Source organism: Caulobacter sp. FV2ps19, assembly GCF_058681035.1.
On the sequence record NZ_CM178729.1, the window covers coordinates 565,322 to 622,184 of the forward strand.

Genomic DNA, 56,863 nt, shown 5'->3' on the forward strand with positions numbered 1-56,863 from the left:
GGGCCGTATCGGGATCCAGATAGATGCAGATGTCGGCGCCCTTCTGCAGGGCCTGGTGCATGAAGGGGCCCTTCACCGCCGTGCAAACCTCGATCACGTCGTGCTTGAACAGCCAGGCCTTGAAATCGGGAATGCCCAGGTCGTCGGCATAGACCAGGGTGTCGAACTGTTCCTGGGTCGGGTCCCAGTTCAAGGCCGCCGGCGGCCGATCAGTGATCAGGGCCACCAGCTCCCACTCGGGGTGGTGCTGGCGCAGGGTCTTGAACAGCACGCGGGCGCGGTTGAGATAGGAAAAAGTGAAGCTGGAATAGCAGACGACTTTCATCGGACGCCCTCGGCCAGCAGGTCAGCGGTCATGCGGCTGTAGGCCAGGTCAAACAGACGCGGCTCGCGCTTTGACCGCGCCAGGGCCAGAACGCCGCCGTCCTGGAACAGCGCCAGGAGGTCATCCTCATCGGCGACCACCAGGCCGCGCTCCCCCGCTTCACCGGCTTCGACGAACCGCGGCACATTGCCGGCGTCCGGCAGGGTGACCACCGCCGCGCCCGCCGCCACCGCCTCATAGGCGGTGAAACAGAAGGTCTCCGGACACAGCGACCAGATCAAGGCCACGTCCAGATCCAGCCCCTCGACCGCCTCGGCCATGGCGGGTCCGCCGGAGCCTCCGACCTTCACGAACTCGACGCCCGCGACCGGAGCCTTGGCGTGCCCCAGGTGCAGGAACCGATAGCGGGGATCGCCCTGAAGCCTTTCGGCCAGACGCGCAAAGACCGGCCAACCCTTGTGCTCCACAGGCATGCCCAGAAATCCGACGCGGAGCGGCCCTGCCTGCGTCCTGGGCGCCCGGGCCTGGCGCGGCTCGAGCGTCGCATGCGGCAGCACCTGCGCGACCTTGGCCGCCTTGGGGTGGGTTTTCAGCCAAAGCGACAGAGCTGCCTCCGACGGCGCCACCGCCGTGATCTCGAACGCGTTGAAGAAGTCGGCGTGCTCCGCAAGATGGATCCAGCGCCGTTGGCCATAGACGCAAACGCCGCAGGCCTGGCTGTCGGGCGACGGCGCGCCGCAGAAGGCTACGTCATTGCGCAGCAGGGCATAGTTGGCGCAGACGCTGGCGAAATCGTGGATCCAGAAGAAGCCCTCCCGCAAGCCCGCCGCCTTCAGAATGGCGGTGACGGCCGGGATGCTGTGACCCAGAAAGCTGTGCACGGCGAAGGTCGCCTCGCGGACCCGGTCCGCCACCGCGGCGCGCACGGCGCTGGCGGGAAACAGTCCTGCCCTCTGGCCGTTGACCAAGAGGCCGACCAGCGGATCGGCGGTCTCGATCTCGATGACGGGCGAGTGGGAAGCCGGATACAGATGCAGACGCGGCCGGCCCGCGCCCGCCATCGCGTCCGCTTCCCGCGCCAGGCACAGCTGAACCCCGCCCAGGGTGGCGGTATAGTCATCGTGGCTGACTGTGATGTGGGCCCCCGTCAGGGCGCCGGCGGCGTCCAGCGCCGCCCCCAGAGCGGCGATCGGCGACGCCGTGACCTTTCGCGCCTCGGCCTTGGCCAGGTCGACGCGCGCCTCGATCGGCGGCCAGTTGGCCAGGATGTCGTAGCGAAAACCGTAGTCCGCCTTCAGCGGTCGCCCCTCAAGCCGGCCAGTGACCACATAGTGCTCGAACGGATTGACCGCCGCCGACCGGATGTCGGGATTGACCTCCAGATAGACATGCATGACGAACCAGGGCGCCGGGTCGCGACCCTCGCGCCAGCCCCAGTTCATGAAGTGCTCGAACGGATCGATGTCCGCGTCGCGAACGTCACCGTAGCGCTCCACATAGAAGGCCGCATCGAAGGCTTCCCGCACCGGATCGACCGCGTCGCTGTCTGTTGGCCCCGTCATCACATTCCTTCCCGAGGCTTGGCCGAACTCGAACCGCCGCCTCGGGCGTTTGTCTAAGATGACAGCTTCCTTCGGTGTTTCGGCGGGCCACCGTCAACACCTTTCACAACCCTCTTCCGACCCGTCCGCCACGATCCAACCATTGCCGCGAAGCCGTCCAGGCCTTATTCGAAGGGCTCGAGCGGCCCCAGGAACCAGACATGCCGGGCAAATCCGCAGGGGTGACCGACATCGAAAACCAGCTCGACCTCCGCGCCACGCCACGCCATCCGGTTCTGGTCGAAGGGGTCGGCAACCACGTCCTGGTTGGCGAAGGCGCCCAGATCGACTCCCGGATGATCATCCGCGGCGCCCGAAACCGCCTCCTCATTGGCGCCGGCTCTTTCGTGACCGGCTTCACCCCCACGGGCGGCGGCGGCGCGCTGATGGATCCCAGGCCGGACGTCATGGCGAGCCTGACGATCCAGGGGTCGGGCAACACCGTCGAGATCGCTGAGAACTGCCGGCTGGGCGCAAACCTGACGGTGATCGGCGATGACAACCGCATCCGTATCGAAGCCGGCTGCGCCATCAATGGATTTGTGAGCCTGCTGTGTCCCACCGGGTCCACCCTCATCGTCGGCGCGGGCACGACCATGGTCCAGGTCTCGATCCAGTTGCATGAACCTGGCGAGATCACCTTCGGCGAAGACTGCATGGTCTCTTCGCAAACCTATGTCTCGCTGAGCGACATTCACCCGATCTATGACCGCGCCACAGGCGACCGGATAAATCCTGCGGCCTCCGTGACGGTGGGGCGCCATGTCTGGCTGGGCCTGCGCTGCATGGTCCTGAAGGGCGCGACGATCGGCGACGGAGCGGTGGTGGCCGCCGGTGCGGTCCTGTCGGGACCCACGCCCGCCAACGCCGTCGTGGCCGGCGTACCGGCCAGGGTCGTGCGCGAGAACATCGTCTGGCGGCGCGAACTGTCGGAGGGCGCGCCGGAGCCGGCGATGCTGGTGAATAGGCGCAGACGCGTCTGGTGGCCGTTTGGCCGTAACGAAAATCACCAGAAGCGCGACGGATCATGACACGGCGCGATGCGACGACCTAGAAACACAGACCCCCCCCGTTCCTCAGACTGCAGAACCCTCGGCCATGAAATTGCGCGTCTCCGAAACGCTCCGCGCGCTGGCGCAGAGGCATTGTATCTTTACGGCCAACCCCGGCGACATGTGGGCCGTGGGTGATTTCATCCATGTCGATCCTGAGGCGGTAATCGAGCCCTATTCGCACCTTCTGGGGGGCGCAACCGTTCCCAAGCGGTTCGGAGCCTTTTCCTACACCTACTCGCCCTTCGACACCCTGACCTCGATTGGGCGCTATTGCTCGATCTCCTGGCAGGTGAAGATCATGGGCTCAAACCACCCTTCTGACTGGGCTACAACGCACCCGTTCTCGCACCTCCCCCAAACCCTGAAAGGTATTCGCGCCTATCTAGCCGAAGTTGACGCCTTGCCTTTCCATCTGGTGCATTTCGGCCAGGGTCCGCTGGAGGTCACCATCGGCAACGATGTCTGGATCGGCGCCGAGGTGATGATCAAACGCGGTGTGACGATCGGCGACGGCGCCGTCATCGGGACGCGCAGCCTGGTGACCAAGGACGTTCCGCCCTACGCGGTCGTCGCCGGTTCGCCCGCCCGGCTGATCCGCTACCGTTTCGACGAACAGCTCATCGCCGACCTGCAGGCCAGCCAGTGGTGGCGCTATGGACCCGACGTCCTGCAAGCGCTCGACGTGCGCGAGCCTGCGGCTTTCCTGGACCGGCTGCGCGAACGCGAAGCCCTTGGCGACATCAAGCCGCTGGCGTTCGAACCCTTGACGGGCGAAGCGCTGATCGAAGCCAGTAAGGTCGAGACGGACTCGCCTACCGCGCCATGACCTCGTCGATCAGCTCCAGCCAGGCGGGGACGCCGACCGTCGCGCGATCGAAACGCTCCAGGGCGGTGACCCTGGCGGCGGCGCGCAACGGCGCATAAGCGGCCGGATTCCGACAGATCTCCACCAGGGTGTCGGCTAGACCCTCAGGGTCGAAGAAGTCGCGGAGCAGGCCGTTGACGTCGGGGGTGATCGCGTCATGCAACGGCCCGGTGTCGGATCCCACGATCAGGCATTCGCAGGCCATCGCTTCGACCAGCGACCAGGAAAGGACGAAGGGATAGGTGTAGTAGACGTGCGCCGTCGAGATCGACATCGCCTTGACCATCTCGGCATGGTCCACGGCGCCGGTGAAATGCACCCGCTCCATGTCCAACCGGTCGCCCACCTCGGCCATCATCTTGCCCTTCCAGGTCTGCCCGTTGGGCAGGGAGCCGCCATAGACCTCGGTGCTGTCGCGACCAATCAGCAGCACCTCCGCCTCCGGACAGCGCTCCAGAAACGACGGCAGGGCCCGCATGAAGGTATGGAAGCCGCGAAGCCGTTCGAAATTGCGGTTGATGAAGGTGATCACCGGCTTGGAGCCGTCCAGGATCCGGCCACTTGGCAGCTTGAATGTCGCATTGGGAATGCGCCGCGCGCTCTCCAGATCGACCCCTTCGTGGACGATGCGAATCCGGTGCTGCAGGCCGCGCGGCAGAAGCGAGGCCTGAAAGGGCGTGGGGCACACGATCATGTCGGCCTCGGCATAGGCCAGGGCCAAGCCCATGTTCTTGGCGTGGATGCGAAAGTCCGACAGAGGCCCGGATCGCTCGAACTCGGGATCGAAGTTCACATCGGCCCCATGCGACCGGTAGAAGAATTCGCCAAAGAGGATCTGGCGGGCTTCGGGGAAAACCTCGCGCAGCTGCAGCGTCTCGCCCCAGCCGGGGTGGCCGATAATCAAGTCGGGCGTAAAGCCGTCCGCCTTCAGCTTCATAGCGGCTTCGGCGGCGCCCTGGCCGCGCATTAGGTCGGCCTCGGCCCGAGTAGCGGCGTCGAAGATGCCGGGCGTTGATCCCCGGGCCAGGGTCCAGCGCCGCACATCAAAGCCTGGCCGTCCCTTCACGCTGGGCCCGCCGATGGCCGCCACCTTGTGGCCGCGCTGACGGACAGCGTCAGCGATGTGCGGGAACTGACCCGGGAAGTTCTGGTGCACAAAAAGAATTCGGCTGGCGGCCACGTCGTCCTCATTGAATCTGCCTGTCCCTGTTCTTGGTCACACCGAAGCAGAGCGTCAATGGTCCAAGGTCACCCCCGGTGCTCTGGCGTCGCACTGGACTATGGGCCCTCCAAACCCCTAAACCGCCACAGGGCCCGCCTCGTCGGCGCGCCGACCGTCTTCATCTGTGAAGGGCGACAGTCTTGACGTCTCGTCTTGCGATCTATCATCCGGCCGGCCGGATCGGCCTTGGCGCCAATGTGTTCGGCAAGGATGTCGCCAATCTGGAACTTTTCCGCGCCATGGTGCTGTACGGCGGCCATGAGCAGGTCGATTTTCTGACCCAATCGGCTGTGCCGTTGGAAGACCTGAAGCAGAGTCTGCTCGGCGATCGCGCCTGCGCCACGCGCATCACCAACGCCAGCCTGATGGCGCTCGGCGTGGCCGCCGCTGCGGGAACCCTGCTCTTTGGCGGTCCCAAGCTGGAAGAGCCGGCCTGGCAGCGCCGCCGCGCAACCGGGGATCGTGCCTACAGCCTGATCGGCCTGATCCACACCATCGCGCCGCCGATGATGCGACAGGACATCGCCATGGCCTCGATCGCGCCCACCCAGCCCTGGGATGCGCTGGTCTGCACCTCCCCCTCCGTGCAGCAAGCCATGGAGACCATGTTCGACGAATGGGGCGACTATCTCGGGAGCCGCTTTGGCGACGGCAAGCGCGTGGTTCGCCCACACCTGCCGCTGATCCCCTTGGGCGTGTATGGCCAGGCTCTGGCCGCTGTCGCAGATCGTCCCACCGTACGAGCGTCGACTCGCAAGGAACTGGGGCTGGACGAGGACGGCGTTCTGGTTCTCTGGGTCGGGCGGCTGTCGTTTTTCGAAAAGGCCTTTCCTCAATCGATGATGCGGGCCGTGGAGGAAGCCGCGCGCGCTACCGGCAAACGCGTGCATTTCGCCATGGTCGGCTGGTTCCCGAACGGCGCCGACGGTGAGCGCATGTATCGCCAGGCCGCGCAGGCCCACGCCCCATCGGTGACGTTCCACATCATCGACGGCAATGACCGCGAGAAACTCGGGGCCCTTTGGGCCGCCTCCGACATCTTCCTGTCCCTGGTCGACAACATCCAGGAAACCTTCGGCATCACGCCACTGGAAGCCATGGCCTCGGGCTTGCCGGTGGTGATCAGCGATTGGGACGGCTACCGCTACACCGTGCGCGACGGCGAGGAGGGTTTCCTCATTCCCACGCTCATTGGCCCGGAGAACAGCCTGCCCAGCGACCTGATCGCCGGACACGCCGTCGGCCTGAAGAGCTACCAGCAATATGTGGGGATCATCGCCCAACATACCGCGGTGCATGTGGGCCGCGCCGCCGGGGCCTTGGTGGAGCTGATCCAGTCTCCCGATCTTCGCCGCCGGATGGGCGAAGCGGGTCGCCGGCGGATTCGCGACACCTTCGACTGGTCGGTCGTCGCGCGCCAGTTCTCGGCCCTGGCCCAGGAGATGAGCGCAATCCGCGCCGCCGCCGTCGACACCCGCCCCACATCGACCCGAAACCCTGTTCGGGGCGACCCTCTGAGGGATTTCGCGGGCTTCGCTACGGACGTCCTGTCGCTGACGAGCCGACTGACCCTCAGGACGGGCGTCGACGCCGATGCGCTTAAGGACGTCCAGGCCCTGGAACTGGACATGTTCGCCGCCAACTGGCGCGGGACGTATGACGAATGCCAGACGGTCCTCGACCATCTGGCCGACGGTCGCGCCGCGAGCGTCGAGGAACTCCTCCTGCTGTTTCCCATGCCGCGCCGGCGGGCGGTTCAGCTCAGCCTGCTGTGGATGGCCAAATGCGGCTTCCTGGAATGGCTCTGACCGGGCCTGACTTGAATCCCGCCCCGAGACCCTCCACCTGAAGTCTGTATCGCCGGCCCGTGGCTGATCTCAGGACGGGGCGACGAACGAAGTCGCTTAAGCGAAGGACTTCGCGATGACACGGACCATCCTGTTCGACAGCCCCTTTCTGCTGGGCTTCGAACACACCCGCGACCTGATCGAACGCGCCGCCAAGGCCGCGTCCGAAAGCTATCCGCCCTACAACGTCGAACAGGACGAAGACGGGCGTGTGCGCATCACTCTGGCCGTCGCCGGTTTCTCACCCGAACAGCTTCAGGTGACGGTAGATGGCGGCCAGTTGATCGTCGCCGGCAAGCGCGACGCGGATACCCGAACCGAGGCCGATCGCGCCTTCCTGCATCGCGGCATCGCCGCACGAGGCTTTGTGCGCACCTTTGTTCTGGCCGAAGGGATAGAGGTCACGGCGGCCACACTGGAACACGGCCTCCTTCATATCGACCTGGCCAGGCCCCAGCCTGAACGGCTGGTCAAACGCATTCCGATCCGCTCGGTCGCCTGATCCAGCCCAGTCCTTTCAACGTTTTCAAGTACGACGGGCCGCTGAACCGGGGCCCGGTCGATGCGTTCCCTTTTCGAAGGAGGTGGTCATCATGACACCGAACAATCACTACGCCATGGTTTCGACGGAAGCCTTCGCTGCGCTCGGCGCGCCGAACCTGGTCTATGTCCGTCCGATCAAGGCGGCTGAAATCCTCGCCGACGCACCGATCGGTGCGGCCGACGACTTCGATCTGCCACCCGAACAAACCCTGTATGCCGTCTGTCGCGCCGATGGCGCACGCTTGGCCGTGATGGTCGATCGCGACACGGCGATCGCCGCCGCCCTGGCCCACGAACTGGCGCCGGTGTCGGTGCACTAGCTCAGCGCATAAACTCGGCGGCGCCCCTCGAGAACCGCCAAGCCTGTTGGCGGGATCAGAAGGATTCAGGCGGCTGTGCTGGTCGCTTCGCGCGCCAGGAGGACATGGACAGCATCGGCCGACCGGGCCTGGCGCAGATGCTCGCGCAGTTCGGGCTCCCGCATCAATCGCGACACCCTGGCCAACGCCCGCAAATGCTGGGCGTTGGCGTCGCGCGGTGCGAACAGCGCCACAACCAGATCTACGGGCTTGTCATCGACGGCGTCAAAGGCCACCGGCGTTTCCAGGCGCAGAAAAACAGCCCGCACGCGGTCCAGGCCGTCGATGCGCGCATGCGGTATCGCAACGCCATGGCCCACGCCGGTCGACCCTGCGGTCTCGCGCTCAAGCAAGCCATCGAGCACGGCCACGGCATCGACATGCAGAACACGGGCCGCGACATCAGCGACAACGCCGAGGAGTTGCCGCTTGCCCGGAGCACTGACGCGTAGCGCCACGGCCCCGGGGTCTAGGAGATCGCCGATAGTCATGGACTTAACGCTCGCTCGTTGTCGGCCACCGCCACACCTACGCCGGGGGCCTACCGAAACGCCGAGGATCCTGACAGGATCCCTTTAGCTCGCGGTCGACCCATTCCCGTTCAGTGATTGGGTGCGTTCAGGATCTATCCAGCCGATATTTCCGTCTGGCCGACGGTACACCACGGACAATCCGTCGTGAGCGGCGTTCCTAAACACGATTGCCTGGGACTCGGTCAAGTCCAGTTCCATGACCGCCATGGAAACAGTCATTGTCTTCAGGGCGGCCTGGCTCTCCGCGATGATCATGCCGGACGGCGCGCCGCCGGGATGGTCCTGGTCGCCGTCCCAGTTGTCGTCCTCATGGTCGTCATCGACCGGCGCTCGCAGCACATACATCGCGGCGTTCTCGGCCTGCTTGGCCGAGGCTGCAACCGAGTGGCTCTTCAGTCGTCGCTTATAGCGCCTGATCCTCGTCTCGATCTTGGCCAGGGCGGCGTCAAACGCCGCATGGGCGTCACCGCCCGCTCCGTGGCTCAAAAGCTGCTGGCCCGAAGCCAGCTTTACCGAACAATCGGCCCGGAAGGCGTAGCCCTCCTTGCTGATGACCACGTCGGCGGCGCCGCCGCGGTCAAAATACTTGCCGATGCTCAGGGTGATTTCGTCGGAGACTCGCGCTCGCAGAGCCTCGCCAACGTCGACATGCTTGCCGGAGATTTGGACTTGCATGCCCTAACAACGCGCCTGTCGCAGGCCGGTGTCAAGCGGCGCCGCATGCGTCAAAAAAGGCCTGACACGCCTCCGACCAAGGCGCGCACGCCGGCGGTCACCACACCCGCGCTGAGGAACAGCAAACCCGCACTGAAGGTGGCCATCAGATAGCCCAAAAGGGCCAATAGACCGTCTCTTTGCAGCAGGGCCAGGGCAAGCACGGCCACCGTCGCGCCGGGGGCCAGATTGCCTAAGGGAATGGGCAGAATCAGCACCAGAGCCAGCAGGGTGCACAGGACGCCGATCAGGCGCTCGCCCGTCGTGCCGATCATCCAGTGCAGACGTGGCCGGGTGACCAGTTCCATCCTCTTGACCACCGGCCAGAGCTTGCGAAACAGGCCGCGCAGATCATCTCGCCTTAGCGGCCGCTGGACCATGCGGCGCGGCAGCCACGGCGCGCCGGCGCCCCAGGCCAGTTGCGGCGCCAGAAGCAGGATCGGCAGGCTCAAAAGCGTCGACGACCCTGGCGGCAGCGGCAGACAGTTCAACGCGCCGAAGACAAACAACATCGCGCCGCTGGCCCGGCTGTCGAAGGCGTCAAGCATCTCCCCGACGGTTATGGTGGGGCGGACATCCTCGCCAAACCCCTCAATGACGGCCGACAGGCTCTTGGTTGTCATTCGCGCTCCTGCTTGACGATCCTATAACGCCAAGCCCGGCCTGCGGGACCCAAGAAAAACAGCGCCTTGTGACGGATCAGCAGGCTTCCTTCATCAGGCGCCGGCGTTCGACCGAGGAGGGGATACGCATGGCCTCGCGATATTTGGCCACGGTTCGCCGGGCGATATCGACGCCGGCGGATTTCAGGATCTCGACAATGGCGTCGTCGGAATGGACATCGGTCTCGCGACGCTCGGCCTCGACCAGACCCTTGATCTTATGGCGGACGCTGGCGGCCGAGTGCGCTTCTCCGCCTTCGGACGACTGGATCGCCGAGGTGAAGAAGAACTTCAACTCAAACACCCCGCGCGGCGTGGCGATGTACTTGTTGGAGGTGACGCGGCTGACCGTGCTCTCGTGCATGCCGATGGCGTCGGCGACCGTCTTCAGGTTCAGCGGACGCAGATGCTCGACGCCGAAGGCCAGAAAACCGTCCTGCTGACGCACGATCTCGCTGGAAACCTTGAGGATGGTCTTGGCGCGCTGGTCCAGGCTTTTCACCAGCCAGTTGGCGGTAGCCATGCAGTCTGAGACGAAGGTCTTTTCCTGGTCGGTGCGCGCGCCCTTTGACACCCGGGCGTGATAGCGCTGGTCGACCAGAACCCGGGGCAGGGTGTCAGTGTTGAGCTCGACATGCCACATGCCGCCCAGGCCCTCGCGGACATGAACGTCGGGCACCAGGGTTTCGGCGGTGTCGCTGTTATAGGCCGCGCCGGGTCGCGGGGTGAGGGCGCGGATCTCCGCGACCATCTCGCGCAGATCCTCGTCATCGACGCCGCAGACGCGACGCAGGCCGGCCATGTCGCGGCGGGCCAACATGTCGAGATTGTCGAGCAGGGCGGCCATGGCCGGATCGTAGCGGTTCTGGTCCTTCAACTGCAGGGCCAGGCATTCGCGGACATCGCGGGCCCCGACGCCAGTCGGCTCAAAGCCCTGCACGACCGTCAGGACGCGCTCGACGAGGGTTTGCGCACAGCCCAGTCGCTCGGCCGTCTCGACCAGGTCCAGGCGCAGATAGCCGCCCTCGTCGATCCCGTCGATCAGCACATTGGCGACCAGTTGCTCGCTGGTCGAAAGGCCCGCCTGGGCCAGCTGACCCTGAAGGTGCTCACTCAGGGTGGGGACGGCCGTCAGGGCGCCCTCATAGCCCTCGTCATGGTCGAACGAACCACCGCCGCCGGCCCGCGACCAGTCGATCTGGCCCCCGGCCTGTTCGGCCTGCTCACCATCGCCCGAAGCGCGTTCGCCCGGCGAGACATCGTCGGGGGTAGCGTCCATTTCGGCATTGGCCGAGCCTTCGGCCACCACATCGACGCCAAGGTCACTGGCCGCCGGCTCGCGCTCGACTTCGGACACGGCTTCGCTCTCGCCCTCATCGCGCTGCAGGAGCGGATTGCGCTCCAGCTCCGCCTCGACGAAGGCGTCGAGTTCGATGTTCGACAACTGCAGCAGCTTGATCGCCTGCTGCAGCTGCGGGGTGATGACGAGGCCCTGGCCTTGCCGGAGCTCCAGTCTGTGGCTGAGAGCCAATGCGCCCTCCTGGGCAAATCGAAAGACGTTTCGATCGCCATTGAAGGGCCATGGAGGTTAACGGGTCGCCAACGCCTGCAATATTCGGGCCGGTGCGACCTTCCGACCCGTGGCCGGAAAACGAAAATCGCGCGCAGCGATCTCACTGCGCGCGATAAGTCGTTCTATTGAAAAAGGATTTTCTAGGCGCGTTCAGCGAAATTATCGCCGAGATAAACGCGTCTGACCTCCGGATCGTCGACGATTTCCTTCGGCGAGCCTTCGAACAGCACCTCGCCCGCGTGAATGATTGACGCCCGGTCGATGATATCGAGCGTCTCGCGCACATTGTGGTCGGTAATCAGAATGCCGATGCCGCGCTGCTTCAGATAGCCAATGACTTCGCGGATGTCGGCGATGGCCAGTGGGTCGATGCCGGCGAAAGGCTCGTCCAGCAGCATGAACGAAGGTTCGCTGGCCAGGGCCCGGGCGATTTCCACCCGGCGGCGCTCACCGCCCGACAGGGCCACGGCCGGCGACTTGCGAATGTGGGTGATCCGCAGCTCTTCCAGGATGCTGGTCACCGTCTCGGCGGCGGCGCGCGGGTTCTTTTCGCGCATCTCGACCACAGCCATGACGTTCTGCTCGACCGTCATGCCCCGGAAGATCGAGGCTTCCTGCGGCAGATAGCCGACCCCCAAGCGTGCGCGCTGGAACATCGGCTGGGCGGTAATGTCCTCGCCGTCCAGATAGATTGAACCGTAGTCGGCGGCGATCAGGCCCGTGATCATGTAAAAGCAGGTGGTCTTGCCCGCTCCGTTCGGCCCCAGCAGGCCCACGACCTCGCCGCGCTTCAGGCGCAGGGAGACGCTCTTGACCACCGGTCGGTCGCCGAAAGACTTGCCGATGGCGTCGACGAACAGGCCGTCCGTGTCCACGCGAGCGAGGCCGCCCTGGGTCGTCATCTTCATCCGTACGGCCCTAGCGCTTGTCGGCGGCGGGCTTGGCGGCGCTGTCGGGATAGATCACCGCCCGCACGCGCCCGGTCTTGCTCCGGCCCTTGGTGTTGGATTCAAGCTTTACGTCATTGGTCTTGGTGTTGAACGTCATCCGATCGCCCCGCGCCACGTCCTGGCCGCGCACGACGATGACATCGCCGGTGATCACGATCGTGTCGTTCGAGTAGGTGAAAACGGCGTGATCGCCATGGACCGTCTGGTCCTGGTTGACGAAATAGACGTCCCCGTCCGCCTCAACACGATCCACGTCACCACAAGCATTTGACCCGGTCTGGCCGGCCTTGCGGTTCGAGTAGGCGTTGACCACGTTGGCGCGCAGCCGGCTCTTGTCCTGCAGCATCTCCACATTGCCGCGGAAGATCGTCCGGCACTGGCTATTGATGTTCTCCTGCTCGTCCGCGGAAATATCCACGGGCGCGCTGGAGTCGCTGGCGGTCTGGGCGAAGGCCGAGCCGCTCGCCAGGACCAGTGCGGTCGCCGCCGCTGCCGTCATCCAACGCTGGATCAAGTCACAGTCCTCATTTGCCGAAGCGTGGCCGCGCCGCGCGCCCACTACTTACTTCCGTTCGAGCCGGGTGCGAACCCCACCCCTGAAAACCACCCGGTCGCCCTTGTCATATACAGTGTAGGCGTTGGATTTCACCTGACCGGTCGGACCTTCGCCCAACATCGCCGTTTCACCGGTGATCGTTCCGCTCTTGGTATCCACCACGGCTTGCTCCGAAGCGAAGCGATAACCCGCGCCGTCGTCGATACGAACATCGCCCGACAGCGTCAGCTTCATGGTGTCTTCACGATAGAGGCCCGACTTGGCCGTGACCCGGCTGGGCTGAGGCTCGTCGAAACCCAGGGTCAGGGTCGGGGAATCCAGACGTACGTTCATCATGTCAAGATCATCGCGCAAGGCTGAACGTGCGGTGATCATGAAGCTGCGGCCATCGTTGGACTGGCCGTAGAATCGGGGCGCGATCATGCGGATCTGCGTCTTGGCCTCGGCCGGAGGACGCGCGGCGGCATGGAGCGTGCGCCAGGCGACCTGACTGGCGACGGCCACCAGGATCACGACGATCGCAGCCGGCAACACCCGACGCAGCAGGCGGACCATGCGCGACCGTCGGCGCCATCGCCCGAGGTCTCGGGAGATCGACCGGTCCGTCATGGCCGCAGCCGCCGTCATGCCGCCTCCTAGGTATGCGCGAAGATGTCGACGTCCTCCCATCCGGCCAGATCAAGCGCGGCGCGGTGGGGCAGGAAATCGAAGGAAGCCTGGGCAAGCGCCATGCGGCCCTCGCGAACAAGCATGGCGTTGAGCTTGTCGCGCAGGCCATGCAGATACAGCACGTCGGAAGCCGCATAGGCCACCTGCTCGGGGCTGAGGCTGTCCGCGCCCCAGTCCGAACTCTGCTGGGCCTTGGACAGCTCCACACCCATCAGTTCGCGCGTCACGTCCTTCAGGCCGTGGCGGTCGGTATAGGTGCGGGCGATCTTGGAGGCGATCTTTGTGCAGTAGACGGGCGCGGTCACCACGCCCAGATGCAGCAGGAACATGGCGATATCAAAGCGGCCGAAGTGAAAGAGCTTCAGGATCGACGGATCGGTCAACACGCGCTTCAGATTGGGAGCGTCATAGGTGGCGCGGTCCAGCCGCACCAGATGGGCGTCACCGTCGCCCGACGACAGTTGCACGACGCACAGAGGATCGCGCCCTAAGCGCAGGCCCATGGTTTCCGAATCAATCGCGATCGCCGTCGCGCCTTCGAAGGCGCCGTCGGGCAAGTCGCCCTGATGAACAAAATTGGCCAAGGCTTCAGAACTCTCCGACGGGGCCGCGTGAACGACAGGCGTCGCCCGGGGCGCGCGCACCCTTCAGAGGCGCGACACATACAGTTACGATGTACGAGATATAGGCACGAACTACGAAATATCTATCGCAAGGATCGATCGGCGCCACCCCGCACCTCTTTCGAGGGTTGGTAAGGGGTGGTGCCCAGGAGAGGACTCGAACCTCCACGACCTTTCAGTCACTGGCACCTGAAGCCAGCGCGTCTACCAATTCCGCCACCTGGGCCCGCAAGACAATCCGCTGGATCGCCGCGAGGCCGGGACGTTTAGGGAAAGGTTCTGGGCTCGTCAATCGCCAAGTTGCGCATTTCGTTGCGATTGGTCTCCGGCTCGTCTATCCCCGCCCTCTAGAGCTTTGGACGAGGGTTGAAGATGCAAGGTCTGGTCACGGTGTTCGGCGGCTCCGGCTTCGTTGGCAGCCAGGTCGTGCGGGCGCTGGCGAAAGCGGGCTGCAGGGTCCGGGTGGCGGTTCGCCAACCCAACCTGGCCTACCGCATGCGCATGCTGGGGGATGTCGGCCAGATCGAGGTCGTGCAGGCCAATGTCCGCAATGTCGCCTCGGTCGACCGGGCGCTGGACGGCGCTGAGGCCTGCGTCAATCTGGTGGGCCTGCTTTGGGAATCGGGTCGCCAGAAATTCCAGGCCGTCCATGTGATGGGCGCCAAGACCGTCGCCGAACGCGCCAAGGCCGCCGGCGTCAAGCGCTTCGTGCAGATGAGCGCCATCGGCGCCGACGCGGAGTCGGACTCCAAGTACGCCCGCACCAAGGCCGAGGGCGAGGCCGCCGTGCGCGCCGTCTTCCCTGGCGCGGTGATCGTCCGCCCCTCGGTGGTGTTCGGCCCCGAGGACAGCTTCTTCAATCGATTCGCCCAGATGGCCGCGATCAGTCCGGCCCTGCCACTGGTCGGCGGCGAGACCCGCTTCCAGCCCGTGTTCGTCGGCGACGTCGCCGCGGTGATCGCCCAGGCGGTGACCAGCCCGGCGGCTCTTGGCCGGACCTACGAGCTGGGCGGGCCGGGCGTCTATACGATGCGCGAGATTCTCGAGCTGATCCTGACCGAGACCGGCCGCGAGCGCGCTCTTTTGCCCCTGCCCTGGCCGATCGCCGGGCTGCTGGGCAAGGTCGGCGACCTGATGGCCGGGATCCTGCCGATCGCGCCGCCCGTCACCAGCGACCAGGTCGAACTGCTGAAGTCCGACAATGTCGCTGATCATGGCCTGCCGGGCCTGGCCGAGGCAGGGATCGTTCCGACCAGCGTCGAGGCGATCGTGCCGTCCTACCTCTACCGCTATCGCAAGGGCGGCCAGTACGCCCCGACGCCGGCGGGGGCGTTCTAGGGTCTTGCCCTTCTCCGCTTGTGGGAGAAGGTGGCGCGCAGCGCCGGATGAGGGTTTCTAAAATATCATAGCCGCGCCCGGTCAAAGGACCAGGCGCGGCTTTTGCGTTCTTAGACCCCTCATCCGACCCCGGACTGCGCCGGGGCGATCTTCTCCCGCCAGGGGAGAAGGCCCGGAAAGCGCCCGTCCTCAGTGCGGGATGTAGATCAGTCCCAGCCCAACCACGCCCACCACGATCCGCCACCAGGCGAACGGGGCGAAGCCGCGCTTGGCGACGAAATCCAGCATGACCTTGATCACCACCAGGCCCGAGATGAAGGCGGTGACAAAACCGATGCCGATCAGGCCGGCCTGGCTGGCGTCGATGGCGTCGCGGTTCTTGTAGAGATCGTAGGCAAAGGCCCCGATCATGGTCGGGATGGCCAGAAAGAAGCTGAACTCGGCCGCCGAGCGCTTGTCGCCCCGCAGCAGCAGGGCCCCGACGATGGTCGCCCCCGAGCGCGACACGCCCGGCACCATGGCCAGACACTGAAAGACGCCGATGCCCAGCGAGGTCAGCAGCGGATATTTCATCGCGTCGCCATGGTGCGGCGTCGGAGTCCAGCGATCAATGGCCAGAAGGACGACGCCGCCGATCAGCAGGGACCAGCAGATCACGGCGGGGCTTTCGAACAGGACTTCCTTGATGAAGTCGTGCAGCAGCAGGCCCAGCACCACGGCCGGCAGGAAGGCGATCAGGATCGACAGCGCGAAGCGTCGCGCTTCGGGCTTGGTCGGCAGACCGATCACAACTGCCCACAGGCGCTGGAAATAGAGGGCCACCACCGCCAGGATCGCGCCCAGTTGGATCAGCACAATGAAGGTGTCCCAGGACGGATCGGTCAGGCCCATGGCGGTCTTGGCCAGCAGCAGATGACCCGTCGAGGAGACGGGGATGAATTCGGTCAGGCCCTCGATCAGACCCAGGATAATCGCGCTCAGCCAATCGGCCATTGATGGTCCTCCAACCTTGTTGCCGACCTGCGCCCGACACGGTAAAGACGTCGTTAATCCACAAATTGGACCATATTGGGCGCAATGTGCGAGCGTTTCGCAAGAGCCACCCCCATACACCCCAGATATTTGTCCACTTTATAGACCACCGCATTCTTCTTGCGGAAAAGAGTCCGTATTAGCCCGCCATACGCAAATTTTTCCCCGGAAGCGGGGACGAGGGAAGTCGCATGGCCGAGCGCATGCTGAAATTCACCACGGTGGCTCGCAAGACGCCCGAAAAGCGGGCGGCGGACGCCCGTAGCGGCGACTTCCACGAGATCTATGCCGACTTCATCGACGCCAAGGCCAATGAGCAGGCCTCGCGTTGCTCGCAATGTGGCGTGCCGTTCTGCCAAACCCACTGCCCGTTGCACAACAACATCCCTGACTGGCTGCGGATGACCGCCGAAGGCCGGCTGGAGGAAGCCTACCAGCTGTCGCAGGCGACCAATTCCATGCCGGAGGTCTGTGGTAGAATCTGCCCCCAGGACCGGCTGTGCGAAGGCAACTGCGTCATAGAGCAGTCGGGTCACGGCACCGTGACGATCGGCTCGGTCGAACGCTACCTGACCGACAAGGCCTGGGAGATGGGCTGGGTGAAGCCCCTGGTCGCCGGCCAGGCGCGCGGCCAGTCGGTCGGGATCATCGGCGCGGGCCCCGCGGGCCTGGCCGCCGCCGAGCTGCTGCGCGAACAGGGCTATGCCGTCACCGTCTATGACCGCCACGACCGGGCCGGCGGCCTGCTGATCTACGGCATCCCCGGATTCAAGCTGGAAAAGGACGTCGTCGCGCGTCGCACCCAGCGCCTGGCCGACGGCGGCGTCGCGTTCCGGATGAACTTCGAGGTCGGCCGCGACGCTTCGCTGGGCGATCTGCGCGAGAAGCATGACGCCGTGCTGATCGCCACCGGCGTCTATGCGGCCCGCGATCTGGTCGCGCCGGGCGCCGGCAGCCAGGGCGTGGTTCCGGCCCTCGACTATCTGATCGCCTCCAACCGCGTGGGCCTGGGCGACACCGTCGCGGCCTACGAGTCCGGTGAGCTGAACGCCGACGGCAAGGACGTGGTCGTGGTCGGCGGCGGCGACACCGCCATGGACTGCGTGCGCACCGCCATCCGCCAGGGCGCGACCTCGGTCACCTGCCTCTATCGTCGCGACAAGGCCAACATGCCCGGCTCCCTGCGCGAAGTGTCCAACGCCGAGGAAGAAGGCGTCACCTTCGAATGGCTGGCCGCGCCACGCTCGGTGCTCGGCGAAGCCGGCGGCGTCACCGGGGTTCGCGCTATCCGCATGCGTCTGGGCGCCCCGGACGCCTCGGGCCGCCAGTCGCCCGAAGAGATCGAGGGCGGCGATTTCGAGCGCCCGGCCCAGCTGGTCGTCAAGGCCCTGGGCTTCGAGCCGGAAAACCTGCCCGAAAAGTTCTCGGCCCCCGACCTGAAGACCACCCGCTGGGGCACGGTCAAGGCCGATGTCCGCCACCAGATGACCAATCTGGACGGGGTTTTCGCCGCCGGCGACATCGTGCGCGGCGCCTCCCTGGTGGTCTGGGCCATCAAGGACGGCCGCGACGCCGCCGACGCCATGCACCGCTATCTGCAAGCCAAGCTCGGCGCGTCTGCGCTGATCGCGGCGGAGTGACGACCATGAGCCATCAGATCCAGCACTATCTGGCCAACCGCCAGGCCCTGATCGACGGTCACGCCTATGACCCGACCACCGAGCGCGACGCCTGCGGCGTCGGCCTGGTCTGCGCCATCGACGGCCAGCCACGCCGCGAAGTGGTTGAACTGGCCATCAAGGCCCTCAAGGCCCTGTGGCACCGGGGCGCGGTCGACGCCGACGGCAAGACCGGCGACGGCGCCGGCATCCTGCTGTCCGTGCCGCAGGACTTCTTCACCGACCAGGTGCGTCACACCGGCCACGCGCTGCGCCCCGGCCCGATCGCCGTAGGCCAGATCTTCCTGCCCCGCACTGATCTGGGCGCCCAGGAAGCCTGCCGCACCATCGTCGAGGCCGAGGCCCTGCGCTTTGGCTTCTACATCTATGGCTGGCGCCAGGTGCCCGTCGACACCTCGGTGATCGGCGAGAAGGCCAACGCCACCCGGCCCGAGATCGAGCAGATCATGCTGGCCGCGCCCGGCGACATGGACGCCGAGGCGCTGGAGCGGGCCCTGTTCCTGTGCCGCAAGCGCATCGAAAAGCAGGTCCAGGCCCAGAATCTGTCGGGCTTCTACATCTGCTCGCTGTCGGCCAAGTCGCTGATCTACAAGGGCATGTTCCTGGCTGAGGCGATCGACGAGTTCTATCCCGACCTGAAGGACGAGCGCTTCGCCGCCAATGTGGCGATCTTCCACCAGCGCTATTCGACCAACACCTTCCCCGAATGGCGGCTGGCCCAGCCGTTCCGGATGCTGGCCCACAATGGTGAGATCAACACCATCAAGGGCAACATCAACTGGATGAAGTCGCACGAGATCCGGATGGCGGCCGACGCCTTCGGGGCCTTCGGCGACGACGTCAAGCCGGTGATCCAGCCGGGCGGCTCGGACTCGGCCAGCCTCGACAACACCTTCGAGGTGCTGGTCCGCGCCGGTCGCGATGCGCCGATGGCCAAGACCCTGCTGGTGCCGGAAGCCGCCAACCCGAACCTCAAGCCCAGCCACACCGCGCTCTATTCGTACTGCAACGCGGTGATGGAGCCGTGGGACGGTCCGGCCGCCCTGTGCGCCACCGACGGCCGCTGGGTCGTGGCCGGCAAGGACCGCTCGGGCCTGCGTCCGCTGCGCGTGGCCTATACCGACGATGGTCTGGTGATCATGGGCTCGGAAGCCGGCATGTGCAGCGTCGACGAGGCCCGCATCACCCGCAAGCTGGCCATCTCGCCCGGCCGAATGATCGCCATCGACCTGCTGGAAGGCCGGCTCTATGGCGAGGACGAGATCATCGACGAACTGGCCGGCCGCCACCCCTATACCGAGTGGCTGGGCAACATGGTCGATCTGGAGCAGGAGATCGCGCCGGGCCCCGAGCCGCGCAGCTATGGCCGCGAGGAACTGACCCGCCGCCAGGCCGCCGCCGGCTACAGCCTGGAAGACCTTGAAATGGTCCTGGCCCCGATGGTCGAGGACGGCAAGGAAGCCATCGGCTCGATGGGCGACGACACGCCCCTGGCCGTGCTGTCGGAAAAGTACCGGCCGCTGAGCCATTTCTTCCGCCAAAACTTCAGCCAGGTCACCAACCCGCCGATCGATCCCCTGCGGGAAACCGGCGTCATGAGCCTGAAGACCCGATTCAAGAACCTGGGCAACATTCTCGCTCAAGACGCCGCCCAGGCCGATGTCTATGTGCTGCAGAGCCCGGTCCTGACCACCGGCATGTATGTCCGCATCCATGAGCTGCTGGGCGAGAAGAACGTCGCGGTCATCGACTGCACCATGCCCCTGCCCGTCGACGAGGCGCGTCCCGGCGACGCCCTGCGCGCCAATCTCGACCGCATTCGGGCCGAGGCCGAGGACGCCGTCCTGCGCGGCTGCGGCGCCATCGTCCTGACCGACGAGGGCTCCAACGCCGAACGCGTCGCCCTGCCGATGATCCTGGCCACCGGCGGCGTCCACGCTCACCTGGTGGGCAAGGGTCTGCGTTCGTACATCTCGATCATCGTCCGCTCGGCCGAGTGCCTGGATACGCACTATTTCGCGGTGCTGGTCGGGGTCGGGGCCACGGCGGTCAACGCCTATCTGGCCCAGGAAAGCTTCCAGGACCGCCTCGAGCGCGGCCTGATCGGCGACAAGACGCTGCGCGACGTGTGCCTGAACTTCAAGGGCGCCATCGAGGCGGGCCTGCTGAAGATCATCTCCAAGATGGGCATCAGCGTCATCTCGTCCTATCGCGGCGGCTATAATTTCGAAGCCGTCGGCCTGTCGCGCGCCCTGGCCGCCGAATTCTTCCCCGGCATGCCCTCGCGCATTTCCGGCATCGGCCTGGCCGGTCTGGAGAGCAAGGCGGTCGAGCTGCACCGCAAGGCCTGGGGCGCGGCGGCCGTCACCCTGCCGGTCGGCGGGCTCTACAAGCTGCGCCGCTCGGGCGAGGCCCACGCCTTCGAGGCGCGGCTGATCCACACCCTGCAAAGCGCCTGCGACACCGGCGACTATGAGCTGTATCGCCGCTGGTCCAACGGCCTGCGCACCCACAAGCCGATCCAGCTGCGCGACCTGCTGGACTGGCGCTCGGACCGCAACCCGATCTCCACCGACGATGTCGAGAGCGTCAACGAGATCCGCAAGCGCTTCGTCACGCCGGGCATGAGCCTGGGCGCCCTGGGCCCCGAGGCCCACGGCATGCTCAACATCGCCATGAACCGCATCGGGGCCAAGTCGGTCTCGGGCGAGGGCGGCGAAGACTCGGCCCGCTACAAGCCCCTGCCCAATGGCGACAATCCCAACAGCGCCATCAAGCAGGTGGCCTCGGGCCGGTTCGGCGTCACCGCCGAATATCTCAACGAGTGCCGCGAGATCGAGATCAAGGTCGCCCAGGGCGCCAAGCCCGGCGAGGGCGGCCAGCTGCCCGGCTTCAAGGTCACCGAGATGATCGCAAGGCTGCGCCACGCCACGCCCGGCGTCATGCTGATCAGCCCGCCGCCGCACCACGATATCTACTCGATCGAAGACCTGGCCCAGCTGATCTATGACCTCAAGCAGATCAACCCGGTCGCCCGGGTCACGGTCAAGCTGGTGGCCATGACCGGCATCGGGGCCATCGCGGCCGGGGTGGCCAAGGCCAAGGCCGACGTCATTCTGGTGGCCGGCGGCGTCGGCGGCACCGGCGCCTCGCCCCAGACCTCGGTGAAATATGCCGGCGGTCCGTGGGAGATGGGCCTGTCGGAAGCCAACCAGGTGCTGACGCTGAACAACCTGCGCCACTCGGTGGTGCTGCGGGCCGACGGCGGCATGCGCACCGGTCGCGACATCGTCATCGCCGCCATGCTGGGCGCCGAAGAGTTCGGCATCGGCACCGCCTCCCTGGTGGCCATGGGCTGCATCATGGTGCGCCAGTGCCATTCCAACACCTGCCCGGTCGGGGTCTGCACCCAGGACGAGGCCCTGCGCGCCAAGTTCACCGGCACGCCGGAAAAGGTCATCAACCTGTTCAGCTTCATCGCTGAAGAGGTCCGCGAGATCCTGGCCGGCCTGGGCTTCAGGTCGCTGCAGGACATCATCGGCCGCACCGACCTCTTGGCCCAGGTCAGCCGCGGCGGCGAGCACCTCGACGATCTGGACCTCAATCCGCTGCTGGTTCGCGCCGATCCCGGCCAGAACAAGCCCTACAATACGGTGGTCGGCCGCAACGAAGTGCCCGACACCCTCGACGCCCAGATCGTCCGCGACGCCGCCCCCCTGCTGGAGCGCGGCGAGAAGATGCAGCTGACCTATACGGTCCGCAGCACCGCCCGCTCGATCGGCTCGCGCACCTCCAGCCACATCGTGCGCAAGTTCGGCATGAAGGGCCTGCCCGCCGGCCACCTGACCGTCCAGCTCAAGGGCTCGGCCGGCCAGAGCCTGGGGGCCTTCGCGGTCCAGGGCCTGCGCATCGAGCTGACCGGCGAGGCCAATGACTATGTCGGCAAGGGCCTGTCGGGCGCCACCATCGTCATCAAGCCCTCGCGCCATCTGGCCTCGCCCGAGAGCAACACCCTGCTGGGCAATACCGTGCTGTTCGGCGCCACCTCGGGCCGGCTGTTCGCGGCGGGCCAGGCGGGCGAGCGCTTCGCGGTCCGCAACTCGGGCGCCACCACGGTGGTCGAAGGTTGCGGGGCCAATGGCTGCGAATACATGACCGGCGGCCAGGTGGTGATCCTGGGTCCGACGGGCGGCAATTTCGGGGCCGGCATGACCGGCGGCATGGCCTTCGTGCTCGACCAGCACGACCGCTTCGAGGCCAAGACCAACCCCGAAAGCATCGTCGTCCAGCGGCTGGCCTCGCCCTATTGGGAAGGCGTGCTGCGGGCCCTGGTGGCCGAACACGCCCGCGAGACCGACTCGGCCTTCGCCGCGTCGCTGCTGCGCGACTGGGACCGGGTGCGCGACCTGTTCTGGCAGGTCTGCCCCAAGGAAATGATCACCCGCCTGCCCCAGCCCCTGACGGCGGAAGCGCCGGCCAACGCGACGGCGTAAAGTCCCGCCTATTCCAGAACCCGCCTTCCCGGGCCCTGTGCCCGGGATCCAGCGTTCCGCCGGCCCTGAGTCTGATCGGGGTCTTCAGCGAAGGCGGACCCATGGGTCCTCGCCATCGAGGCGAGGAAGGCGGCTTTGTTTGGGTTGGATTTGTCACACGACTTTGCAACCTCGCGCTTTCGCTGCGATGGGTGTGGGAAGGGCTGCGGAGCGTCCGGGCCTCGCCCGGAATGAGTGAGCTTTAAGTACCGTTTCGACGAAGACGAACGCTCCGCGTGATCGTTATTCGGGAGCATCGCCGGGCTGGCGGGGTTTTAACCCGCTCCGGTAGCTAGGCCCCCGACGGGTGGAGGGGATAGCGACCCCGTCCAGACCGCATAGGCGATTTCAGCCCATGCCTGTTGCGTCTGCCGATCCCTCGCCGCTGGGTTTTCGTCCCGATGTTTCAGGGAACCCGTCCAGTCCGTCACGCGGGTTGTCATCCAAGACCACGGCGGGCGCTCCCCGCTCGACCACCCCTGACAGCCGCAACGGTCGCCGGCCGAGCGCCCTTCCCGTGCTGTCAGGTGAGATTGATTATGCGGGCGGTTTGAACGCGGAGGATTGGCGCGATCGATTATTTTTTTGGGCGTTGATTGGATTAATGTTTTTGTGAATTTGGACGGGGATAAACTGCGCTCAATCCCCATACTTGCCCCCTACGGGTCGCTGCGCGACCGTCTTCCCCCGGAGGGGGAAGATGAAGGGCGCGGATCTCATCTTCCCCCTTCAGGGGGAGGACGACCTGCGAAGCAGGTCAGGAGGGGGCCCGCGGCGTCGGCCGGTTAAGCGCCCCCCGCCACCAGCGCCTCGCCCACGTACCGCGCCCTCGGCCGGATGAGCCGCCCGCTCTGGAGCTGCTCGATGGCGTGGGCCAGCCAGCCCGCCGTGCGCCCCACGGCGAACAGGATGAACGGCGCGCCGGGCGGCAGGGTCAGGGCTCGCGCCAGGCCCACCAGGGCGAAGTCGATATTGGGCCACTGGCCAGTAGCGGCCTCGGTCTCGCGGCGCAGCTCAGCCAGCCCGGCGGGCGGGTCAAACGCCGCCAGCAGGGCCCGGGCCCGGGGATCACCGTCCGCATAGAGCGGATGGCCAAAGCCCGGCATGGACGATCCCTGGGCCAGCCGCGCGTCCACCGCCTGGGCGGCGCCGGTGCGTTCGGCCTCGGCGACGAAGGCCTCGACCCGGGCGGCCATGCCGCCGTGCAGGGGCCCCGACAGGGCGCACAGCCCGGCCAGGGCGGCGGCCGACAGCGAGGCCCCGGTCGAGGCCGCGACCCGGGCCGCGAAGGTCGAGGCGTTCAGCTCATGATCAGCCAGCAGCACCAGGGCCATGCGCAGCAGCTCCGCCCCCGCCGCATCCACGCCCCAGGCGCGCGCCAAGCGCTGATGGGCCGGACCTTCGGTCACCTCGCCCGCCGCCGCGTCGACCACCGCGTCGAGCAGGCCGGCGGCTTCCATGGCCAGGGCCAGGGGCGCGCGGCCCCGGGCCGGGGCCTCGGTTCCCGCCCGTTGCGCCAGGGCGTTGAACAGCCGGGCGCGGGCCGTGTCGCCGGCGACGGCCCCTGCGCCGCGCGGCGCCTTCAGGGCCGCGCCATGGCCGCCGCGCAGCAGCCGCGCGGTCTGTTCCAGGGTGTGGTCCTGGGCCAGGATCGCCGCGTCGCGGCCCCGGTAGTAGAGCCTGCCGCCCGCCACCGTGGTGATCGCCGAGGCCAGCACCGGCTCGCCCCAGGCGATGGCCTCCGCCGCCACATCGGCCGCCCGTCGCCCTCGCGCCTTGCGGGCCTGCAGGGCCGTGACATCAGAGGCGCGATAGAGGCTGCGGCGGGGATCGTCCGGATGGGCGGCGGCCTCGATCCGGCCCCGGCTGACATAGGCGTACAGGGTCTGCGGCCGGATCCCCAGCCGCTGCAGCACCTGTTCCGCGTCCAGCCAGTCATTCGCCATAGATATTGATTATATTGATCAAGATTGACGATCAAGGTCGGCGGGCGCGAATTGCCGCCCGAAAGGAGACCTCCCATGTCGCAAGGTCTTGCCCAAGGGCTTGAAGGCGTGATCGCCGCCCACACCGTGCTCTCCGACGTCGACGGGGCCCATGGCCGCCTGGTCATTCGCGGCTACGCCGTCGAGGATCTGGCCGGCCAAACCCCGTTCGAACAGGCGGCGCACCTGCTGTTCGACGGCTTTTTCGACGACCTGCCGGCCGATCTGGCCCCGGCCCTGGGCGCCGCCCGGGTCAGGGCCTTCACCGAGGTCGGGGCTCTGGATGAGGCCCTGGCCAAGCGCGATCCCGTCGAGGCCCTGCGCGCCCTGCTGGCCCGCCTGCCCGACGGCGACGATCTGGCCACCGCCCTGCTGTTGCTGGCCGCGCCGGCCGTCTTCACCCCGGCCGTGCTGCGCGTCGCGGCGGGCCAGGCCCCTGTGGCGCCCGATCCGGCCCTGTCGCACGCCGCCGACATCCTTCGGATGACTCGCGGCCAGCCCGCGACCGACGCCGAGACCCGGGCCCTGGACGCCTATCTGGTCACGGTGTGCGACCATGGCCTCAACGCCTCGACCTTCGCGGCCCGGGTCATCGCCTCGACCCGCGCGGGCCTGACCTCGGCGGTGCTGGGCGGGCTCTCGGCCCTGAAGGGGCCGCTGCACGGCGGCGCGCCGGGTCCGGTGATCGACATGCTCGACGCCATCGGTACGCCCGACAACGCCCGGCCGTGGATCGAGGCGGCCCTGAAGCGCGGCGACCGGCTGATGGGCTTTGGCCACCGCATCTATCGGGTCCGCGACCCGCGCGCCGACGCCATGAAGAGCGCCGTGCGCCAGCTGGCGGCCGGCGCCAAGGCCCTGCCCGGCCGCGTCGCCCTGGCCGAGGCCGTCGAGACCGCCGCCCTGGCCATCCTGCGCGAGCACAAGCCCGACCGGCCGCTGGACACCAATGTCGAGTTCTATACGGCGCTGTTGCTGGAGGCCCTGGGCCTGCCGCCGGCCAGTTTCACCTGCGTGTTCGCCATGGGCCGCACGGCCGGCTGGATCGCTCACGCCCGCGAGCAGCTGGCCGGCGGCAAGCTGATCCGGCCGCAGTCGGTCTATGTAGGCCCCGGCGTGCGGCAAGCGGCCTAAGCCTGATCGACATTCATTCGGGGTCTTGGCGCAGAAGGCCCCAACCACCGGCTATCCCCGCGAAGGCGGGGACCCAAGCTGAGCTTCAGGACAGTCTGCGCCGTTGTGGAACCCGCAAGTCCGCTTGGGTCCCCGCCTTCGCGGGGAAGACGGTGAAGCGTGTAGCGAATAGCTGAATGTCGATTGGCCTAAACGTCACAAGGCGAGAACGATTCGCGCGAGTCGTTCTCGCTGGGGCGCGGCCGCATGGCTTGGTATGGAAGCGACATGTCGTCGCTCTCGTCCCTGTCGCCCGAAACCCTGGCCCTAACCCGCCGCGTCACCGCCCTGTCGGTGGCGGTCGCGACGGTGCTGATCGTCGTCAAGGCCCTGGCCTGGCTGGCCAGCGGCTCGGTGGCCATGCTGGCCTCGCTGTCGGATTCGGGCCTGGACCTGATCGCCTCGCTGATCACCTTCTTCGCCGTGCGCTATGCGGCCGAGCCGCCGGACGCCGAGCACCGCTTCGGACACGGCAAGGCCGAGGCGTTTTCGAGCCTGACGCAGGCGGGACTGGTGTTCGCCTCAGGCGCCCTGATCGGCCAGGAAGCCATTCGCGCCATGCTGCATCCGCGCCCGGTCGAGCAGGGCCTGATCGCCATGGCGGTGATGGTCGTCTCGATCATCATGACCCTGGGCCTGATCCTCGCCCAGTCGAAGGTGCTGAAATCCACCGGCTCGATCGCCGTGTCGGGCGACCGGGCCCACTATGCCGCCGACCTGGGCTCCAACGCCGTGGCTCTGCTGGGCATCGGCGCCGCGTCCCTGCTGGGCATCGGCTGGATCGACGCGGTCGCCGGCCTGATCGTCGCCCTGTGGCTGATCTGGGGGGCGATCGGGGTGTTCCGCGAGGCCTCGCACCAGCTGATGGACCGCGAACTGCCCGACGAGGATCGCAAGCGCATCGTCGCCCTGGCCAGCGAGGATCCGCGCCTGCTGGGCGTGCACCAGCTGCGCACCCGCGCCTCGGGCCCCTATGTCCACATGCAGATGCACGCCGATCTGGAGGCCGGCATCTCCCTGGCCGAAGCCCACGCCATCATGGTGGCCGCCGAGAACCGTCTGCTGGCCGCCTTTCCCGCCGCCGACATCATCATCCACCCCGATCCCCGGGGCGAGGCCGAGCGCCATGGCGGGCTGTTCGCGGAAAGCCATCACGGCTGAGGGGCTTGCTCAGAGCCCCACGAGCAGGCCAATAGCGGCTCAACTCCCTCCGCGCTGAAGACGAGCCGCATGAACGACACCCTGGCCCAACTGCCCCACGCCTTTGCCGGCAAGACCGTTCTGGTGCTGGGCGACGTGATGCTGGACCGCTTCATCTATGGCGCGGTCGACCGCATCTCGCCCGAGGCGCCGGTGCCGGTGATCGCCGTCGAGCGCGAGACCGCCATGCTGGGCGGGGCCGGCAATGTCGCCCGCAATGTCGCGGCCCTGGGCGGAAACGCCGTGCTGATCGGCCTGATCGGCGACGATGACGCCGGCCGCGCCCTGACCGCCCTGCTGGCGGGCGAGCCCGGCCTGCAAGCGCAGCTGGTCACCGCCGCCGATCGCCGCACCACGGAAAAGGTCCGCTACATCTCCGGCTCGCATCAGATGCTGCGGGTCGACCGCGAGGATCGCGGGCCGGCCGAGGCCGAGGTGCTGCTGGCCGCCTTCCGTCAGGGTCTGGCCAGCGCCGATGTCGTGGTGCTGTCCGACTACGCCAAGGGCGTGCTGACCGACGCCGTGGTGCGCGGCGCCATCGACGCGGCCCGGGCGGCCGGCAAGCCGGTGATCGTCGATCCCAAAAGCCGCGACCTGGCCCGCTATGACGGCGCCACCCTGGTCAAGCCCAACCGCAAGGAGGCCGCCGAGGCCACCGGGGTCACCGACGGCAGCGACGAGGCCTCCGAAGCGGCCGGCGCAGCGATCCTGGCCCTGGCGCCCGGTCTGGACGCCGCCCTGATCACCCGGGGCGGGGCGGGCATGACCCTCAGCCAGCGCGGCCAGCCCCCCGTGCACCTGCCGGCCACCGCCGTCGAGGTGTTCGACGTCTCCGGGGCCGGCGACACCGTGGCCGCCACCCTGGCCCTGGCCGTGGCGGCGGGCGCGAACCTCACCGACGCCGCCCGCCTGGCCAATCTGGCCGCCGGTCTGGTGGTGGCCAAGCTGGGCACCGACGTGGTCACCGCCGCCGAACTGACCGCCCTGGCCCGCTCGGCCGCCGGCGAACCGGCCGAGATCAAGATCGCCGACCTCAACGAGGCGCGCGACATCGTCGCCGGCTGGCGGGCGCGCGGCCAGACCGTGGGCTTCACCAATGGCTGTTTTGACCTGCTGCACCCCGGCCACATCTCGCTGCTGACCCAGGCCAAGGCGACCTGCGACCGGCTGATCGTCGGCCTCAACACCGACGCCTCGGTCTCCAAGCTGAAGGGCCCCACCCGGCCCGTGCAGAAGGAGCATGGCCGCGCCACGGTGCTGGCCTCGCTGTCGTCGGTGGACCTGGTGGTGCTGTTTGATCAGGACACCCCGCTGGACCTGATCCAGGCCTTCCGCCCCGACGTGCTGGTCAAGGGCGCCGACTATACGGTCGAGACGGTGGTCGGCTCGGACGTGGTGCTGGGTTATGGCGGCAGGGTGGTGCTGGCCGACCTCAAGGCGGGTCAGAGCACCACCGCCCTGATCGGCCGAATGAACGCGCAAACCTGAGCTTAACCAGAACAAATTGTCGCCAAAACCCAAGCTTTGCTTGGGTTAACAGTGTTCGGCAATCTGTTGTTAAGCAAACCGGCGCATCGCTCTTTTGATGCAGCCTGAACCCGTGTGGGCATGAGCGTCGATCGCACCCTTCACCATTTCCCTCTCGACCCCGCCTCCCGACAGGTGCGTCTCGTGCTGGGCGAGAAGCGCCTGGTCTTCAGCGAGGTCCAGGTCCGCTATTGGGAAGGCGCGCCTGATTTCCTGGCGCTGAACCCCTCGGGCGTGACCCCGGTGCTGGTCGAGATCCGCCATGAGCGCAAGACCGTGGTCTGCGAGACCCGCGCCATCCTCGAACATATCGAGGAGCAGGAGCCCGAGCCCGCCTTGCTGGGCCGCGACGCCGGCGAGCGCGCCGAGGCCCGCCGCCTGCTGCAATGGTTCGACCGCAAGTTCGACAACGAGGTCAACGGCTTCCTGCTGCACGAGAAGATGGAAAAGCGCCTGCTGCGGCTGGGCGCGCCGGATCTTTCGGCCCTGCGTCGGGGCCGCGAGGCCCTGCGAGCCCATATGGGCTATGTCGACGGCCTGTTGCAGACCCGCGACTGGCTGGCCGGTCGCCGCATGAGCCTGGCCGATTTCGCCGCCGCCGCCCACCTGTCGGTGATCGACTATTTCGGCGATGTGCCCTGGCAGGACTTCCCGGCCGCCAAGACCTGGTACATGAAGCTCAAATCGAGGCCCTGCTTCAGGCCCATCCTGGCCGATCGCTGGCCCGGCCTCGCGCCGGCCGCGCATTATGACGACCTCGACTTCTAGTCACCCGAACCAGATCCTGCCCAATGGGGTGGTAAAGGACGAGATCCGCGCCGAGGCCCTTCGGCTGGGTTTCCATGCCTGTGGCTTCGCCGATGCCGCGGCGGCCTGGCCCAATGGCGAATGGCTGGCCGACTTCGTCGCCGAAGGCTTCCATGGCGAGATGGGTTGGATGGAAGAGACGCTGGAACGGCGCAGCCACCCCACCGCCATGTGGACCGACGCGAAATCGGCCGTGGTGCTGGGCCTGAACTACGGCCCCGAGCACGATCCGCTGACCGTCCTGGACCACCCCGATCGCGCGGCGATCTCGGTCTATGCCCAGGGCGACGACTATCACGAGGTGGTCAAGAAGCGCCTCAAGCAGCTGGCCGGCTGGATGCACCGGCGGTTTGGCAATGAAGTGAAGGTGTTTGTCGACACCGCCCCGCTGATGGAAAAGCCCCTGGCCCAGCGCGCCGGCCTGGGCTGGCAGGGCAAGCACACCAACCTGGTGTCGCGGCCGTTCGGCTCGTGGCTGTTCCTGGGCTCGGTGCTGACCACCCTGGACCTGCCGCCCGACCCGCCCGAGGTCGACCACTGCGGCTCGTGTACCGCCTGCCTGGATGTCTGCCCGACAAAGGCCTTCCCGGCCCCCCATCGCCTCGATGCCCGCCGCTGCATCTCCTACCTGACCATCGAACTGGCCGGCCCGATCCCGGCGGAGTTCCGGCCGGCCCTGGGCAACCGTATCTATGGCTGCGATGACTGCCTGGCGGTGTGCCCGTGGAACAAGTTCGCCCAGGTCTCCAGCGAGGCGGCGTTCCAGGCCCGCGAGACGCTGAAGGCGCCGGGGCTGGCCGAGCTGGCGGTTCTGGATGACCCGGCGTTTCGGGCGCTGTTCTCGAAAAACCCGATCAAGCGGATCGGTCGCGACCGCTTCGTGCGCAATGTGCTCTATGCGATCGGCAACAGCGGCGATGCGGCGCTGATGGCGGTGGTCGAGCCGCTGCTGCGCGATCCGGCGCCCGTGGTGCGCGGGGCGGCAGTTTGGGCGGCGCGGCGGCTGGCGCCGGAGCGGGCGGCGGGGCTGCTGGCGGGTCTGGCCGAGGACCATCCCGAGGTCCTGGCGGAGTGGACACTTGCCCCCTCCGCGCTGACGCGCTCCTCCCCCGGAGGGGGAAGATGAAGCGCGCTGACCTCATCTTCCCCCTCCGGGGGAGGAGGGTCGCGAAGCGGCCCGGAGGGGGCGAGTCCTACAGCTTCAGCAGATCCTCGATCGCCGACCGCGCCGCCGAACCCAGCTCGGGATGGGCCAGGGCCAGCGCCACATTGGCTCGCAGCAGGCCGATCTTGTCGCCGCAGTCATAGGTGACGCCGTCATATTCCAGGGCGTGGAAGTCCTGCTTGGCCATCAGCTTGAGCATCGAGTCGGTCAGCTGGATCTCGTTGCCGGCGCCCTTTTCCTGGCTGGCCAGCAGATCGAAGATCTCCGGCTGCAGGATGTAGCGGCCACTGATCAGCAGGTTCGAGGGCTCGGTCCCCTTGGCGGGCTTTTCGACCATACCGGTCATCCTGTTCAGGCGGCCGTTCTGGCCGTCCAGCGCCACGACGCCGTACTGGTGGGCCTGGCCTTCGGGGCAGGGCTCGACCACGACGATATTGCCGCCGACCTGGTCATAGGCCTCGATGGCCTGGGCCAGGGCCGAGGTCTGGGCGTGCATGACCATGTCGGGCAGCAGCACGGCGAAGGGCTCGTCGCCGATGATGTCGCGGGCGCACCACACGGCGTGGCCCAGGCCCAGCGGGGCCATCTGGCGCACGAAGCTCATCTCGCCGGGCTTGGGCAGTTCGGCCAGCAGCTCATCCAGCATGGCCGCCTTGCCCTTGGCGGCCAGGGCCGCCTCCAGCTCGACCTGATGGTCGAAATAGTCCTCAATCGCGCCCTTGTTGCGGCCGGTGACGAAGACGAAGTGCTCGATGCCGGCGGCGCGGGCCTCGGCCACCACATAGGACAGGATCGGCCGGTCCACGACGTTCAGCAGTTCCTTCGGCGTGGTCTTGGTGCCGGGCAGGACACGGGTGCCAAAGCCGGCGACGGGAAGGACAGCCTTACGAACGGGTTTCATGAGCGCCTCATAGGGGATTGCCGGAGGTTTCTAGGGGGCGCTCACGGGAAACGCCATCACCGTTCGATGAAATCATCGCCGGTGCGGGGGTTCCCGCACGCAGACGATTGATCTTCGCGCGCAGACTGCTAGCTGAACCGCCAGATTGCTACCGGAGGCCTCCCATGCATCGCCGCGCCCTTGTCACCCTTCTGATCGCCGCAACCGCCGCGTCCCTGGCCGGCTGCGGCCCCAGCCAGAAGGCCCAGGAAAGCCTGGCCGCCGCCGACGCCTTCATGGCCGACAACGCCAAGCAGCCCGGCGTGGTCACCCTGCCCGAGGGCCTGCAGTACAAGGTGGTCCGCTCGGGCCCCAATGGCGGCATGCATCCCACCCGCGCCGATGAGGTGAAGGTGCACTACGAAGGCAAGCTGGTCGACGGCACGGTGTTCGACAGCAGCTATGAGCGCGGCGTGCCCGCCTCGTTCCCGCTGGACGGCCTAGTGCAGGCGTGGGTCATCGCCCTGCAGCGCATGAAGGCCGGCGACGAGTGGATCCTGTATGTGCCGCCGTCGCTGGGCTACGGCGCCCAGGACAAGGGCCCGATCCCCGGCAACAGCGTGATGATCTTCCGCATCGAACTGATCGACGTGCTGAAGTCGCCCAAGGGGACGGTGAAGGAGTAGGGATTCTGTCGTCCTCCCCCTGAAGGGGGAGGTGTCGGCGAAGCCGACGGAGGGGGACGTGACCGCCGACTCATTGCGGTCTTCCCCCTCCGACCTTCGGTCGCCTCCCCCTTCAGGGCAGGGCTATCGCATATGGATTTGGAGTCGATTTTTTAGGTCGAAGCGGATTCTGAAGGGCGTCTTCTGTTGTGTGGAGACGGCGCGGTGGAGACGTTTTCGAGCTTTTTTTCGGAAGTTGAAGATCCTCGGGCGGGCAATGCCCGGCACGATCTGCTGGAGCTGATGTTCGTGTCGCTGGCGGCGCTGCTGTGCGGAGCCGAGGACTGCACCGACATGGCCTTGTTCGCGCGCGCCAAGCTTGATTGCCTGCGTCAGGTTCTGAAGCTGGAGCATGGTCCGCCCAGCCACGACACCTTCAGTCGGGTGTTCCGCCACCTTGAGCCCGAACCCTTCGAGGCGGCCTTCGCCAAGTTCACGGCCGCCTTCGCCGGGGCTCTGAAGGGCGTGGTGGCCATCGACGGCAAGGCGCTGCGCGGGGCCTATGAGCGCGGGCGCAAGGCCACGCCACTGCATCTGGTCAATGTCTGGGCCGTCGAAGCTCGACTGGTCATCGGCCAGCGCCTGGCGCCGGGCCGTAACGAGGTGCTGGGAGCCCAGCAGGCCCTGGCCCTGTTGGATCTTCAGGGCTGCATCGTCACCGCCGACGCCCTGCATTGCCGCAGGGACACCGCTCAGGCCATCCTCGACGCTGGCGCCGACTATGCCCTGGCGCTGAAGGCCAACCAGCCCAAGCTGCTGGCCCAGGCTCAAGTCCTGACCCAGGCCGCCGACGCCGCTTGCGGCGCCGTCGATGGGCCTGAACGCGCCCACGACCGGCTTGAGGGCCGCACCGCCATCGTCGTTGCGGCGACAGATATGGACTTTCCTGGCCTGGCCGCCGTCGCTCGCGTCGAGACCCGCCGAAAGCCAACTGATCAGCCTCAGGATACCATCGTGCGCTGGTTCCTGCTCTCGACTCCACTGTCCCCCCAAAGGGTGCTGCAGGTCGCCCGAGCCCACTGGACCATCGAGAACCAACTCCACTGGGTCCTCGATGTCGCCCTCGATGAAGACGCCTCCCGAAGCCGAAAGGACCATGCCCCCCAGAACCTCGCCCTCCTGCGAAAACTCGCTCTCAACACCCTCAGGCAGCACCCCGACAAGGGCTCCATAAAGGGAAAGATCAAGCGCGCCGGCTGGGACGACACCTTCCTCTTCTCCCTACTCGGCCATATGCGATAGCCCTGCCTATGGGGGGGAGGACTTTGATTAAACCGCCCGCGGCGGGTAACCCGCCTCGCGCAGGGCGTCGATGATCTCCTGGGTATGCTGGGCGTCGCGGGTCTCGATGGTGATGTCGAACTCGGCGCCCTTGGCGGGCACGTCCAGGGCCAGGCGGTTGTGGTTCACCTCGATGATATTGGCCCCCATGGAACCGATCAGGTGGGCCACGGTCGACAGCAGGCCCGGGCGATCGTCGCCGACGATGCGCAGGGACACCAGGCGCTGGGCGCGGACCAGTTCACGGGTCAGCACCGAGGCCAGCAGGCGGGTGTCGATATTGCCGCCGCACAGGATCAGGCCGCACTTCTTGCCCCGGAAGCGTTCCGGATAGGCCAGCAGCGCCGCCAGCGACGCCGCCCCGGCGCCCTCGGCGATGGTCTTCTCGACATTGCAGTACAGCGCCACGGCCTGCTCGATATAGGGCTCTTCCAGCAGCAAGACATCGTCGATCAACGGACGGGCCACGCCATAGGTCAGCTCGCCGACCGTCTTGACCGCCACGCCCTCGGCGATGGTCTGGCCGCCGCAATGGGCGGTGATGCCGCGCATCTTGGCGGTGAAGGACGGATACATCGCCGGCTCGCAGCCGATGATGCGGATGTCGGACTTGAGGGCCTTGGCCGCCGTGGCGACGCCGCTGATCAGCCCGCCGCCGCCGATCGGCACCGGCAGGACCTCCAGATCGGGCGCGTCTTCCAGCATTTCCAGGGCGATCGTGCCCTGGCCGGCCATGATGTCGTAGTCGTCGAACGGGTGGACGAAGGTCAGACCCTGGTCTTCGCGCAGCTTCAGGGCGTGCGCATTGGCGTCGTCATAGCTTTCGCCCTCGATGATCACGGTCGCGCCGAAGTCGCGGGTGTGCTGCACCTTCACGAACGGCGTGGTCTTGGGCATGACGATAGTCACCGGCACGCCCAGCCGCGCGCCGTGATAGGCTAGGCCTTGGGCATGGTTGCCGGCGCTGGCGGCGATGACGCCCCGGGCCTTCTCGGCGTCGGAGAGCAGCATCAGCTTGTTGAGCGCCCCGCGCTCCTTGTAGGCGGCCGTGAACTGCAGGTTCTCGAACTTCACCCACACCTCGGCGCCGGTAATCTTCGACAGGGTCTTGGAATAGCGGCACGGCGTGCGCTCGATATGGCCCTTGAGGCGGCCGGCGGCGGCCTGGATGGCGGCGAGGTCGAGAGTCATGAGCAACCTATCTGGACGCGGAACAACAGCGTCCGGGGGCGTCTAGCACAGTCGAGCCGCGTTCCGCACGCCCTGGCAGGGCCTTAAGGGGCCCGGTTCAGCAGATCGGCGATCGCCGCCCAGGCCTGCGGCTCGGTAAGCATTGGCGCGTGACCGACGCCAGGGACCTCGACCACCGCCATATCGGGCGCAGCGGCGCACAGGCGTTCCACGATCGGCGGGTCGATCAGGTCGGATATGCCGCCGCGCACCAGCAGCACGTCCCGGCCCTGGGTCAGGGCCCGGAACAGCGGATACATGTCCGACGCCAGGGCCGCTGCGCCGTCCTGACCGGCGGCGGCCGCCGCCTTGATCGGGGCCGAGATGTCCGGGTCGCAGGCCAGCACGAAGGCGCCGTCCTTGTCGTCGAAGCAGCGGAGGGCGAAACGGTCCCAGTCGGCGTCGCCATAGGCCGGGAAGGCTGCCGCATTGATCGACCGGATATAGGCCACCGCCTCGGCCCAGGTCGCAAACCGGCTGGCCCCGCCCGCATAGCCGGCGATGCGGGCCAGACCGACGGGCGACAGCTCGGGCCCCACGTCGTTGAGCACCACCGCCGCGATGGCCTCGGGCTTGAACGCCGCCAGCACCATCGTGATCAGCCCGCCCATGCTGGTGCCGATGAACACCGCCCGCTCGATCCCCGTCGCCGCCAGCAGGGCGACGATGTCGCCGGCATAGGTTCCGGGGTGATAGTTCAGCGGCTGCGGGTCCCAGGCCGACAGGCCCCGGCCGCGTACGTCCACCGCCAGCACGCGGCGGCCCCTGGCGGCGATCTGCGGGGCCAGGTCCTCAAAATCGCGGGCGTTGCGGGTCAGGCCGTGGATGCAGATCACCGGCAGGCCGGTCGCTTCGCCAACCGGAGCATAGTCGCGGGCGTGCAGCGGCAGGCCTTCGCCGGACGTCCAGAACAGGTCGGTGAAGGCGGTCATGTTTGTATCCTTGTCGAACACTTGCCCCCTCCGGGCCGCTTCGCGACCCTCCTCCCCCGGAGGGGGAAGATGAGATCGTCTTCCCCCTCCGGGGGAGGAGCGCGTCAGCGCGGAGGGGGCGAGTGACTAGGCCCCGTAAACGAACGGCGAATCTACGTCGCTCAGCAGCGGCGCCGCCTCGTCGCGCGCATTGGCCCCGATCTGGGCATTGGCGATCGTCCAGTCGATGCCGATCGCCGGATCGTTCCAGCGCACGGCCCCCTCGGCCGAGGGCGTGTAGTAGTCGGTGCACTTGTAGAGCACTTCGCAGTCATCGCTGAGGGTGCAGTATCCGTGGGCGAAGCCCTGCGGCACCAGCAGTTGCTGGCGGTTCTCCGCCGACAGCTCGGCCCCCACCCAGTGGCCATAGGTCGGCGAGCCCTTGCGGATGTCGACGGCGACATCGAAGATCGAGCCGACCACGCAGCGCAGCAGCTTGTCCTGGGCGTGCGGCGGCTTCTGGAAGTGCAGGCCGCGCTGGATGCCGCGCTTGGTCGAGCGCACGTGATTGTCCTGCACGAACGGCCGGGTGAAGCCGGCCTCTTCCAGGGCCGACTGGCGGAAGGTCTCGGAAAACCAGCCGCGCTCGTCGCCATGACGGGCGGGCGTGATAAGCAGGACCTCGGGAATCGCCAGGGGGGTGATTTTCATGACCGGAACTCTTCAGGGACAAGTGCGCCACCGATGCCGTCTGGAACCGCCGATGACAAGAGCGCGCCCGCCGTCAGCGTGATCATCGTCTCGTATGAGAGCGGTCCGACCCTGGCGCGCTGCCTGGCCGGTCTGGCGGCCCAGACCTTCACCGATTTCGAGATCCTGCTGGTCGACAACGCCTCGACCGACGGCGCGCCCCAGGCGGCGAGAGCCGCCGATCCTTCGATCCGCTTCCTGGAGCCGGGCGCCAATCTGGGCTTCGCGGCCGGCAACAATCTGGCGATCGCACAGGCGCGGGGCCGCTGGCTGGCCCTGCTCAATCCCGACGCCTATCCCGAGCCCGGCTGGCTGGCCGCCCTGATGGACGGCGCGGCGCGGCATCCGGGCGTCGAGAGCTTCGCCTCGCTGCAGACCTCGGCCGACAATCCCGCCGTACTGGACGGGGCCGGCGACAACATGACCTCGGCCGGCATCCCGTTCCGGGGCGGCTATGGCCGCAAGCTTCCCGCCGGTCTGCGGGAGGGCGAAGTGTTCTCGGCCTGCGGCGCGGCCATGCTGATCGACAAGGCGCTGTTCGAAGACCTGGGCGGCTTTGACGAGCGGTTCTTCTGCTATTGCGAGGACGTCGACCTGGGCTATCGCCTGCGCCTGACCGGCCGGAACACATTGCTGCTGCCCGACGCGCGCGTGGCCCATGTGGGCTCGGCCAGCACCGGGGTGCGCTCGGACTTCGCGATCTTCCACGGCTCGCGCAACCGGGTCTGGACCTTCCTCAAAAACACCCCGCCGCTGCTGCTGTGGCTGACCACGCCGCTGCACGTGGCGGTGACGGCGGCCCTGCTGCTGCTGCACCTGCGCCGCGGCGACGCAGGGCCGGCGGTGCGCGGGATCCGGGCAGCTTTGAAGAAAGCCGATTTCGAGGCGGTGCTCGCCGACCGCAAGGCGGTTCAGGCCCGGCGCAAGGCCGGCTCTGGCGCCATCCTGCGGGTGATGTCGATCGACCCAGCGGCGTTCATCGGGCGGCGGTTTGTGATCCGGAAGATGAAGCTCTAAATTTCCCCGTCATCCCGCGACTCGTTCGCGGGACCCATGGTTCAGCTTCTAGGTGAAAGTTCGTCCTGCTCCGCACTTGCGGCGGACAGATGGGTCCCGCGAACAAGTCGCGGGATGACGGAGATTTAGATGGCAAGATCCTCGATCAACCGCGCCATGAACGCCGCCCCGCGTTGCATCTGGCTGATCTCGACAAATTCGTCCGGCTGGTGGGCCTGGTCGATCGAGCCGGGGCCGCAGATCACCGTGGAAAACCCCGCCCCCTGGAACTGCCCGGCCTCGGCGGCATAGGGCACGACGCGCCCCGGGCCGTTGTCGCCGGCCATCCGGCGGGCGAAGGCCTCGGCGACGCCGTCGACCTCTGGCGCGAAGGACGGCGTCAGCGAGCGGCGCTCGACCTTGACCCCGGCCTCCGGCGCGCGGGCCTTCAGCGCGGCGTCCATCGCCTCGGCCCGCGCGAAGAACTCGGCCAGGATCGCCATCGGCTCCATCCCCGGCGGGGTGCGCAGGTCGAAGATGAACACGCATTCGCGGGCCAGGATATTGACCGCCGTGCCGCCATTGACCTGGCCGATGGTCAGGCTGGCGCCCTTGGGCGTGAACGGCGAAGCGGGATCGGCCTCGCGCGCCAGTCGCTCGGACAGCTCGACCAGACCCGCCATCAGCTTGATCGCCGCCATATTGGCCGAGACGCCCAGATGGGTCAGGCTGGAATGGGCCTCGCGGCCGCTAACCGTGACGCGAAACGACGCGATGCCCTTGTGGCCGCTGACGGCGACCATGTCGGTGGGCTCGCCGACCACCACCAGGGCGGGTTTGGGCACATCACGCGCGATCACCGCGATCATGTCGGGCGCGCCCAGGCAGCCGACTTCCTCGTCATAGGAGAAGGCCAGGTGCACGGGCCGGGAGAGCGTCGCCGTCGCCAGGTCGGGCGCGGCGGCCAGGGCCAGGGCCAGGAAGCCCTTCATGTCGCAGGTTCCCCGGCCATAGAGCCGGCCGTCCTTTTCCGTCAGCACGAACGGGTCGGTCGACCAGGGCTGGCCGTCGACCGGCACCACATCGGTATGGCCCGACAAAACGACGCCGCCCTCGACCGCCGGCCCGATCGTGGCCATCAGGTTGGACTTGGTCCCGTCGCTGTTGGGCACCCGCCGCGAGGCCACACCCAGGTCGGACAGATAGGCCTCGACCCATTCGATCAGGGCCAGGTTGGACAGGCGCGAGGTGGTGTCGAACGCGACCAGCTTGGCCAGAACGTCGATCGCGCGGACGGAGAGCGCTTCGGAAGAGGATGCCATGGCCCGAGCCTAGACCCGTCCGCCAACCGCTGCCTAGCCGGGCGCGGCAAGATCGCAGTCATTGGTCGAGCGCGAGGCATGCCCGTGCCCAAACCTGGCCGATTTCCTCCCGCGACGAGCGATTTCATCCTCGCCCCGCGCGGTGAGGCGCTTTTCTTCGGCGCGCCAAGCCTCTAGAGGGAGCGGACCATGATCCTGACCCTCTCCTGTCCCGACCAGCGCGGCATCGTCGCCAAGGTGTCCGCCTTCCTGTTCGAGCGCGCCTGCAACATCCTGGACGCCCAGCAGTTCGACGACCAGGAGACCGGTCAGTTCTTCATGCGCGTGGTGTTCGACGCCGACGCCGCCGATCACGACGCCCTGCGCGCCGAGTTCACGGTGGTGGCGCAGGCCCTGTCGATGAAGTGGACCCTGCGCGACCGCGCCAGCCGCTACCGGGTGATGATCCTGGCCAGCAAGTTCGACCACTGCCTGGCCGACCTGGTTTATCGCTGGCGGATCGGCGAGCTGCCGATGGACATCGCCGGCATCGTCTCCAACCACCCGATCGAAACCTACGCCAATGTCGATCTGTCGGGCCTGCCCTTCCACCATCTGCCGGTGACCCGGGAGACCAAGCTCGAGCAGGAAGCCGAGCTGTGGAGGCTGATCCAGGACACCCGGACCGACATCGTCGTGCTGGCCCGCTACATGCAGGTGCTGTCGGAAGGTCTGTCGGCCAAGCTGTCGGGGCGGTGCATCAATATCCACCACTCGTTCCTGCCCGGCTTCAAGGGCGCCAAGCCCTATCACCAGGCCCATGCGCGCGGCGTGAAGGTGATCGGGGCCTCGGCCCACTATGTCACCGGCGATCTGGATGAGGGCCCGATCATCGAGCAGGACGTCGAGCGCATCAGCCATCGCGATACGCCCGAAGACCTGATCCGCAAGGGCCGCGACATCGAGCGCCGCGTGCTGGCCCGCGCCCTGCGCTATCGCCTCGAAGACCGCGTGCTGCTCAACGCCCGCAAGACGGTGGTGTTCACCGACTAGGGTTCATGCCGTGCGCGACCTCGTCCTTCGACAAGCTCAGGATGAGGTCCATTTTGCAGGCTCTGCGGTGGAAAACCTCATCCTGAGCCTGTCGAAGGACGAGGTTTCGGCTCCTCCGTCGAGGCTTCAATCCGAGGGTCTGGCTTGCCCTTGCCGCGATTTCTGAGTTACGGGGCGGGCTTACGTTTCCGGAAGGGCCCCCTGATGTCGCGCAACCTCCGTATCCTGGTCACCGGCGGCTGCGGCTTCATCGGCTCGGCGGTCTGCCGCTATCTGGCCAGTCTGGGCGACGCGGCGATCCTCAATTTCGACGCCATGACCTATGCGGCGTCCGAGGCCAGCCTCGCCGATCTGCGCGGCCACAACAGCTATACGTTCGTGAAGGGCGATGTGGCCGACACGAGCGCGGTGGCGCAGGCCATCGCCGATTTCCGCCCGACCCACATCATGCACCTGGCCGCCGAGTCGCATGTCGACCGTTCGATCACGGGTCCCGGGGCCTTCATCCAGACCAATGTCATCGGCACATACGTGATGCTGCAGGCGGCGCTGGACTATTGGCGCACCCTGGACAGCGAAGCGGCGCAGGCCTTCCGCTTCCACCATATCTCGACCGACGAGGTGTTTGGCAGCCTGGGGGCCGAGGGGCTGTTCTCCGAGACCACGCCCTATGATCCGCGCTCGCCCTATTCGGCCTCCAAGGCCTCGTCCGACCACATGGTCCGCGCCTGGCATCACACCTATGGCCTGCCGGTGGTGGTCTCCAACTGCTCCAACAATTACGGCCCCTATCACTTCCCCGAGAAGCTGATCCCGCTGGTCACGCTCAATGCCCTTGAGGGGAAGCCGCTGCCGGTCTATGGCAAGGGCGACAACATCCGTGACTGGCTCTATGTCGACGACCACGCCAAGGCCCTGGTGCTGATCGCCACCCAGGGCAAGGTCGGCGAGAGCTACAATGTCGGCGGCCGCAACGAGCGGACCAATCTGGAGGTCGTCGAGGCGATCTGCGATCTGCTCGACGAGCTGCGCCCGCAGGCGGGCCTCAAGCGCCGCGACCTGATCCAGTTCGTCCATGACCGGCCCGGCCACGACGCCCGCTACGCCATCGACGCCACCAAGCTGGAAACCGAGCTGGGCTGGACGGCGCAGGAAAATTTCGACACCGGCCTGCGCAAGACCGTCGAATGGTATCTGGCCCGCGAAGACTGGTGGCGGCCGCTGCGCGAGCGCTATGACGGCCAGCGCCTGGGCCTGAAGACCGCCTGATGTCGTCGCCCCGCCAGGATGGACCGCGCATCGCCCTGTTCGGGGCCAACGGCCAGCTAGGCCAGGACCTGTCGGCCATCGCGGCGACGCGCGGCCTGACCCTGATCGCCCTGCGGCGCCCAATGTTCGACGCCGCCGACCGCGCCGGCCTCGACGCCGCCCTGGCCGATCTGGACTTCGACATCGCCATCAACAGCGTCGCCGTCACCCGCGTCGACGACTGCGAGAAGGACGCAGGCCCGGCCGTGGCCATCAACGCCCATTTCGCCGAGGCTCTGGCTAGAGTCTGCGCGGCGAAGACGGCTCGCCTCGTCCAGGTCTCGACCGACTATGTGTTCGGCGGCCAGGCCCAGCGGACGCCGCTGGACGAGGACGCCGGCCCGGCCCCGGTCAATGTCTATGGCGCAACCAAGGCCCTGGGCGAAAACCTCGCCCGCCAGGAAAGCGACGACGTCATCATCGCCCGCGTCGCCTCACTGTTCGGCGTGGCCGGGGCCAGCGGCAAGGGCGGCAATTTCGTCGAGACCATGATCAAGTTCGGCCGCGAGCGCGGGGCGCTGAAGGTGGTGGCCGACCAGGTGATGTCGCCGACCAGTTCCTGGGACGCGGCCGAGGCGATCCTCGACCTGATCAGGGTCGAGGCCGATCCGGGCGTCTATCACGTGGTCAATTCGGGCGCGGCCAGCTGGCATGACTTCGCCGGCGCCATCATCGACCGCGCGGGGGTGGAGGCGACCGTCTCGCCGATCCCGACCTCCGAGTTCCCGACCCCCGCGCGCCGCCCGCCCTATAGCGTGCTGGCCAACGCCAAGGTCGAAAAGGCGCTGGGCCGATCCATGCCGCCGTGGCAAGACGCTCTGGACAGATATTTAACGGCCAAGGGCCACCGCTAGAGCGGCCCGTCCGTACGGGGCATTAGAGGTACTATTTCCATGAAGGGCATCATCCTCGCGGGAGGATCGGGCACCCGCCTGCATCCGGTGACTCTGGGCGTCAGCAAGCAGCTGCTGCCGGTCTTCGACAAGCCGATGATCTATTATCCGATCTCGATCCTGATGATGGCCGGCATCCGCGACATCATGATCATCAGCACGCCGCGCGACCTGCCCCTGTTCCAGGGCCTGCTGGGCGACGGCTCGGGCTGGGGCGTCAACTTCGTCTATGCCGAACAGGCCGAACCCACCGGCCTGGCCGACGCCTATCGCATCGGCGCCGAGTTCGTCGGCAGTGGTCCCTCGACCCTGATCCTGGGCGACAACCTGTTCTATGGGGCCGGCATGGGCCGCATGCTGGAAGGCGCGGCGACCCGCGCCCAGAACGGCGCATCGGTCTTCGCCTATCTGGTCAAGGACCCCGAGCGCTACGGCGTCGTCGAGTTCGACGACGACAACCGCGCCATCAGCATCGAGGAAAAACCCGTTCAGCCGCGCTCCAACTGGGCGGTCACGGGGCTCTACATGTACGACAACAAGGTCGTCGACTACGCCCGCGACCTGAAGCCCTCGCCGCGCGGCGAGCTCGAGATCACCGACATTAACCGCCTCTATCTCGAGAACGGCGCCCTGTCGGTGGAGCGCATGGGCCGGGGCTTCGCCTGGCTCGACACCGGCACCCACGACAGCCTGCTGGAAGCGTCGGAGTTCGTGCGGGCCATCGAACATCGCCAGGGCCTGAAGATCGGCTGCTGCGAAGAGGTGGCCTACCAGAACCGCTGGATCAACACCGATCAGCTGCTGGCGCTGGCGCATGGTCTGCAGAAGTCGCCCTATGGCGCCTATCTGCGGTCGCTGGCCGAGGGCTGACCCGCGCAGCCGCGCGCGGGGCAGCCCACCGCCTAACGGTTGAACGACGCCCGTCCGCGAGGGTTGAATCGACCCATTCCTTGAGCAGATTCAGTGATTCAACCCATCCGATGACCTGTTTCCCCCGCCCGAGAGGCCTGCTAAGAAGGCGCCGCTTCGGTCTTGGGGTGTTTGGGAGTTCTGCTCGACGCCAGACCCGTTCGAGTGGTTACCAGATGTGTTCGCCGTCAGCAGGAATGGCTTCTGAATGAGCCTTGTCAGAAGTTTGAAAGCCGCCCTGCAGGATCTGTATGACGGCGCCGCCCTGATGCCCCTGTGGTGGCGGGTCGCCATTGAACAGACCGTCACACGCTACCGCCGGACCCTGCTGGGTCCGTTCTGGCTGGCCAGCACCACCCTGGCGACCGCCTTTTCCCTGTCCGTCGTCTTCGGCTCGATCTTCGGACGCGATTTCCGCGAAAGCATGCCGTTCATCATGATCGGCGTGGTGTCCTGGTCGATGACGGGCGGTCTGCTGCCCGATTCGGCCAACACCTTTGTCAGCGGCGCCGGGATCATGCAGGTCCAGAAGCTGCCAGTCAGTTTCCACGCCTATCTGCAGATCAGCCGCGCCCTGATCAATTTCGCTCACCAGATCGTGGGCCTCTGGCTCGTCTTGCTGGTCATGGGTCTGGCGGTCGTGCCGCACTGGAACCTGCTGCTGACCCTGCCCATCGTGCTGATGGCGGGCTTCTTCCTGGCCATCCCGTTAGGCATGCTGTCGCTGCGGTTCCGCGATATCAACTACATGGTCAGCTTTGTCGCCCAGGCGATGTTCATGCTGACCCCGGTGTTCTGGCGTCGCACCGACATGCCCGGCCGCCTGCACTGGGTCGTGGACCTCAACCCCTTCGCGCATCTTCTGGAAATCATCCGTCAGCCGATGCAGGGTCACCCTGCGCCGATGGGCGACCTGATCGCCTCCCTGGCGTTCATGATCTTCGCCGCCCTGATGGCGGTGGGCAGCCTGACCTTCTTCCGCCGTCGCGTCGTGTTCTGGCTGTAGGGCAAGATGACAACCTCCATCGACCTCAAAGACGTCACGCTCGACTACAATCTCTACAGCGTGCGCGCCCAGTCGCTGCGCAACGCCGTGCTCAACATGGCTGTCGGCGGCCGTCTGATGCAGTCGGGCAAGGACGTCAGCGTCATCCGCGCCCTGTCGAGCATCAACCTCCACATCAAGGAGGGCGATCGCCTGGCCCTGGTGGGCCATAACGGCTCGGGCAAGACCTCGCTTCTCAAGGTGCTGGCCGGGATCTATGAGCCCACAGCCGGGGTGGTCGATGTCCGCGGCAAGATCAGCTCGATGATCTCGATGAGCATCGGCCTCGACGCCGAGGCGTCCGGCCTGCAGAACATCCGCAACCTGGCCATGATGCAGATGATGCCCGATCGCGAGATCAAGCGCCGCCTGCCCGACATCGTCGAGTTCTCCGAACTGGGCGCCTTCGTCCACATGCCGTTCAAGACCTATTCGGCCGGCATGATGGCGCGCCTGACCTTCTCGGTGGCCACCCAGATGGACGCCGACATCCTGATCATGGACGAGTGGATCAGCGCCGGCGACGCCGAGTTCCAGAAAAAAGCCGCCGCCCGGCTGACCAGCATGGTCGACAAGGCCAAGATCGTCGTCCTCGCGACACATGATCTCCAGCTCGCGGCGGCCGTGTCCAACAGGGTGATGACCATGGAAGCCGGCGTCCCGACCTTCCTGGGAACCACGGCTGAGTGGGTCGAGAAAAGCAATCGCGCGTGAGCGACCGACTCCCCACCGCGCTGAGAGGCGTCGCGCCCGCGGGACCTGAGGGGCGATACCGGGCCCTGACCGACGATCCCCAGATGCTGTGGCGAGTCGAAAAGGCCGATCGCGCGCGCTTCGACGGCGTCGGCGCCGTGCGGGTCACGGTTCGGCTGAAGGCGCTTGAAGGCAAGATCAGCGTTCCGTGCGTCTATGGCGACTGGGGCGACGGCTTCAGCGAAGAATCCCGCAAGGCGCTGACCCACGTCGCCGATGACCTCTATACTGGCGTCGCCCTGTCCAACGCTGGCGCTCTTCGACAGCTGCGCGTGGACCCCTCCAGCGAGCCCTGTCTGTTCGAAATCTCGGAGTTCATCGTCCAGCCATCAGCCGGGCATTCCATCACCATCCGCCGTCTCTCGGCGCCCAAGCGGGCGATCCGCGCCGTGACCCGGCTGTTTCCAGGGCCGGTTCAGCATGTCCTGCGTGATCTCATATCGACGATGCGCGATCCCCGCCGCGCCTTCAGGCGACTGACACAGTCTGTCTCCGGCGGACGGGGCCTCTGGCGCGACGCCTATGTCCGCAGCTTCGAGATCGCCAAGAACCTGCGCAGTCCGCAATTCGCGGCCCCGGCCCTGACCCCGCCCCGCCGCGAGGCTGACGCGCCCAAGGTGCTGGCCTTCTACCTGCCGCAGTTCCATCCGTTCCCGGAAAACGACCGCTGGTGGGGCAAGGGCTTCACCGAATGGACCAATGTCAGCAAGGCCACGCCGCAGTTCGCCGGCCATCTGCAGCCGCGCCTGCCCGGGGAGCTGGGGTTCTACGACCTGCGCACGCCCGAGACCCTGCGCGACCAGGCCGCCCTGGCCAGGATCGCCGGCGTCGACGCCTTCTGCTTCCACTATTACTGGTTCGGCGGCCACAGGCTGCTGGAGCGTCCGCTGGACGCCTTTGTCGCCGACGAGAGCATCGACCTGCCGTTCGCCCTGTGCTGGGCCAACGAGAACTGGACGCGGCGCTGGGACGGTCAGGAATCCGACATCCTGATGGCGCAGAACCATTCGCCCAAAGACGACATCGCGCTGTTCGACGACCTGGCGCGCTATATCGCCTCGCCGCGCTATGTTCGCGTCGACGGCAAGCCGCTGATCGTCGTCTATCGCCCCGATATCCTGCCCGACGCCGCGGCCACGGCCAAACGCTGGCGCGAGCGCGCCCGCAAGGCCGGAATCGGCGAGCTCTTCCTGCTGTGCACCAACGCCTTCGGCTTCTCGGACTATCGCGCCGCGGGCTTCGACGGCCTGGTCGAGTTTCCGCCGCACGCCCTGGCGGTCGGCGAGATTACCGAAGACGTGCAGCGCCTGAACCCGCAGTTCGCCGGGCGGGTCTATGACTATGAAGCCGTGGTGGCCGACCGGTTGGAAAGCCTGGCCAGCCGGGAGGATCCGCGCCGCTATCCGGGCGTCATGCCCTCCTGGGACAACGAAGCCCGCAAGCCCGGCGCCGGCCACGTCTTTCACAACGCCGCGCCGGACCTTTTTCATCAGTGGGCGGAAGCCGCCCTGGACTGCACGGCGCGCCTGGCCCCGCCGCAGGAGCGGCTGGTCTTCGTCAACGCCTGGAACGAATGGGGCGAGGGCGCCTATCTGGAACCTGACCGCTGGTTTGGCCACGGCTCGGCCCAGGCCCTGCGCGCAGCGATCGAGGCCCGCGCGCCAAGCATCCCGGCCGACCACCCGCTGGTCGCGGCCGCAACCCCCGTCGAGCGCGGCCATGACGCCGTTCTCCTGGTCCACATCTTCTATGCCGACCTGATCCCGGTCTTCGCCAAGCGCATCGCGCGGCTGCGCGACAGGGCCGATGTCATCGTCACCTTCCCCGATCTGTGGTCCGAAGCCGAGCTGAAGGCCCTGGCCAAGGCGATCCCGCGGGCGCGTCTGGTTCCGACCCCGAACCGCGGTCGCGACATCGCGCCGTTTCTGACCGCGCTGAAGATCGCGACGGATCAGGGCTATACGGTCTTCTGCAAGGTCCACTCGAAGAAGTCGCCGCACCTGACCCATGGCGCAGAATGGCGCGACGCCCTGCTGGACGCCCTCATCGCGCCCGAGGCGGCCGCGACGGCCCTGCAGAAATTCGCGCTCGACCCGCGCCTGGGCCTGCTGGCCCCGGCCCGCGCCCGCATGCGCCTGGGCGATCACGCGGTGATGTTCAACAACGGCCCCGGCATGGCCTTTCTGGCCCGACAACTGCGCTTCAAGCATGGCGTCGACAGCGAATTTGCGGCCGGTTCGATGTTCTGGGGCCGGGTGGCGGCGTTCAGGGCGCTCCATGCCCTTGCCGTCGCAGACTATCCGTTCGAGCCTGAACTGGGCCGGATCGACGGCGCCCTGGCCCACGCCTTCGAGCGGGCCATGGGCGCGATCGTCGAGGCCGGCGGCCACGGACTTCAGTGGGATCTCTGAAGCCCATGCGCCGCCTCTCCAACCGCCTGACCAGCGCCATGCGGCGCCTGCGCGCCAAGCCGACGCCCCTAAGCGGCCAGAGTCTGACCTTGCGGGTCGAGCACGACCTGCGGGCCCTGACCCATGTCGAGAGCATCACCTACAGCTTCGCCCACACCGATATTCAGGACGCCATCGCCGCCATCACCCCCGGCGAACGGTTCACCGAGGACGTCATGCGGGCGCGTCTGGCGGGCCGCACCGCCGGCGAGGAGTGTCCCGACTGGCATGACGGCTCGGGCGGCGCGCCGGCCAACGCCGTCACGGTCAGCCGCATCCGCAACGCCCTGCACACGCCCGAATTTGGCGCGGTGATCGACCGTCGTGGCCTGGTGATGAAGGCCTCGGTCGGTGAGGCGCTGTATCTGTCGCCCGACCTGGCCGTGCTGCCGAACGTCACGGTCGCCGACGGCGAAACGACGATGCGGGTGCCCGACAGATTGCCCCGTCTGGAGACCGGCGCGGTGTTCATGGCCTGGGGCGGCCGGTTCAACTACGGCCACTTCCTGCTCGACTGCCTGCCCAGCCTGGCGGTGCTGGAACAGACCGGGCTGCTGGAAGAGCTGCGCCCCATCGCGCCGCCCCTGACCGACTGGCAGCGCGAGGGCGTCCGGCTGATGATGGGACCTGGGCCCAAGTCGCGGCCGCTGGAAATCGCCGAGCCGCTGATCGCCATCGACGACGTGGCCTTCGCCAACACCATGGACCACTTCCTGCATGGTCCCAACAAGCCGCTGGACTGGGTCCGGGAGCAGATGCTCTCGCATGTCGACCAGGCCGACACCGGGGTGCGCCGCCTCTATGTCAGCCGACGCGGCGACGACAAGCGGCTGATGGTCAACGAGGCCCAGCTCGAGGCGGAACTGGTGGCGCGCGGCTTCACCGTCGTCTTGCCTGAAACCCTGTCGGTCGCACGGCAGATCGCCCTGTTCCGCGACGCCGACGTGATCGTCGCCCCAACGGGCGCGGCCTTGGCCAACACGCTGTTCTGCAAGCCCGACGCCAAGGTGTTCGAAATCCAGCCCAGCAATTTCGTCGGAATCTGGGTGCGCGGCGTCTGCCATTTCGTCGGGGCCGACTGGCACGGCTTCTTCGCGCCCTCGCCGCTGAAGGAGCGCGAGATCTATATCGGCGGGACGATCCGGCCCGGCACGTCCTTCCAGTGGATGACGCCGCTGCCGGCCTTCCTGGACTTCCTGGACGCCAGGATCTGACACAAAAAAGGCCCCCGCGAACCGCGAGGGCCTTTTGTCTTTTCGACGTCGCCGCCCCTATTGAGCCGCTTGCGCCACGGCCTCGGCGGTGATGCCGAATTCCTTGTAGAGCCGCTCGAACGGGGCGCTGGCGCCAAAGCCGGTCATGCCGACAAAACCGCCGTCCTCGCCGATGAAGCGATCCCAACCCTGACGGATGCCCGCCTCGACCGCGACGCGCCGGGCGGCCGTGCCGATCACGGCCTTGCGATAGGCGGCCGGCTGCTGCTCGAACAGCTCCCAGCAGGGAACCGAGACCACGCGGGTCGGCTTGCCCTGGCCTTGCAGGATGTCCCGCGCCGCCACGGCCAGAGCCACTTCGGTGCCCGTGGCGAACAGCGTCACCGCAGCCTCGCCGCCCTCGGCGGCCAGCAGTTCATAGGCGCCCTTGGCCGACAGGTTCTCGGCGCCGGAGGCGCGCACGCCGGGCGTCTTCTGGCGCGACAGGGCCATGACCGAGGGGGTCGAGGTCTGTTCCAGGGCGATCTTCCAGCACTCGGCGGCTTCCACCGCGTCACAGGGGCGGAAGACCAGCAGGTTGGGAATGGCGCGCAGGGAGGCGACCTGTTCCACCGGCTGGTGGGTCGGGCCGTCCTCGCCCAGACCGATGGAGTCGTGGGTCATCACGTGAATGACCTTGGCCCCCATCAGCGCGCCCAGGCGAATGGCCGCGCGGCTGTAGTCGGCAAAGGCCAGGAAGGTGCCCGAATAGGGGATGACGCCGCCGTGCAGGGCCATGCCGTTCATCGCCGCGGCCATGCCAAACTCGCGCACGCCATAGTGGACATAGCGGCCGGCATAGTCGGGCGTGTCGAACGCCGTCATGCCCTTAACGAAGGTGTTGTTGGAGCCGGTGAGGTCAGCCGAGCCGCCGATCATGTCCGGGATCGACGGGATCAGGTGATCCAGCGCCGCGCCGGAATGGACGCGGGTGGCGTTGGCCGGCTTGCTGGCCGCCATGGCCTCGATATGAGCGTTGACGGCCGAGAAGGCGCCGTCCGGCAGGGCGCCCGACATGGCGCGCTTGAACTCGCCGGCCTGGGCCGAGGTGTTGAGCGTGGCCTCCCAGGCCTTGCGGACCTTGGCGCCGCGACGGCCCACGCTCTTCCAGGCCTTGGCGATGTCGTCAGGCACGGTGAACGGCGCGGCGTCCCAGCCCATGGCGACGCGCGAGGCGGCGATCTCGCCGTCGAACAGGGTGTAGCCGTGGCTGTGGGGGTCGCCTTCTTTCGGACCTGCGCCCTTGGAGATCAGCGTCTTGCACGCGATCATGGTCGGGCGGTCCTGCTTGACAGCCCAGCGCAGGGCGGCGGCGATCTTGCCGTGGTCGTGGCCGTCGACGACCTTGACCGCCCAGCCGGCGGCCTTGAAGCGCGCGACCTGGTCGCCGGTCTCGGAGATGGTGGCGACGCCGTCGATGGTGGTGTTGTTGTCGTCGAACAGCACGGTCAGCTTGTTCAGCTTCAGGCGGCCGGCGATGCTGATGGCTTCATGGCTGACGCCTTCCATCAGGCAGCCGTCGCCGGCGATCACCCAGGTGCGGTGATCCACGATGTCCTTGCCGAAACGCGACGCCAGGTGAGCCTCGGCCATGGCCATGCCGACGGCGGTGGCCAGGCCCTGACCCAGCGGACCGGTGGTGGTCTCGACGCCGGGGGTATGGTGCACTTCGGGGTGGCCGGGGGTCAGCGAACCCCACTGTCGGAAATTCTCGATCTCCTTCATCGTCATGGCCTTGAAGCCGGTCAGGTGAAGCAGGGAATAGATCAGCATCGAGCCGTGGCCGGCCGACAGCACGAAGCGGTCGCGATCGGCCCAGTCGGGCTTGGAGGCGTCAAACTTGAGGAACTTGCTCCACAGCACCGTCGCCACATCGGCCATGCCCATCGGCATGCCTTGGTGTCCGGACTTGGCCTTGTGGACCGCATCCATGGAAAGGACGCGGATCGCGTCGGCCATTTTGATGGGCGAAACGGGCATGGGCGTTGATCTTGTTCGTTATGTTTTGCAGGGCTGCGCGAGGCGCGAGGTCGCACGATGACCCGTTTGGGTCAAGGTTTGCGGCGCTATGCAACATCCTCCGGACGCGTTATAGCTGGACACAGACTTATGCTCATTTTCAGCATAACCTCGAAAGGTCGATCGGTTGACGAGCCTCCCGTTCTTCACGCCCTACCGCCACGGTTTCGTCCGTGTCGCCACCGCCGTGCCAAAGGTCAAGCTGGTCGATCCGGCCGCCAATGCCGCCAGCGTGCTGGACCTGGTGGGCCAGGCCGACGCGGCCGGCGTAGCGGTGCTGGTGTTCCCCGAACTGGGCCTGACCGGCTATTCGATCGACGATCTGCTGCAGCAGGACGCCCTGCTGGACGCCGTCGAGGCGGCGATCGCGACCCTGGCCCGGGCCAGCGCCGCCCTGGCGCCGCTGTTCGTGGTCGGCGCGCCGCTGCGCGTCGACGGCCGGCTCTACAACACCGCGGTCGCCATCCAGGGCGGCAAGGTGCGGGGCGTGATCCCCAAGAGCTTCCTGCCCAACTATCGCGAATTCTATGAGCGCCGCTGGTTCACGCCGGGCGCGGGGGTGGTCGGCAAGACCGTGACCCTGGCCGGCAAGGCCGTTCCGTTCGGGACCGACATTCTGCTCCGGTCCGAGGGCGCCTCGCCGTTCACGGTGGGCGTGGAGATCTGCGAGGACGTCTGGACGCCGACCCCGCCCAGCACCGCCCAGGCCCTGGCTGGGGCCGAGATCCTGCTGAACCTGTCGGCCAGCAACATCACCATCGGCAAGTCCGAGACCCGCCGCCTGCTGTGCGCCAGCCAGTCGTCGCGGGCCATCGCCGCCTATGTCTATTCGGCGGCCGGGGCGGGCGAAAGCTCGACCGACCTGGCCTGGGACGGTCACGCCGACATCCACGAGATGGGCGCCCTGCTGGCCCAGACCCCGCGCTTCTCGACCACCGCCGTGATGGCCATGGCCGATGTCGATGTCGACCGGATCCGTCAGGAGCGGATGCGGGTGGTCAGTTTCAGCGACGCGGCCAGGCAGGCTCCGCCGGCGACGCCGTTCCGGATCGTCCCGTTCGACTTCACGCCGCCGGCCGGCGAGCTGGCCCTGGCCCGCACGGTGGAGCGCTTCCCGTTCACGCCGTCCGACCCCGCCAAGCTGGCCGAGAACTGCTACGAGGCCTACAATATCCAGGTTCAGGGTCTGGCCCGCCGGGTCGAGGCCTCGGGCCTGAAAAAGCTGGTGATCGGGATTTCGGGCGGGCTGGACTCGACCCACGCCCTGATCGTCGCCGCCAGGGCCATGGACCAGCTGGACCTGCCGCGCGCCAACATCCTGGCCTACACCCTGCCCGGCTTCGCCACCTCCGACCGCACCAGGTCCAATGCCTGGAAGCTGATGAAGGCCATGGGCGTCAGCGCCGATGAGATCGACATCCGCCCGGCCGCCGAGCAGATGCTGAAGGATATGGACCACCCCTATTCACGGGGTGAGCCGGTCTATGATGTGACGTTCGAGAACATCCAGGCGGGCCTGCGCACCGACTATCTGTTCCGCCTGGCCAACCACAACCACGGCATGGTGGTGGGCACCGGCGACCTGTCGGAACTGGCCCTGGGCTGGTGCACCTATGGCGTCGGCGACCAGATGAGCCACTACAATCCCAATTCCGGCGTGGCCAAGACCCTGATCCAGCACCTGATCCGCTTCGTGGCGGCCTCGCGCGATGTCGACGGCGCCACCGCCGATCTGCTGGAAGACATCCTCAATACCGAGATCTCGCCCGAACTGGTGCCGGGCGAACAGGTGCAGGCCACCGAGAGCTTCGTGGGCCCCTACGCCCTGCAGGACTTCAATCTCTATTACCTGACCCGTTACGGCATGAGCCCGTCGAAGATCGCCTTCCTGGCCTGGAGCGCCTGGCATGACGCGGCGTTCGGCGGCTGGCCGGTCGGCACGCCCGACGCTCAGCGCAAGGCCTATGACCTGCCGGAGATCAAGCGCTGGCTGGAGCTTTTCCTGAAGCGGTTCTTCGCCAACCAGTTCAAGCGCTCGGCCATGCCCAACGGCCCCAAGATCTCGTCGGGCGGGGCCCTGTCGCCGCGGGGCGACTGGCGGATGCCGTCAGACGCCTCGGCCGACATCTGGCTGGCCGAACTGCGGGACAACACGCCGGCCTAGAGGCCCTAAGGGCTAGTATCGCCGTGGTCCGAAAACCCCGTCCTTCGACAAGCTCAGGATGAGGTTTTCGAATGAATCGGCAGTGAAATAGCCCTCATCCTGAGCTTGTCGAAGGACGAGGCGGGCCCGCTGAAGGCCCTAAGGAATGCCGCCTAGAGCTCGGCGGTCTGGGCGGTCACCACCCGGTCCAGCTCACCGATGGCGCAGACGATGTGGTAGAAGGAACTGGCTGGCGCGGCTTCCTCGACGAACGACCCGTCGGGCTTGAGCTTGTCGCGCCACAGGCCCGGCACGGGGGTGCGCAGATATTGCAGCAGCCCCTCGGCCCCCTCGACCACCATGCTCCACCAGCGCGGATCGCCGGTGACCTCGGCGGCCAGCACCCCGGCCTTGATGCGCTCGGTCTGCGGCCACAGGCGGGCGCCGGCGTCGTGGGCGCTCATGTCGTCGAGCAGGGCGTTGATCGCCACGCCGCGCTCGGCGTCGCAGCCGGCCGTCTCGGCCAGGTCGATCATCCGCAGGGCGGCGGCCGTGGCGTCGGGTCGCGCCGCCAGCCGGCCCCAGCGCAGCAGCAGCCAGGCCCACTCATACTGGTGGCCCGGCTCCCAGATGCGGCCCGCCACGCCCGGCGCGGGATTCCAGTCGGCGTCGAAGAACTCGCGCAGGGCGCCGGTCGCGGGATCAATGAACCGGGTCAGGGCCAGGTTGGCGATCTCGTCGGCCAGCGACCGCCAGACCGGATCAGCGTCGATAGCTTGCCAAGCCAGGCAAGCCTCGAACAGGTGCATGTGCGGATTGGAATGCAGGGGCGGATCGGTGGGAGTCGACTCGCTGAAACCGCCCAGCGGGTTCTTCAGGGTGGAAAACAGCGTCTCGCGCACCGAAACCGCCACCGCCCGCAGGTCATCCCGCCCGGTCACCGCGCAGGCATTGGCCAAAGCGAACATCGCGAAGGCCTGATCATAAAGGGCTGCGGTGTCGTCCAGACTGACCCCGCCCGGACCCACCAGGGCGCGAAACAGACCGTCGGGCCGACGATAGACCTCCAGATAGTAGGACAGGCCATGGTCCACGGCCTGCCGCCACGGCCCGCTCCAGCCCAGATCGCTGGCGGCGGCGAAGGCGTAGATCTGGCGCGGCAGCACCCGGCCGCGGCGCGGCGAATCCTGGGCCTCGCCCGACTGGTCGATGGTCTCGAAAAAGCCGCCGGCCCCCGCGCCCGTCCGGTGATCGGCGCCGACCGTCCACCACAGCGGAAAGGCCGCGCCCAGCGCCCAGCTCTTCAGCAGGTCGCGAAGTCGAACGGCGTCGGCCAGGGCGTCGGTCATCGGGAACTCTCCAGGTGCGGCTGTTTTCTAGGCGAGTTCGGCGCCGCCCGCCAAGTCGCCGACTTGTTGTCCGGGGCCGACAGGCGATAAAGTTCTTCGGATGGACACCTTGCCCCCGCTTCGCGCCGTTTTCCTCGACAGGGACGGCGTTCTGAATATCGACCACGGCTATGTCTCCGACCCGGCCCGGCTGGAGTGGATCGACGGCGCCCGCGAGGCCGTGGCGGCCATGACCCGAGCCGGGCTGAAGGTGATGGTGGTCACCAACCAGTCGGGGATCGGTCGGGGCTATTTCAAGGAAGAGGCCATGCACGCCTTCCACGCGGCGATGCAGGCCCAGCTTGAGCCGCAGGGCGGCCGCATCGACGCCTTCTATTTCGCGCCCCACCATGAAGACGCGGTCGAGGGCTATCGGGTCATCGACCATCCCGACCGCAAGCCCAATCCGGGCATGCTGTTGCGCGGCCTGGCCGACCACGACCTGACCCCCGCCGAAGCGGTGATCATCGGCGACCGGTCCAGCGACGTCGAAGCCGGACGCCGGGCGGGCATGCCCGGCTATCTGTTCCGCGGCGGCGACCTGCACGCCTTCGTGGTCCAGACGCTGGGCGAGCGGGTTCCGGGTTTGGGGCAAGCCTGAAATCGCGACGCGCAGCCAGCCCGACCAGCTTGGACTGGCGCGCCAGGCCCCGCCGCGATAAACCGGCCCAAACCCCATAAAATTCAGCGCAAGAGTCCCATGCAGATCTTCCTCGACAGCACCGACACCAAGGTCATCGCCGACCTCAACGCCACCGGCCTGGTGGACGGCGTGACCACCAACCCGACCCTGATCGCCAAGTCGGGCCGTCCGATGCTGGAAGTGATCGCCGAGATCTGCGACCTGGTGCCCGGCCCGATCAGCGCCGAAGTCGCCGCCACCACCGCCGACGCCATGATCGCCGAGGGCCAGAAGCTGGCCGCCATCGCCCCCAATGTCGTGGTCAAGATCCCGCTGACCCGCGATGGCCTGATCGCCTGCGCCGCCTTCGCCAATGAAGGCATCTCGACCAATGTCACCCTGTGCTTCTCGCCGACCCAGGCCCTGCTGGCCGCCAAGGCCGGCGCCACCTTCGTCTCGCCGTTCATCGGCCGCCTGGACGATTACGGTTTTGACGGCATGGACCTGATCCGCGACATCCGCACGATCTATGACAATTTCGGCTATGAGACCGAGATCCTGGCGGCCTCGGTGCGCAATGTCGCCCACGTCAGGGACGCGGCCATCGTCGGCGCCGACGTCGTCACCATCCCGCCTGCGGTGTTCAGCGACCTGTTCAAGCATCCGTTGACGGACAAGGGCCTGGAACAGTTCATGAAGGACTGGGCCGGCACCGGCCAGTCGATCCTGTAGGCATTTCAACGGCCTGGGCGGCGAGAATCGTCGCCCAGGCGCCTCGCAACTGATCAAAGTTCATTTCGCAGGCGCGAAGGTGGTTCGCAAACGCGAACTCGTGCGTTAGGGTCGCAACAGCCACAGGGGAGACCGCCATGGTCCCGACCGACGCCACCGCCGAGTTCCGCCTCGCCGACACCGCAGAGGCCGAAACCTTCTCTCAGTTCGTGCAGGGCTTCCTGTCGGCCAACGGTTTTCCGTTCGTGATCATTCACGACGCGCCCGAACTGGCCGGCCGCCGACGCCGGGTGGTGTTCGAAGACGCCCAGGTCAGCGCCAAGTTCACCCACGAATGGGGACGGCTGCGCGGAACGCTCGGCCAGGCCTGAGACCGCCGGCTTAAGCTCAATCCGACCTGGAGGGCGCGTTCGGCTTTCGCGGCCGACGCGGCGCGCGCAGCTTGAACAGGTGATGCTCGCCCTCGCCCGGCATGACCGGCGAAGGGTCCTTGGCCTTGGTGGGGCGCGGCGGCTCAAGGTCCTGTCGCGCCGGATCTTCCGACAGCAGGTGGGCGCTCAGCATCAGGTCGGTCTTGACCGAGGCGAAATCCTCCCTGGCCGTCCAGGCGCGGATCGCCGCCTGGGCGAAGGCCTCCGACAGGTCGGTGACCTCGATCTGCACCGCAGGCTCCTTGCGGATGCGCGGGTCGGCCTCGGCTCGCTCGCGCAGGCGCTTGAGCACCGCCACCAGATCGGTCTTCAGCGGCGCCTTGAACAGCACGTCCACCCGCCGCGTATGGTGGGCCGAGTAGTTGAGGATGACATCGCCGAACACCTTGCTGTTGGGGATCATCATCTTGACGTTGTCGGGCGTCGCGATCTCGGTGAACAGCAGATCCAGCGACTTGACCGTGCCGATGCGGGTGGCGGTCTCGATGACGTCGCCCACCTTGTAGGGCCGGAACATCAGGATCATCACGCCGGCCGCCACGTTCGACAGGGCGCCCTGCAGGGCCAGGCCGATGGCCAGGGACGCCGCCCCCAGCACCGCGATGATCGAGGTCGCCTGCACGCCCAGCCGCTGCAGAACGGCCACCAGGCCCACGGCGATCACCACATAGCGCACCAGCGACGAGCCAAAGGTCTGCAGGGTCGGGTCGGGATTGGTCCGGTGCAGACGACCCAGGGCGCGCCGCACGATTCCGGCCAGCCATCCGGCCAGCCAGAAGGTCAGGGCCAGGATGACCCCCGCCACCACCAGGTTCACCGCCGCCTGGCCCAGCCAGTCGAGGAAGTGTCCCAGCATGGTTTCGTCGGCCTTCGCCATGGCCAGGACGGGAAGCTTGGAGTCGGGGGAAGTGAGCTTGGTCAGGATCATGGATCTCTCGATGGCGCCGCGGCTCGAGCCGGTCAACGCGGAGGTCGCTTGACGCGCTCGCCCGTCGCCTGCCGGCCCCTGTTTGACGCAGGACGAGACGCGCGCTTCGTCATGGCGAAACAGTCGGTTACATCAATTGGCTCGAACTTGGTTCGATCCCCCTGCTAAGAGCGCCGCCCATGAGCATGCCCTTCATCGACCTCGCCGCGCAGCAGCGCCGGATCCGCGACAGGATCGACGCGGCCATCGCCAGTGTTCTCGACAGCGGCGCCTATGTGATGGGTCCGCAGGTCCGCGCGTTCGAAAGTCAACTCGCCGCCTTCGGCC

General features: G+C 67.1%; 50 protein-coding genes, 1 tRNA gene and 1 pseudogene (2 of these 52 cut by a window edge). 29 read left to right on the forward strand and 23 right to left on the reverse strand.

Features of this window, described 5'->3' with window-relative positions; translation table 11 throughout:
• On the reverse strand, window positions 1-325 hold the 5' end (the start) of the coding sequence (locus ACW18B_RS02645) for a hypothetical protein (protein WP_492049303.1). The gene continues 734 nt to the left of window position 1, outside the view; the window shows 325 of its 1,059 coding nt (coding positions 1-325); the start codon lies at window positions 323-325; its stop codon lies beyond the left edge, outside the window.
• The gene (locus ACW18B_RS02650) at window positions 322-1,887 is read right to left on the reverse strand and encodes a glycosyltransferase family protein (RefSeq protein ID WP_492049305.1); all 1,566 of its coding nucleotides are present in this window, start codon (window positions 1,885-1,887) and stop codon (window positions 322-324) included. Before ACW18B_RS02650 ends, ACW18B_RS02645 begins: the two co-directional genes overlap by 4 nt.
• A 200-nt stretch (window positions 1,888-2,087) precedes the next feature.
• Here ACW18B_RS02650 and ACW18B_RS02655 point away from each other — a divergent pair, with 200 nt between their 5' ends.
• Both ACW18B_RS02655 and ACW18B_RS02660 read left to right on the forward strand, forming a co-directional pair.
• Entirely contained in the window at window positions 2,088-2,957 is an 870-nt protein-coding gene (locus tag ACW18B_RS02655; RefSeq protein ID WP_492049307.1) for an acyltransferase, read from the forward strand.
• 67 nt (window positions 2,958-3,024) lie between these two features.
• Window positions 3,025-3,807 carry a CatB-related O-acetyltransferase gene (locus ACW18B_RS02660; protein ID WP_492049308.1) on the forward strand — a complete coding sequence of 261 codons (783 nt, stop codon included), beginning with the start codon at window positions 3,025-3,027 and terminating at the stop codon, window positions 3,805-3,807.
• On the opposite strand, the gene ACW18B_RS02665 is transcribed toward ACW18B_RS02660, so the two are convergent.
• On the reverse strand, window positions 3,794-5,026 hold the full coding sequence (locus ACW18B_RS02665; RefSeq protein WP_492049309.1) for a glycosyltransferase: 1,233 nt from the start codon (window positions 5,024-5,026) through the stop codon (window positions 3,794-3,796). The genes ACW18B_RS02660 and ACW18B_RS02665 overlap by 14 nt on opposite strands.
• A gap of 182 nt (window positions 5,027-5,208) precedes the next feature.
• On the opposite strand from ACW18B_RS02665, the gene ACW18B_RS02670 reads away from it, so the two are divergent.
• The 3 genes from ACW18B_RS02670 (at window position 5,209) to ACW18B_RS02680 (ending at window position 7,778) form a co-directional block, all read left to right on the forward strand.
• Window positions 5,209-6,876, forward strand: coding sequence for a glycosyltransferase family 4 protein (locus tag ACW18B_RS02670; protein WP_492049311.1), 1,668 nt, complete (start codon window positions 5,209-5,211; stop codon window positions 6,874-6,876).
• A gap of 115 nt (window positions 6,877-6,991) precedes the next feature.
• Window positions 6,992-7,417 (forward strand): Hsp20 family protein, encoded by a 426-nt coding sequence (locus ACW18B_RS02675; protein ID WP_492049312.1) that lies wholly within the window; start codon window positions 6,992-6,994, stop codon window positions 7,415-7,417.
• Between the two features lie 91 nt (window positions 7,418-7,508).
• Complete coding sequence (locus ACW18B_RS02680) at window positions 7,509-7,778, forward strand: DUF1150 family protein (RefSeq protein WP_492049314.1); 270 nt, start codon at window positions 7,509-7,511, stop codon at window positions 7,776-7,778.
• A gap of 65 nt (window positions 7,779-7,843) precedes the next feature.
• On the opposite strand, the gene ptsN is transcribed toward ACW18B_RS02680, so the two are convergent.
• The 9 genes from ptsN to ACW18B_RS02725 form a co-directional block, all read right to left on the reverse strand.
• Complete coding sequence (ptsN, locus tag ACW18B_RS02685) at window positions 7,844-8,308, reverse strand: PTS IIA-like nitrogen regulatory protein PtsN (protein WP_492049316.1); 465 nt, start codon at window positions 8,306-8,308, stop codon at window positions 7,844-7,846.
• A gap of 84 nt (window positions 8,309-8,392) precedes the next feature.
• A complete protein-coding gene (gene hpf, locus ACW18B_RS02690; RefSeq protein ID WP_492049318.1) occupies window positions 8,393-9,025 on the reverse strand; it encodes a ribosome hibernation-promoting factor, HPF/YfiA family in 633 nt (210 codons plus the stop codon).
• Between the two features lie 50 nt (window positions 9,026-9,075).
• A complete protein-coding gene (locus ACW18B_RS02695) occupies window positions 9,076-9,687 on the reverse strand; it encodes an exopolysaccharide biosynthesis protein (protein ID WP_492049320.1) in 612 nt (203 codons plus the stop codon).
• A 76-nt stretch (window positions 9,688-9,763) separates the two neighbouring features.
• Complete coding sequence (gene rpoN / locus ACW18B_RS02700) at window positions 9,764-11,257, reverse strand: RNA polymerase factor sigma-54 (RefSeq protein ID WP_492049322.1); 1,494 nt, start codon at window positions 11,255-11,257, stop codon at window positions 9,764-9,766.
• A gap of 182 nt (window positions 11,258-11,439) precedes the next feature.
• Complete coding sequence (lptB, locus tag ACW18B_RS02705; RefSeq protein ID WP_492051855.1) at window positions 11,440-12,201, reverse strand: LPS export ABC transporter ATP-binding protein; 762 nt, start codon at window positions 12,199-12,201, stop codon at window positions 11,440-11,442.
• 16 nt (window positions 12,202-12,217) lie between these two features.
• Window positions 12,218-12,763 carry an LptA/OstA family protein gene (locus ACW18B_RS02710; RefSeq protein WP_492049324.1) on the reverse strand — a complete coding sequence of 182 codons (546 nt, stop codon included), beginning with the start codon at window positions 12,761-12,763 and terminating at the stop codon, window positions 12,218-12,220.
• Between the two features lie 48 nt (window positions 12,764-12,811).
• Window positions 12,812-13,360: an LPS export ABC transporter periplasmic protein LptC gene (gene lptC, locus ACW18B_RS02715; protein ID WP_492049326.1), complete on the reverse strand. Its 549-nt coding sequence runs from the start codon at window positions 13,358-13,360 to the stop codon at window positions 12,812-12,814.
• Window positions 13,361-13,440: 80 nt separating this feature from the next.
• On the reverse strand, window positions 13,441-14,058 hold the full coding sequence (locus ACW18B_RS02720; protein ID WP_492049327.1) for a ribonuclease D: 618 nt from the start codon (window positions 14,056-14,058) through the stop codon (window positions 13,441-13,443).
• A 178-nt stretch (window positions 14,059-14,236) separates the two neighbouring features.
• A tRNA-Leu gene (locus ACW18B_RS02725) sits at window positions 14,237-14,323 on the reverse strand.
• A 146-nt stretch (window positions 14,324-14,469) separates the two neighbouring features.
• Between ACW18B_RS02725 and ACW18B_RS02730 the strand changes: the two genes are divergently transcribed.
• Window positions 14,470-15,435 (forward strand): complex I NDUFA9 subunit family protein, encoded by a 966-nt coding sequence (locus ACW18B_RS02730; RefSeq protein ID WP_492049329.1) that lies wholly within the window; start codon window positions 14,470-14,472, stop codon window positions 15,433-15,435.
• Window positions 15,436-15,624: 189 nt separating this feature from the next.
• Here ACW18B_RS02730 and ACW18B_RS02735 read toward each other — a convergent pair whose 3' ends face one another.
• Window positions 15,625-16,428, reverse strand: a complete 804-nt coding sequence (locus ACW18B_RS02735; protein WP_492049330.1) for an undecaprenyl-diphosphate phosphatase — start codon at window positions 16,426-16,428, stop codon at window positions 15,625-15,627.
• Window positions 16,429-16,658: 230 nt separating this feature from the next.
• Here ACW18B_RS02735 and ACW18B_RS02740 point away from each other — a divergent pair, with 230 nt between their 5' ends.
• Both ACW18B_RS02740 and gltB read left to right on the forward strand, forming a co-directional pair.
• Entirely contained in the window at window positions 16,659-18,107 is a 1,449-nt protein-coding gene (locus tag ACW18B_RS02740) for an NAD(P)-dependent oxidoreductase (protein ID WP_492049332.1), read from the forward strand.
• Window positions 18,108-18,112: 5 nt separating this feature from the next.
• Entirely contained in the window at window positions 18,113-22,639 is a 4,527-nt protein-coding gene (gltB, locus tag ACW18B_RS02745) for a glutamate synthase large subunit (RefSeq protein ID WP_492049334.1), read from the forward strand.
• A gap of 824 nt (window positions 22,640-23,463) precedes the next feature.
• Here the strand turns inward: gltB and ACW18B_RS02750 are convergent.
• Window positions 23,464-24,624: a citrate synthase family protein gene (locus ACW18B_RS02750; RefSeq protein WP_492049336.1), complete on the reverse strand. Its 1,161-nt coding sequence runs from the start codon at window positions 24,622-24,624 to the stop codon at window positions 23,464-23,466.
• 75 nt (window positions 24,625-24,699) lie between these two features.
• Here ACW18B_RS02750 and ACW18B_RS02755 point away from each other — a divergent pair, with 75 nt between their 5' ends.
• The 5 genes from ACW18B_RS02755 to queG all read left to right on the forward strand — a co-directional run bounded on the left by ACW18B_RS02755 (window position 24,700) and on the right by queG (window position 30,496).
• Complete coding sequence (locus ACW18B_RS02755) at window positions 24,700-25,797, forward strand: citrate synthase/methylcitrate synthase (RefSeq protein WP_492049338.1); 1,098 nt, start codon at window positions 24,700-24,702, stop codon at window positions 25,795-25,797.
• A gap of 267 nt (window positions 25,798-26,064) precedes the next feature.
• Window positions 26,065-26,997: a cation diffusion facilitator family transporter gene (locus ACW18B_RS02760; protein WP_492049340.1), complete on the forward strand. Its 933-nt coding sequence runs from the start codon at window positions 26,065-26,067 to the stop codon at window positions 26,995-26,997.
• A gap of 69 nt (window positions 26,998-27,066) precedes the next feature.
• A complete protein-coding gene (rfaE1, locus tag ACW18B_RS02765) occupies window positions 27,067-28,524 on the forward strand; it encodes a D-glycero-beta-D-manno-heptose-7-phosphate kinase (protein ID WP_492049342.1) in 1,458 nt (485 codons plus the stop codon).
• 120 nt (window positions 28,525-28,644) lie between these two features.
• On the forward strand, window positions 28,645-29,331 hold the full coding sequence (gene fzlA / locus ACW18B_RS02770) for an FtsZ-binding protein FzlA (RefSeq protein ID WP_492049344.1): 687 nt from the start codon (window positions 28,645-28,647) through the stop codon (window positions 29,329-29,331).
• Window positions 29,312-30,496 (forward strand): tRNA epoxyqueuosine(34) reductase QueG, encoded by a 1,185-nt coding sequence (gene queG, locus ACW18B_RS02775; protein ID WP_492049346.1) that lies wholly within the window; start codon window positions 29,312-29,314, stop codon window positions 30,494-30,496. Before fzlA ends, queG begins: the two co-directional genes overlap by 20 nt.
• Window positions 30,497-30,563: 67 nt before the next feature.
• Here queG and ACW18B_RS02780 read toward each other — a convergent pair whose 3' ends face one another.
• Window positions 30,564-31,436, reverse strand: a complete 873-nt coding sequence (locus ACW18B_RS02780) for a UTP--glucose-1-phosphate uridylyltransferase (protein ID WP_492049348.1) — start codon at window positions 31,434-31,436, stop codon at window positions 30,564-30,566.
• 164 nt (window positions 31,437-31,600) lie between these two features.
• On the opposite strand from ACW18B_RS02780, the gene bamJ reads away from it, so the two are divergent.
• Window positions 31,601-32,101 (forward strand): BamJ family beta-barrel-assembly machinery protein, encoded by a 501-nt coding sequence (gene bamJ, locus ACW18B_RS02785; RefSeq protein WP_492049350.1) that lies wholly within the window; start codon window positions 31,601-31,603, stop codon window positions 32,099-32,101.
• A gap of 12 nt (window positions 32,102-32,113) precedes the next feature.
• Here bamJ and ACW18B_RS02790 read toward each other — a convergent pair.
• Window positions 32,114-32,213, reverse strand: a pseudogene (locus ACW18B_RS02790) (hypothetical protein); the annotation flags it as partial.
• A gap of 92 nt (window positions 32,214-32,305) precedes the next feature.
• Between ACW18B_RS02790 and ACW18B_RS02795 the strand changes: the two are divergent.
• The gene (locus ACW18B_RS02795; RefSeq protein WP_492047290.1) at window positions 32,306-33,382 is read left to right on the forward strand and encodes an ISAs1 family transposase; all 1,077 of its coding nucleotides are present in this window, start codon (window positions 32,306-32,308) and stop codon (window positions 33,380-33,382) included.
• 27 nt (window positions 33,383-33,409) lie between these two features.
• On the opposite strand, the gene ACW18B_RS02800 is transcribed toward ACW18B_RS02795, so the two are convergent.
• From ACW18B_RS02800 to rfbC, 3 genes are all read right to left on the reverse strand, one after another.
• Window positions 33,410-34,612, reverse strand: coding sequence for a threonine ammonia-lyase (locus tag ACW18B_RS02800; protein ID WP_492049352.1), 1,203 nt, complete (start codon window positions 34,610-34,612; stop codon window positions 33,410-33,412).
• An 83-nt stretch (window positions 34,613-34,695) separates the two neighbouring features.
• Window positions 34,696-35,583: an alpha/beta fold hydrolase gene (locus tag ACW18B_RS02805; protein WP_492049353.1), complete on the reverse strand. Its 888-nt coding sequence runs from the start codon at window positions 35,581-35,583 to the stop codon at window positions 34,696-34,698.
• Between the two features lie 126 nt (window positions 35,584-35,709).
• Window positions 35,710-36,273, reverse strand: coding sequence for a dTDP-4-dehydrorhamnose 3,5-epimerase (gene rfbC, locus ACW18B_RS02810; RefSeq protein ID WP_492049355.1), 564 nt, complete (start codon window positions 36,271-36,273; stop codon window positions 35,710-35,712).
• 33 nt (window positions 36,274-36,306) lie between these two features.
• On the opposite strand from rfbC, the gene ACW18B_RS02815 reads away from it, so the two are divergent.
• Entirely contained in the window at window positions 36,307-37,329 is a 1,023-nt protein-coding gene (locus tag ACW18B_RS02815) for a glycosyltransferase family 2 protein (protein ID WP_492049357.1), read from the forward strand.
• 125 nt (window positions 37,330-37,454) lie between these two features.
• Here ACW18B_RS02815 and argE read toward each other — a convergent pair whose 3' ends face one another.
• Window positions 37,455-38,630, reverse strand: a complete 1,176-nt coding sequence (argE, locus tag ACW18B_RS02820; RefSeq protein ID WP_492049359.1) for an acetylornithine deacetylase — start codon at window positions 38,628-38,630, stop codon at window positions 37,455-37,457.
• Window positions 38,631-38,819: 189 nt separating this feature from the next.
• Here argE and purU point away from each other — a divergent pair, with 189 nt between their 5' ends.
• From purU to ACW18B_RS02860, 8 genes are all read left to right on the forward strand, one after another.
• Window positions 38,820-39,662 (forward strand): formyltetrahydrofolate deformylase, encoded by an 843-nt coding sequence (gene purU / locus ACW18B_RS02825; RefSeq protein WP_492049361.1) that lies wholly within the window; start codon window positions 38,820-38,822, stop codon window positions 39,660-39,662.
• A gap of 201 nt (window positions 39,663-39,863) precedes the next feature.
• On the forward strand, window positions 39,864-40,931 hold the full coding sequence (gene rfbB, locus ACW18B_RS02830) for a dTDP-glucose 4,6-dehydratase (protein ID WP_492051857.1): 1,068 nt from the start codon (window positions 39,864-39,866) through the stop codon (window positions 40,929-40,931).
• Window positions 40,931-41,824: a dTDP-4-dehydrorhamnose reductase gene (rfbD, locus tag ACW18B_RS02835; RefSeq protein ID WP_492049363.1), complete on the forward strand. Its 894-nt coding sequence runs from the start codon at window positions 40,931-40,933 to the stop codon at window positions 41,822-41,824. Before rfbB ends, rfbD begins: the two co-directional genes overlap by 1 nt.
• Before the next feature lie 39 nt (window positions 41,825-41,863).
• Entirely contained in the window at window positions 41,864-42,733 is an 870-nt protein-coding gene (gene rfbA, locus ACW18B_RS02840) for a glucose-1-phosphate thymidylyltransferase RfbA (RefSeq protein WP_492049365.1), read from the forward strand.
• Window positions 42,734-42,980: 247 nt separating this feature from the next.
• Window positions 42,981-43,778: an ABC transporter permease gene (locus tag ACW18B_RS02845; protein WP_492049367.1), complete on the forward strand. Its 798-nt coding sequence runs from the start codon at window positions 42,981-42,983 to the stop codon at window positions 43,776-43,778.
• A 6-nt stretch (window positions 43,779-43,784) separates the two neighbouring features.
• Entirely contained in the window at window positions 43,785-44,531 is a 747-nt protein-coding gene (locus tag ACW18B_RS02850; RefSeq protein WP_492049369.1) for an ABC transporter ATP-binding protein, read from the forward strand.
• Window positions 44,528-46,981 (forward strand): glycoside hydrolase family 99-like domain-containing protein, encoded by a 2,454-nt coding sequence (locus tag ACW18B_RS02855; protein WP_492049371.1) that lies wholly within the window; start codon window positions 44,528-44,530, stop codon window positions 46,979-46,981. Before ACW18B_RS02850 ends, ACW18B_RS02855 begins: the two co-directional genes overlap by 4 nt.
• 5 nt (window positions 46,982-46,986) lie before the next feature.
• Window positions 46,987-48,234, forward strand: a complete 1,248-nt coding sequence (locus ACW18B_RS02860; protein ID WP_492049373.1) for a glycosyltransferase family 61 protein — start codon at window positions 46,987-46,989, stop codon at window positions 48,232-48,234.
• A 57-nt stretch (window positions 48,235-48,291) separates the two neighbouring features.
• Here ACW18B_RS02860 and tkt read toward each other — a convergent pair whose 3' ends face one another.
• Window positions 48,292-50,253, reverse strand: a complete 1,962-nt coding sequence (gene tkt, locus ACW18B_RS02865; RefSeq protein WP_492049375.1) for a transketolase — start codon at window positions 50,251-50,253, stop codon at window positions 48,292-48,294.
• 166 nt (window positions 50,254-50,419) lie between these two features.
• Between tkt and ACW18B_RS02870 the strand changes: the two genes are divergently transcribed.
• Window positions 50,420-52,456: an NAD(+) synthase gene (locus tag ACW18B_RS02870; RefSeq protein ID WP_492049376.1), complete on the forward strand. Its 2,037-nt coding sequence runs from the start codon at window positions 50,420-50,422 to the stop codon at window positions 52,454-52,456.
• Between the two features lie 152 nt (window positions 52,457-52,608).
• Here ACW18B_RS02870 and ACW18B_RS02875 read toward each other — a convergent pair whose 3' ends face one another.
• On the reverse strand, window positions 52,609-53,784 hold the full coding sequence (locus ACW18B_RS02875) for an AGE family epimerase/isomerase (protein WP_492049378.1): 1,176 nt from the start codon (window positions 53,782-53,784) through the stop codon (window positions 52,609-52,611).
• Window positions 53,785-53,884: 100 nt separating this feature from the next.
• On the opposite strand from ACW18B_RS02875, the gene ACW18B_RS02880 reads away from it, so the two are divergent.
• From ACW18B_RS02880 to ACW18B_RS02890, 3 genes are all read left to right on the forward strand, one after another.
• Window positions 53,885-54,424, forward strand: coding sequence for a D-glycero-alpha-D-manno-heptose-1,7-bisphosphate 7-phosphatase (locus ACW18B_RS02880; RefSeq protein WP_492049380.1), 540 nt, complete (start codon window positions 53,885-53,887; stop codon window positions 54,422-54,424).
• A 99-nt stretch (window positions 54,425-54,523) separates the two neighbouring features.
• A complete protein-coding gene (gene fsa, locus ACW18B_RS02885) occupies window positions 54,524-55,177 on the forward strand; it encodes a fructose-6-phosphate aldolase (protein WP_492049382.1) in 654 nt (217 codons plus the stop codon).
• A gap of 137 nt (window positions 55,178-55,314) precedes the next feature.
• Window positions 55,315-55,548, forward strand: a complete 234-nt coding sequence (locus ACW18B_RS02890; RefSeq protein ID WP_492049383.1) for a hypothetical protein — start codon at window positions 55,315-55,317, stop codon at window positions 55,546-55,548.
• A gap of 16 nt (window positions 55,549-55,564) precedes the next feature.
• Here ACW18B_RS02890 and ACW18B_RS02895 read toward each other — a convergent pair whose 3' ends face one another.
• Window positions 55,565-56,536, reverse strand: a complete 972-nt coding sequence (locus ACW18B_RS02895; RefSeq protein ID WP_492049385.1) for a mechanosensitive ion channel family protein — start codon at window positions 56,534-56,536, stop codon at window positions 55,565-55,567.
• A 179-nt stretch (window positions 56,537-56,715) separates the two neighbouring features.
• On the opposite strand from ACW18B_RS02895, the gene ACW18B_RS02900 reads away from it, so the two are divergent.
• Window positions 56,716-56,863, forward strand: the beginning of a protein-coding gene (locus tag ACW18B_RS02900; protein ID WP_492049387.1) for a DegT/DnrJ/EryC1/StrS family aminotransferase. 1,013 nt of this gene lie beyond the right edge of the window; 148 of the gene's 1,161 nt are visible here — the first part of the coding sequence; it begins with the start codon at window positions 56,716-56,718; its stop codon lies beyond the right edge, outside the window.

What these genes read in the sequence shown, in the direction of transcription:
- ACW18B_RS02845 (WP_492049367.1), top strand. Translation starts at nt 42,981, where the DNA reads ATGAGCCTTGTCAGAAGTTTGAAAGCCGCCCTGCAGGATCTGTATGAC.
- ACW18B_RS02650 (WP_492049305.1), bottom strand. Translation starts at nt 1,887, where the DNA reads ATGACGGGGCCAACAGACAGCGACGCGGTCGATCCGGTGCGGGAAGCC.
- ACW18B_RS02895 (WP_492049385.1), bottom strand. Translation starts at nt 56,536, where the DNA reads ATGATCCTGACCAAGCTCACTTCCCCCGACTCCAAGCTTCCCGTCCTG.
- queG (WP_492049346.1), top strand. Translation starts at nt 29,312, where the DNA reads ATGACGACCTCGACTTCTAGTCACCCGAACCAGATCCTGCCCAATGGG.
- ACW18B_RS02760 (WP_492049340.1), top strand. Translation starts at nt 26,065, where the DNA reads ATGTCGTCGCTCTCGTCCCTGTCGCCCGAAACCCTGGCCCTAACCCGC.
- ACW18B_RS02750 (WP_492049336.1), bottom strand. Translation starts at nt 24,624, where the DNA reads ATGGCGAATGACTGGCTGGACGCGGAACAGGTGCTGCAGCGGCTGGGG.
- ACW18B_RS02655 (WP_492049307.1), top strand. Translation starts at nt 2,088, where the DNA reads ATGCCGGGCAAATCCGCAGGGGTGACCGACATCGAAAACCAGCTCGAC.
- fsa (WP_492049382.1), top strand. Translation starts at nt 54,524, where the DNA reads ATGCAGATCTTCCTCGACAGCACCGACACCAAGGTCATCGCCGACCTC.
- ACW18B_RS02800 (WP_492049352.1), bottom strand. Translation starts at nt 34,612, where the DNA reads ATGACTCTCGACCTCGCCGCCATCCAGGCCGCCGCCGGCCGCCTCAAG.
- rfaE1 (WP_492049342.1), top strand. Translation starts at nt 27,067, where the DNA reads ATGAACGACACCCTGGCCCAACTGCCCCACGCCTTTGCCGGCAAGACC.
- rfbC (WP_492049355.1), bottom strand. Translation starts at nt 36,273, where the DNA reads ATGAAAATCACCCCCCTGGCGATTCCCGAGGTCCTGCTTATCACGCCC.
- ACW18B_RS02880 (WP_492049380.1), top strand. Translation starts at nt 53,885, where the DNA reads ATGGACACCTTGCCCCCGCTTCGCGCCGTTTTCCTCGACAGGGACGGC.
- bamJ (WP_492049350.1), top strand. Translation starts at nt 31,601, where the DNA reads ATGCATCGCCGCGCCCTTGTCACCCTTCTGATCGCCGCAACCGCCGCG.
- argE (WP_492049359.1), bottom strand. Translation starts at nt 38,630, where the DNA reads ATGGCATCCTCTTCCGAAGCGCTCTCCGTCCGCGCGATCGACGTTCTG.
- ACW18B_RS02660 (WP_492049308.1), top strand. Translation starts at nt 3,025, where the DNA reads ATGAAATTGCGCGTCTCCGAAACGCTCCGCGCGCTGGCGCAGAGGCAT.
- ACW18B_RS02675 (WP_492049312.1), top strand. Translation starts at nt 6,992, where the DNA reads ATGACACGGACCATCCTGTTCGACAGCCCCTTTCTGCTGGGCTTCGAA.
- ACW18B_RS02815 (WP_492049357.1), top strand. Translation starts at nt 36,307, where the DNA reads ATGCCGTCTGGAACCGCCGATGACAAGAGCGCGCCCGCCGTCAGCGTG.
- tkt (WP_492049375.1), bottom strand. Translation starts at nt 50,253, where the DNA reads ATGCCCGTTTCGCCCATCAAAATGGCCGACGCGATCCGCGTCCTTTCC.
- ACW18B_RS02875 (WP_492049378.1), bottom strand. Translation starts at nt 53,784, where the DNA reads ATGACCGACGCCCTGGCCGACGCCGTTCGACTTCGCGACCTGCTGAAG.
- rfbD (WP_492049363.1), top strand. Translation starts at nt 40,931, where the DNA reads ATGTCGTCGCCCCGCCAGGATGGACCGCGCATCGCCCTGTTCGGGGCC.
- lptC (WP_492049326.1), bottom strand. Translation starts at nt 13,360, where the DNA reads ATGGTCCGCCTGCTGCGTCGGGTGTTGCCGGCTGCGATCGTCGTGATC.
- ACW18B_RS02680 (WP_492049314.1), top strand. Translation starts at nt 7,509, where the DNA reads ATGACACCGAACAATCACTACGCCATGGTTTCGACGGAAGCCTTCGCT.
- purU (WP_492049361.1), top strand. Translation starts at nt 38,820, where the DNA reads ATGATCCTGACCCTCTCCTGTCCCGACCAGCGCGGCATCGTCGCCAAG.
- gltB (WP_492049334.1), top strand. Translation starts at nt 18,113, where the DNA reads ATGAGCCATCAGATCCAGCACTATCTGGCCAACCGCCAGGCCCTGATC.
- ACW18B_RS02695 (WP_492049320.1), bottom strand. Translation starts at nt 9,687, where the DNA reads ATGACAACCAAGAGCCTGTCGGCCGTCATTGAGGGGTTTGGCGAGGAT.
- ptsN (WP_492049316.1), bottom strand. Translation starts at nt 8,308, where the DNA reads ATGACTATCGGCGATCTCCTAGACCCCGGGGCCGTGGCGCTACGCGTC.
- rfbA (WP_492049365.1), top strand. Translation starts at nt 41,864, where the DNA reads ATGAAGGGCATCATCCTCGCGGGAGGATCGGGCACCCGCCTGCATCCG.
- lptB (WP_492051855.1), bottom strand. Translation starts at nt 12,201, where the DNA reads ATGACGACCCAGGGCGGCCTCGCTCGCGTGGACACGGACGGCCTGTTC.
- ACW18B_RS02890 (WP_492049383.1), top strand. Translation starts at nt 55,315, where the DNA reads ATGGTCCCGACCGACGCCACCGCCGAGTTCCGCCTCGCCGACACCGCA.
- ACW18B_RS02860 (WP_492049373.1), top strand. Translation starts at nt 46,987, where the DNA reads ATGCGCCGCCTCTCCAACCGCCTGACCAGCGCCATGCGGCGCCTGCGC.
- ACW18B_RS02780 (WP_492049348.1), bottom strand. Translation starts at nt 31,436, where the DNA reads ATGAAACCCGTTCGTAAGGCTGTCCTTCCCGTCGCCGGCTTTGGCACC.
- ACW18B_RS02850 (WP_492049369.1), top strand. Translation starts at nt 43,785, where the DNA reads ATGACAACCTCCATCGACCTCAAAGACGTCACGCTCGACTACAATCTC.
- ACW18B_RS02730 (WP_492049329.1), top strand. Translation starts at nt 14,470, where the DNA reads ATGCAAGGTCTGGTCACGGTGTTCGGCGGCTCCGGCTTCGTTGGCAGC.
- ACW18B_RS02735 (WP_492049330.1), bottom strand. Translation starts at nt 16,428, where the DNA reads ATGGCCGATTGGCTGAGCGCGATTATCCTGGGTCTGATCGAGGGCCTG.
- ACW18B_RS02755 (WP_492049338.1), top strand. Translation starts at nt 24,700, where the DNA reads ATGTCGCAAGGTCTTGCCCAAGGGCTTGAAGGCGTGATCGCCGCCCAC.
- fzlA (WP_492049344.1), top strand. Translation starts at nt 28,645, where the DNA reads ATGAGCGTCGATCGCACCCTTCACCATTTCCCTCTCGACCCCGCCTCC.
- ACW18B_RS02740 (WP_492049332.1), top strand. Translation starts at nt 16,659, where the DNA reads ATGGCCGAGCGCATGCTGAAATTCACCACGGTGGCTCGCAAGACGCCC.
- hpf (WP_492049318.1), bottom strand. Translation starts at nt 9,025, where the DNA reads ATGCAAGTCCAAATCTCCGGCAAGCATGTCGACGTTGGCGAGGCTCTG.
- ACW18B_RS02805 (WP_492049353.1), bottom strand. Translation starts at nt 35,583, where the DNA reads ATGACCGCCTTCACCGACCTGTTCTGGACGTCCGGCGAAGGCCTGCCG.